This window comes from Streptococcus sp. 27098_8_82 (assembly GCF_041431615.1).
Taxonomy (GTDB): domain Bacteria; phylum Bacillota; class Bacilli; order Lactobacillales; family Streptococcaceae; genus Streptococcus; species Streptococcus sanguinis_K.
Genome location: NZ_JAPVYB010000003.1, coordinates 1 through 57,671, shown reverse-complemented (window position 1 = coordinate 57,671; position 57,671 = coordinate 1). Strand labels below are relative to the sequence as shown.

The following is a 57,671-nucleotide window of genomic DNA, read 5'->3' as shown; positions in this document are numbered from 1 at the left end:
AGCAAAGCTTAAAAGCATGGCAATAACATTTACTTTAAAAATCTGCCTCTCCATTCGTAAGGCTTTTAAGTAGGTATTGATAAGCAGAGCCATCTTGCCCTCGTAGACAGACATAGGAAAGACCAGAGCCATAAATATCAAGGACTCTCTGTAAGCCGGCAGCCAGCTGTCCAAAGCTATTTTCAGGGGATAATACAGCAAAAGCACTCCAAACATAAGAACCATAAGGATATTCCGCAACTGATTGTAAATCTTAGGCAACTTGCTTTCGTCCGTCCGTTTCAAAATCGGAAAGATGACCAAACCGATAGCGTTGATAAAGGTCATCAGCAGATTGGAAATGCTCAAGGTCAAGGATACTTTCCCAAATGTAGCAATGTTCCATACCTTTTGAATCCCCATTCTAACCGTTCCGATAATGAGCATACTGGCTACATTTGATAGCATCAGATTGATACCGACAGCAATATTGCGAACCATTTCCTGTATATCAAGCTTAAACTGATTGAGAGGTCGCAAGGCCATATCTCGGCATAGATACATGGCATAAAAAAGAGAAACAACTCTACCAATTAAATCTGCATAGACCATAATCTTGAAGTCTCGAAAACCCACGAAAATAAAGACCAGTAAAAGCAGTAAATAGAGGAGTCGGTCTCCACTGACAACATAAGAACTTTCCTTTAGTCGATTAGTCATCTGCAAAACGTAAACAAAGAGAAAGCGCAGATTGGTGACCAACATGGTATAAACCAAAAGTATAAAAACAAACCGACTGCTCCCATCTCTAATAAAGACAGAAGTCCCTAAGAAAAATAAAATTCCAATCCCTGTCAAATAGATCAAAAGCATGAGAAACTGAGAGAAAAACTTTTCTTTATCCAGATCATCATACTCCAAACCACCGTAGCGAAGGTAGATTCCGTCCACCCAGCCTAGATGAACAAAACCGGCATAAGATAAATAAAAAATATAGAGTTGCCAGTATCCATACTCCTCTACACCCATAATCTTAGGCAAAATCAAGACAACCAGAGAAGAAACTATTACTGTCAGCAAATTGGACAAGACGACATAGGAAAAATTAGCTACTATTTTTTTAAATCCACCAGACAAATTTGCCCTCCTATTTCTTCCTATCTGCTGCCATGCTCTCAATCAAACGTAAAAACATGGTTTCTAAATCAGTATGAGCTTGCCAGCCCAAACTTTCAAGCTTGTCCGTATTGAGACGAATCTTAACTGTCGGATTATATCCTAGCTTTTCCACATCCTCTGCCAAATCAAAGACCAAATTCGATTCATTGCTACCGCTTAGTTCAATAACCATCTCCGCCATCTCACGAATGGAAATAGCCGTTTCTTTATTAGCGACATTATATGCTTGACCTGCTTGGCCTTTCAGCAGAATGTAAAAAATGGCTTCAATGGCATCTTTGGTATAGCAGTAGTTCCGAACAGTCTCCCCTTTAGTTCGGAGGATAATATCTCTCTTTTCAAGAACGGCACGTGCAAACTGCGCAAAAACTCTGTTGTCTTCATAGCTCACACCTGGGCCAAAAGTTTGTGACAAACGAGCCATTCTAACCGGCACCTGATACTGATGACAATAGCCTACACACAAGGACTCTGCCATGCGCTTGCTTTCCGAATAACTGCTACGGACACTGGTTGGATCCAAATAACCGTAATCTTTCTCGCTAATGCTGGAAGCATCAGGACTTGTCGTCCCATAGACTTCCAGAGAAGAGAGATAGACCATACTGCGAACCTGCTTATTTTTAGCCAGCTCTAGCAGTTTTTTCGTTCCATTTACTGCTAGATCAATCGTCTCCACAGGATGTTTAACGAAAAAAGAGGAGTCCGTCGCACTGGCTCCATGGATAATATAATCCAAATCCTCCTCTACCTGCCAATCTGACAGCAAGTCAGCATACACTAGCTGCAGATTCTCACTATGTAAAAAATCCTGAAATAGAGCTTCCGCTTTTTTCTGATTTCGTGCCAAGGCCACTACTCTGACATTGGCATCGTACAAATCATTTAAAGCCATTAAGGCGGAAATACAGTGTCTGCCTACAAGTCCGGTTGCTCCGGTTACCAAGACTGTAACATTGCTCAATTCTCTAAGAATAGGACTGACAGCAGCTAGGTCTTCCATATCCTTTTGTAAAATCGTATTATTTTCCATATCAACCAAAAATTTGTGCATTTTCACGCGCTTCGTAAATCGCTCTAAAGATATAAAAATCAGATGGAGTCGTAATTTTAATATTTTCGCTGCCCCCCATGACTGTATGCAGAGGGAGTCCAAAATAACGAGCCAGTGTCGCAGAATCTGTCATATCAAACTGATTCTCTGCCTGAGCTTTTAAATGCAGGGAGTGAATCTTCGAAAGCGCGAAGGTTTGAGGGGCGACAGCTGTCTGACAAGTGGAACGCTCGATAACCTGATTAATAACATCCGCCTCATCGACCTGAATGACCGTTTCGATAACCGGCTTAACCGTAATAGCTGCCCCATACTTTTTGGCTGCCTCAATATTTTTAGAAATGATTCCCCCGTCAATCAAGGGGCGAACACCATCATGAATCAAAACATAGTCGTCATCGTTCTTGTACTTTTCCCGTAAGACAGATAGACCATTAAAAATAGACATTTGGCCAGTCTCTCCACCAGGAACCACTTGACTGACTTTTTTTATATTGAATCTAGCTAATAAATCTCTGCAGTAGTCCAGCCAGCCGTCTACACAGACAACCACAATGTCCGATACTGCCGGATGGTCTTCAAAGTGCTCAATCGTATGAATAATAATAGGCTTACCGTGCAACTCTAAAAACTGCTTGGGTAAGGTCTTGGTATTCATGCGGCTGCCTGTGCCGCCTGCGAATATCAGAGCTGATGTCGTCATACCGATACTTTCCTTCCTCTCGTTGTAAATCGTACTCTACTCAGTAAATCAGCTGCCATATAAATCACAAAAGCATAGATAATCCGATTAATATGGGTTGTCAGCAATGACAGCAACGTTTCCTGAAAGAATGAAATGACCAAAGGATACGCAAATAAAGCGAAAACAATAACCTTTAGCGGGGTGAAATAGCGTTTTTTGATAGAATAGTAGAAACTTCCGTAAAAGAAGCCATATAAAAGCTGAAAGATAAGGACTGAAAAATAACCAAAATCCTTGATAAAGTAGTAATAAATGGTGTAAACATTGGTTTTATCGTCGTTAAAATGAACAACAGGCAGGAAAGGTGTCAACTCATGGCTAGACAGACCGAGGGATTTCAATGTTCCATAGATAGCAATAAGAGTATTTTCTCCAAAGACTTGATTATCGCTATAAAGAGTAGGATTTTTTAGATAATAGTCTAAAGCCTGAATGGGTGAACCCATATATTTAACCAAATTATCCAAAATTCCAAACTCTGCCTGACTATCCACTCGATTGAGAACAAAGGTTCCAACCGCCATGAATAAGACAAGGAATACAAAGCCAATTATCAGCAAAGAGCGAAAAAGCTTCACACCATACCTGCTGTCTTTCCACGAATAATACTTCGAGAAAAATAACATATACACAATAGCATAGCCTGCAACCAAGCCCAGCAACTCCGTACGTCCAGTAGACAAGAGAGAAATACCTAAAGAAATCAGACTAACCAGCAGTAACTTGCCCTTGTAAAAAATGCCATCTTTTCCTGAAAAAATAGACTCGCAGAAAAAGTAGAAGAAAACAATTCCTAAGGAAAAGTTAACCCGCAACAAATTGAGGCTAAGACGACTAAGAGAGAAATCATAATTTGTAGTCATATGCCGAGCCAATTCAATGGTTTTAAACAATCCTCCAGGTACCTGCTTGCTCTGCGCTGCCAAGTAAAGCAAATCGGAATAAATAAACCTGACCGCATAAGCCAAAAACAAGAGAACTAAAATAATGAAAAAATTACTCACCTTTATTTGACTAGGTTTGGCGTCCAACTTTCTCTCAGCAAACAAATTCGATGACAAGAGGACTCCCATTAAAAAAATGGCATTCCCAACAAAGATAACAGTGACCGTTATCAGAGAAAGTCCCTCTCCCCATTTGGATGAATAAAATGCAGTAAAAATGCTTGCTATCATCCATATTGCCAAGTATATAAAAGCCGGGTTAGCATAGTCTCTCCCTACTGTTTTGATTGTCAAAAACAATAGGAAAAGGCCACCCAAAATTAGTAAAAAAACCATTATCTTCCTTCTATTAATTCAACCCAATTATCTCTCAGTCTGACATGACGTTCTGTCTGTTCTTTTTTTTCAGGCGGTGTCATGTAATCACCATAGCGATTGGTCAGATACTTGTCCGCATCATTCGGTCCGTCGAACTCATAGCCTTCGAAGGAATACTTCTTAGCTGGATAGAAACTTTCATAGTCAATAGTCTCTCCCAAATAGCCTTTTACACCATAAGCAATGGTTATTTTTGAAGTCTTCTTATTAGACTGGATGAGTTTTTCCATCAACTTATACATATTAGCCGGCCCCATGATAAAAGAAGGGAAGCCTATCAGTCTTCTGATCCAAAGATTTTGTCTGAGTTCTTTGGATTCTTTAGCCATATAGGTCAGATGCGGAGTAAACTTCGTATAGCAGCGTGAGCTATTGTGTGACAAATCCAAGGCTCTGAACAGAAGACCCTTGAGCTTGCGAAGCATGTTATTCTCTGGGACAAAGTCAATTGGCAGCATATCAAGATAGAGATGTTTCTTTTTACTGAAACCTTCTCCCAAAACATCATAGTAGGTCAATGACTTGCTCTGCAGCTTTAGAACCTTAAAGACACTGTCTGTCGCATCCGCAGGAGAGATCAGCTCGAAGTCCTCGCTGTCTGCAAAGATTTCCTGCAGACGATTGTAGTCCTCTCGGAACATCACCAAGTCGATATCATCGTCCCAAGGGATATAGCCCCCATGTCGCAAAGAACCAATCAAGGTCCCTGCAACCATGTAGGAATGAATATGATGCCGACGACACTCTGCATCAAATTTTTTATACATTTGTAAATAGGCTTTTTGTAAAACCTTTAATTTATCATCCGTAATTTTCTGATACATGGGGCTGAAGCGTTCTCCCAAAGCCAACTCCCATTCAATCTTACTGGTTCCTCTCATTTTTCTTACCTCCCAAACTTTTTCAATAATCTCCTAGCAACTCCATTCAGTGAATAGGTGTATACCAAATCACTGATGAAATCTTTTATTGTTCGATACTCCCTTATTTGAAACATCAGGCCCAAAGCCCAAAATGGATTTCTAGACTGTAATAATTTCAGTCTAAGATTGGTCAAGGCCAAAGCCCTAGCAAGCTTGCGATGATCCGCCTCAGAAATCTGTCGCTCCTCTGCGATTTTTTTCACGGACTCATAGCGACTGATGACCTTCTGTAAATAGTTAATCCTAGATAACCTTGTTTTATTAAAACTGAGCGACGACGCAGACTGGGTTACATTCGCCTGATGAATGCGATGCTGATCTAGAAGCTTGTCCAAGCAAACAACTTTTCCATACAATGGAGCCAGCATACCAAATAAAACATCATGATAGTCAAATCCAGGATAATCCGTATACTGCTGCTGCAAAATATCTGTCAGTACCGACTTTCTAAAAGCTGTCTGATAACCTGACGGCCAATTTTTCAGAAGCCAAGCTAGATTTCTTTCTCGACATTCTCCTGAAACCTTGGGCTCTTTGATGACCTGACCATTTTGATCAATCAAGTAAGACTGGCCATACACCATAGCAACGTCTGTTTCTAACAGTACTTTCTGCAAGGCAGCTGTTTTATCAGGCAGCCATTTATCATCCTGATCAGCGAAAAAAACAATATCGTGCTCAGCCAAACTCGCTAATTTTATAAAAGTTCGATAATGACCTAAATTTTCCTGATTTTCAATCAGCTGCCAATCCGTCAGTTGATGCTTGGTGATGTAGTCCCTGATTAGCGCCACTGTCTGATCTGTCGAACAGTCATCACAGATAATGACCTGATCAGGCTTCAGCTTTTGAGTGCGGATAGAGTCTAGTTGCTCCAAAATAAACTCCGCCCCATTATAGGTCGCCATCACGACAGAAATCATTTCTCCCTCCTTCCTAAACTTTTCATCCTATATCGCTTTCTCCCTATCTAAGCTAGACTGCTCTGTCTGTAAAGCCATTACTTTCTTCTAAGCAGATACTTATAAATGAACGCTTTTATCCAAATAGGCGTTCCCACAAAAGCACGAATCATCAACATATTTTGATAATATTGCCCTCGGTTCAACATACTATGTGACAGCAAAAAAGTATTGACTACTTTCCAGCTGGCAATCTGCTCTGTCTGGCTTCTTCTTGTATGCATGCCGTTTCCGACACGAGCATAAACCAAGACCTGATTAAGATTGGCGAAACGACAGCCCTGAGCAGCCATTCTCGCCCAAAGATAATAGTCTTCCACTAAAGGCAAGGGCTTGTAATTGCCTGCTTTTAAAACAGATGATTTCTTGAAAAATACCGTCATGTGACAGAAAGGATTTCTCCGCTGCAACCTTTTGATAATCTCTTCATGGGAAAGCGGCATTTGTTTCTCTGCCACTATTTGATCTGGTTCCGAATCAAATTCTATGATATTTCCCCCCAGAACATCTAACTGCGGATGCTGCTCAATATAGTCCACTTGTTGTTGAAAACGGTCCGGTGTCGCAATGTCATCTGTATCCATTCTAGCAATCCAGTCATAAGAACAAGCCTCAACTCCCTGATGCAAAGCTTCTCCCAATCCGACATTTTCCTTTAAAGGTAGAACTTTCATCTCTGGAAATGTTTCCTTGAAATCTTGAATCATCTGATAAAGCTCTTCTGTCAGCGGCCCATCCTCTACAAGGACAAGCTCATCTGGCTTGCGGCTTTGCTCTATAAGAACGCTATTTAGACTCTTTCTTAAGAAATCTGGATTCTCCTTCTGATAGACAGACATCAATACCGAAAATTTCACTAACAATCCCCCCATTCATCCTAAACTAGTTTCCCTTCTCCGTCTTCTCAATAGACCTCCTAAAATTTGCCACCTGATAAGACTGAGGATAGCCAGACATCTCTTTTTCATAAGTTAAATCTGAAAACAGCTTATTCAGAGTCGAAACATAGCGGGACAGTCCTTTTAAAATCCAGTTAAATGCAGGCAGCAAGACTACTCTCTGACCATGAGTCCTTTTTATTTCTCTGACTAGCTGAGAGGTATTGACATAGTCCTGATTTTGAGGATAGAAGACACCGCTGTCTTGATTCTGAACAATCAGTCTGATAAACTCACAAAGGTTTTCAATATAAATCATACTACGTTCGTTCTGGACCAAAGGGAAGACTGGTAGCTTCTGAGCCAACTTTGACAGTCGCTTATAATTTCCCTTAGCTTGATGACCATAAACCATAGGCGGCCGTAAAACTGCCAATTTGAAATCTTCACTCTCCAATTCCGCCAGAAGTTGCTCAGCAGCTAGTTTGCTTTTGCCATAAAAAGAATCAGGACGCTCTTGTGTCTCCTTTGTGATAACACAGTCTCCCAAAACTTCGCCATAGACGCTCATGCTGCTCATAAAGATAAACTGTTTGACACCTTCGCCTTTAGCCTTTTGAGCCAATTCATAAGGTAGCTGAGTATTGACTTGATTATATACCGATTCCATCTCTTTTGATGGGTTGGAGATATGGACAATCGCCGCCAAATGCAAAATTACATCAAAAGACGAAAAATCTTTCTCCTTCCAGGCTTCTCCGCGGACGTCCAACTCATCAACCTGAACATCCTCCCGTGAAGAAACATACCTCTTAAAGCTCCGGCCAATATAGCTACCCTCTCCCGTAATTAATATTCTTTTCATCAGCCTTTAATCTTTCTTTTCCATATTTCCCATGCCGCCTTCGAGAACGCCTTCGCTCTTGGCCACACTCTTAATGGTGCCAAAGAAACAGCGGACATCCAATAAAAAAGATAGATACTGGACGTAGTAGCCATCCAATTCCGCTTTCTTGGCAATCGGCAACTCATCTCGCCCGTGAATCTGAGCCCATCCCGTCAGACCTGGTAAAACATCATTTGCTCCATAGCGGTCTCGCTCTTCAATCAAATCATACTGATTCCAAAGAGCCGGTCTTGGACCTATGATACTCATATCACCAACAAAAATATTCCAAATCTGAGGCAACTCATCCAGAGATGTCTTCCTAAGAAACTTCCCAACTTTTGTAATCCATTGCTCAGGATTTTCAAGTAAATGAGTTGGGGTATCTTTAGGTGTGTCAATTCGCATCGTTCTAAATTTCAAAATATAGAAGTGTTTCTTATGCAGACCGACCCGCTTCTGTTTGAACAAAACTGGTCCTTTTGAATCCAATTTAATAGCGAGTACTAGAAGCAGAAAAAACGGTGATAAGGCAATCATTCCTAAGAATGACAAGACTATATCCAATGTTCGTTTAAAAAATTTATACATGATTATCCTAAAAACTTATTGCTGTGCAAACTTTACCAAGCTGTCCTTGAGGTCATTTGCACCAAGAGACAGAAGAGAGTCCACATAGGAATCCACCTCTGTCTTGGGCAACGACTGAACATTCCCTACAAAAATCTTTTCATAGACTTGATCATTGACCTTTTCCTTGGCAGACAAGAGCTCTTCATAAAGCTTTTCACCCGGTCGAATGCCTGCTTCCTGAATCTGAATCTCCTCTTCAGTATGACCACTGAGTGTGATCATCTTTTTAGCCAAGTCCAAAATTTTCACAGGCTCGCCCATATCCAAGACAAAAACCTCTCCCCCTTGCATCAAGGCCCCAGCCTGAATCACCAAGCGGCTGGCTTCTGGTATCGTCATGAAATAGCGTGTCATTCGAAAGTCCGTCACGGTGATTGGACCTCCCTTGGCAATCTGCTCCTTGAACAAAGGAACAACACTACCTCGGCTGCCCAAAACATTCCCAAAGCGGACAGCTGAGAAAAGAGTCTTTCCTTCTTCATTTAAACTGGTTACGACCATTTCTGCTACACGCTTAGTTGCCCCCATAACATTAGGCGGGTTGACCGCCTTATCTGTAGAAATCATGACAAATTTCGCGACACCAGCTGCCTTTGCTGCTTCTGCTACATTTCGTGTACCATAGATATTGTTTTTGACCGCTTCTGTCGGATTGTACTCCATCAAAGGAACATGCTTATGAGCTGCTGCATGATACACTCGATCAGGACGATAGGTTTCCATAATATGGAAAATCCTCTCTCTATCTTGAATATCTGCAATGATTGGAATCAACTCAATGTCATCTTTATATCGGCTTGACAGCTCCTTATGAATCAAATAAATGGAATTTTCTCCATGACCTAGAAGCAGGAGCCTAGCTGGGCAGAATTGAGCAATCTGACGGCAAAGTTCCGAGCCGATAGAACCACCAGCCCCTGTAACAAGCACTGTCTTACATTTAATATTGGACTTCAAACTTTGCTGATCCAGCTTAACTTCTTTACGCCCTAACAGATCTGCAATATCAATTTCCTGAAGTTTGCTGACAGATAGTTTCCCCGTAATCACCTGTTCATACTTAGGCATGGCATTGACCTTGACCTCCGTTTGTTGGCAATACTCTACGATTCGCTCGTAATCATCCGGAGCCAATGAAGGAATGGCAATGACAATTTGTTCGACTTCATAATTTCCCACAATTTCAGGTATCTGCTCGGTTGTTCCTACAACTTTTACTCCATGAAGATAGGTATTTTGCTTATTCTTATCGTCATCTACAATCGCGACTATCTTTAAATCTTTTGATTTTTGCTGGGCTGTCTTGATAAAAAGACTAGCACCATCCCCTGAACCAACAACAAGGGTTTTCGTCCCATCTACTTTCTTTCCCAGTAAGGCTGACGGGTGCTGCACGAATTCATGAATCTCCCGCCAAGTCAGCCTTGAAGCAATAACCAACAAAAAAGATAGCAGCATAGAAAGGACGATATATCTACTGTTTGTGGATTCGTAAAAAATTTTCTCTGCAATGTATACAATTGAGTAAGCTCCTAAAATTGAGCCCCCCACTCGAAACATTGTTTTGTAATCTGTATACCTTGTAATGGTAGAAAAGACATTCGACAGTGTTGCAAATGTCAAATACAATACAATAATCCCCATTAAAATAGAGACAAAAGATAAATCCGTTATCCCGACATATTTTGCTAAGAAGAATTTTGAAATCCCCTGACTTATACTGAGCAAAATAATATCAACAATAATTAAGATGACTCTTTTTCTCGCTCTTGTCATGTTCCTAATCTCCCAATTATCCTAAAACTCTTTAATCCCTATTATTTCCCATAATTGCCATAGCTGCCATATCCCCCATAAGTTCCGTAGGCACCATAGCGTTCCAAATCAATGTTATATTTATTGAGGACAACACCCAAAAAAGAAGTTCCCGTTTGTTCCAACTGCTCTTTAGCCTTCATGACTGCTTTTCGTTTGATACGGCCTGCTTGTGTCACCAAGAAGCTAGCATCGCATTTCTGAGCGATGATAGCCGCATCAATGACCAGACCAATCGGTGAAGTATCCACAATGATATAGTCATAACGAACACGTAAATCAGTCAAAAGCGCATCAAACTGCTTGCTTTGCAAAAGCCCCGTCGGATTAGGTGATACTGGACCAGATAAGATCACATCCAGGTTGTCCAGATCTGTATCGTTGATGACTTCATGCAGGGCAGCCTGTCCTGACAGATAGTCCGTCAGTCCTGATACTTTTCTCTGACTGCTAAACACACCTGACATGACTGAGTTGCGGATATCCGCATCGATCATCAAGGTCTTGTGACCAGCTCTGGCAAAGGCGGCTGCGAGGTTCACTGAGGTTGTAGACTTTCCTTCATTTGCCGTCACCGAGCTTATTTCGACCATTTTGATATTGGCGCCACTCAGCTGTACATTAGTACTTAGAGCATTGTAGTATTCCTCGGTTAGTTTGACAAGGTTCCTTTTTTTCCTAACTAATTCTAAGGTTGCCATTTTCTCTCCCTTACATTCTGTTCATATCTGGGATAACGCCCAATAACGTCAAGCCCATGACTTCTTCAATGTCCTCTGGCTTTTTCACCCGATCATCCAGGATTTCTACAGCGATGATAAAGATCGACATCAGGACACTGCCCCCTAAAAATCCTAAGATAACATTACGCCGAATATTTGGTGAAGAAGGCTCTGCTGGGACTGTTGCTTCTTCCAAAGTTGTCACATCAGAAACTTTTGTCACCTCGATGATTTTCTCAGCGGCGATATTACGAAAGGCATTGGCAATGCGAGCCGCTTCCTCTGGATTGTCATCCTTAACTGTAATCGAAACGATACGAGTATCCGCCGGAACGGAAACGGTGATGTGACGCGTCAGCTCTCTTGGTGACGTTTGCAGTTTCAACTCACTAATTGCCTGTGACAGAACCGCCTGTGACAGAATGATTTCCTTAAAGTCCTTAACGAGGTATGAACCCGCCTGCAGGTCCTGATTGGTCAAAGCTGCCTGCGTCTCGTTCTGACGGCTAACCACATAGATGCGTGTGGTGCTCTGATACATTTTCTTAGCAATAAAGACGCTGTAGCCAAAAGCCAGCAAAGAAAAGAGCACCGCTCCCAATACGATGGTAAATTTCTTCAGCCATAAGGCTCTCAGCAAGGACAGAATATCGATTTCTACGATTTGCTTTTCTTGTTTTTCCATTTTTCCCCTAAATCAATTCATTTTTCAATAATAATGCTTGGTTGCCGCCAAAGAGGGCTTCTGCCCGGCGGGAACCGTATTTCTTAGCAACGATGTCAAAGGCCTCCTTCATAAAGGGCGGTCTCTGGCTTAGATTGTGCATGTCGCTGGCAACAAAGTGGACCAAGTCCTTCTCCAAAAAGAACTGAGCCCGTTTTTTCATAAATTTATGCGAGTCTCTAAGCAACTTAGGCTTCAGAACACTGGAGCTGTTAATTTGAGTATAGCAGCCCATATTAATGAGTTCCTGCACCTTCTTTTCATCATTTTCCAAGCAGTGATAGCGCTCAATATGAGCCACGACCGGTGTTAGACCAAGCCGCAGAATCTGAGCCAAGCCTTTATGGATGTCCTTATAAGGAGTCGCCATGCTAAACTCAATCAGCACATAGCGTGTACCAGCTAGACTGGGGAAAATCCCCTTTTCCAACTTATCCGCCACATCGCTGGTGTAGTAAACCTCTGCCCCATAGAGAACCGTCAAGTCAGGCGCTACAAGCTCTGCCAGTTCTTTTACCATTTTAAAGTTAGCTCTAATGGTCTCCTCAGGCGTTTCAAACATGCCCTTTCTGCGATGAGAGGTAGAGATAATAGTCCGAACTCCCTGTCGATAACTTTCTTCCAGCAGTTTTTTGGAATCCTCAAAATTCTTAGGGCCATCGTCCACATCAAAGATAATATGAGAATGGATATCAATCATGGTGTTTTCCCTTCCATTACCTGCTGAATCGCTGCCTTAGCATTATCAAGGCTTTCCGGTTGGATTTCCATCATGTAGAGATTGGAATCTGGCATAGCATAGGATGGTAGATCCATACGACCGTTTCCGCTGATGGCTTGTGACTGAACTTGATAGCTTCCACCTGACTCCAGCTGGGTATTGACCAGATTCATAAGAACAGGCAACTCCATATTGGTCTGGATAGAATCTTGCAAGCCGGAAATAATCTCGTTGTAGTTCTTCAAAGCACTAGTTGAAGTCAGCTTTTTAATGACTGCTTCGATAACTTTTTCTTGATTTTTTCCGCGGTCATTGTCGCCCCCCTGAAGAGAGTAACGCTCGCGAACAAAGCCTAGTGCCTGATCTGAGTTCATATGAACTTTCCCTACTGGGAAATGATGATTACCATGTCGGCTGGTAAATTCTTGGTCATTTTCAACATCAATCCCTCCCAGCAGATCTACCAGCTTGAGGAAAGAAGTGAAGTTCAGACGAATATAGTAGTCAATGCGAATGCCGTAAAGATTTTCTAGCGTGTGGACAGAAGCATCTACTCCGTAAATCCCTGCATGGGTCAGCTTGTCCATCTGCCCAGCTCCTCCATCTGCAATCGCCACATAAGAATCACGAGGAGTTGTCGTCAAGAGGACTTTCTTGGTCTTGCGATTAACCGTCATGATGATATTGACATCTGAGCGAGAGACAGATGAGATAGACCCATAAGTATCAATACCGCTGACATAGATATTGAAGACATCCGCATCAGCAGCATCGTTGCGTTTGCCGGTCTCTACTTGACGAGTAATTTTATAAGTATAAATTTTTTTTATCTTTGAAGCATAGTCAGCATCGTGAGAAGCCAGCATATCTCCAAATGAGCTGTTGAGGGCAATGGCCTCAGTCTCTTGATTGATGAGGGCCTTGTAAGCTGCGATATAAGACGTGCTGTTTTCCACTGTGAGTTCTGTCTTTTTAGTCTTCTTGATGTGCTCCAGAAGAGCTGTCACATTGTCCTTATCCCCATTTTCAGTCGGAGCTGTCAGCTTCTTCAGTTGAGTTACATCTGATTTATCGCTGTCTGTCCGGACATAAACGGCCATTTCAATTTCAGAGTAATTTGAAGTGGAGTTCACACCTCTAGATAAGTCCATCAGCTCCTTGACCCCGTACATGGCTCCTGAAGATACCAGCAAAGTCACAAGCAAAAGTAAGGTTGTCAGAACTTTGAACTTATTTTTCCATACAAAGAAGGCTGCCAGTAAAATAACAGCCGCCAAAAGAGCAGACAAAATAAGGTTCAGGTGATGAAACGCCAGAACATTATTTTTAAATATAGAAAAAACAAGCAAACCTGAAACCAAGCTTACCAATGTCAGTAAAGCTGCATTAAAGAGCCTAAGCTTCTTCCCCTTTTTAGAAGCAGGCACATTTCTCCTATGTTGATTCATAATTCTCCCTTTTTCTCCCCTGAGATATAAATACATTTTATTATATCATAAATGCATTATGATACACTAAAATATTTAAAAATATTTTAGTTTTTTCCAAAATTTGTTGACAAAAAAGGACAGTCTGTATTAATTTTCGGTAAATTCTTTCTTTCTTCTCGAAAAACCGATATTTTATACTGTTTTTGACAACAGAAAAAGAGGTAAAACCTCTTTTATATCAGTATTTTACTTAGTTTTTAAAGCATCTTATCCCTGTCAACTTGCTCATAGGCTTGGAGACCATCATTTAGCTTGTCCCAGATGACTACCTGACCTGACCGAAGGGACTTCTGCACATCAATGATGCGTTGATTAGAAGAACCACGGAACTGCAGCATGAGATTCTTCTTGGTAAGGTCAAAACGGCCGTCCACTAGAATGTCAATCAAACTCAGCAGCTCCAGCTTATCCTCCGTTTCCAGCATCATCTCCTCCCAGGTGTAGCCCGTCCAGGACCAGATATCCTTGTCTGGAAGCTCTCTCCGAATCCGCTTGACCAAGGGCAGGAGAATGCCTGTATTGAGAAAAGGCTCGCCGCCTAGGAGGGTCAGCCCCTGCACATAGGGTTCCGCCAAGTCTTTCATAATCTGCTCCTCCAACTCTTGGGTATAGGGAATGCCAGCATTGAAAGACCAAGTTGCTGCATTATAGCAGCCCTCACAGTGAAACATACAACCACTGACATAAAGGGAGTTGCGGACGCCTTCGCCATCTACAAAGTTAAAGGCCTTATAGTCAATGATTCGCCCCTTGCTCAGCTCCTCACTTTTCCATTCTTGAGGTTTGGGATTGTTCATCTTCATCCTCCAAATCAATCCAGTAGCGCTGACTTCTGTCGATTGTATTTTCGTAAACACCGCCAGCAGAGAGAATGGTGCGACGGCTGGCTTCGTTATCTTCATCGCAGGTAATCAGCACTCGTTCTAATCCTTGCTTTCGAGCCTCTGCTAGTCCTAGCTCTAGCTGCAACTTAGCCAAGCCCTTCCTGCGCTGACTGGGCCGGATAGAATAGCCTATATGGCCGCCCTCCACAAATAATTTGTCATTTAAGGACAAGCGCAGGGCTAAAAAACCCAGAGGCAAGCCGGTCTCATCAAAGGATAAGAATTTGATTGCAGGAACCCAGCCTGCTGGCAAATTGGCAACATCTTCCTGCCGTCTCACCATTTGTAACCAATCCTCATAATCCTTTGCTCGTTTCCAAGTAGAACCCATGCCACCGTGCATATAGGATTTTGCAGCATCGAACTCCGCAATCATCTCTAAAATCGCACCTTTATCTCCCAAAGTTGGTCTTCTTAGCTCCATATTCCCTCCTTAATCGACATCAATCCAATAACGCTCTTTCCCGCCTCGAATATCCTCTAAAGCTCCGCCATTAGCCAGGATCACTGCTCGGCTGGCAGCATTGTCACTATCGCAAGTCACTAGGACTCGTTTTATATTTTTACTTTTGGCTACTTGCAAGCCTTGTCGCAGCTGCTCTTTGGCCAATCCTTTCCCACGCGCAGACGGACGGATACTATAGCCGATATGCCCGCCTTCTTGAAGCAAATGGTCATTGAGCCGCAAGCGCAGATTGAGAAAGCCCACAGCCTGACCATCCGCAGCAAAAGAGATTAGTTGGATGTAAGGCACAAACCCTTGCGGCAAGCCTAGACCTGCCTCAGCTAGCTGAATAGTCTCCAGCCAGTCCTCGTAGACAAAATCCGCTCCGCCAAAGAAGCCATCCTGTCGGCTACCAGCCGCTTCAAAGTCAGCCAGCATCTCTAAAATCTTTTCCTTGTCTCCTAGTTCCGGTCGTCTCAGCTCCATAGTACCTCCTGATACGAAGAGAGTGAGGCCGCCTTGCGCCCCACTCTGACTTCTATTGTTTCTTGTTCTTTTCTAAAAATTGCTGACGCAGTTTGGCTAATCGTTCTTTTTTGCTGCTGCCGCCCTGCGAATGTTTTTCATGGAAACGCTGCACCTGAGCCTTTCCTTTGTCATCCAATTGATACTTTCCCATCTTAATTTCCTTCGTACTTAATAGTCGAGCCATTCATGTGCTTGACCCGAGCTGATATTTCCTTGTGTCGGCCGTTAACCATCGGACGGGCTTGCGGATTTCCTAAGTAACCGCAGGTCCGCTTGACTACATCGACCGTCTTGGGGTCGCTGTTGCCGCAGTTTGGACAGGTGAAGCCCCGCTCGGTCGGCGTGAAGTCTCCCTCAAAGTTACACTTGTAACAGCGGTCAATCGGCGTATTGGTTCCCAGATAGCCAACCCGGTCATAGGCATAGTCCCAAACAGCTTCCAGTGCCTTGGGATTTTGCTGCAGCACAGGATATTCACAGTAATGGATAAAGCCGCCTGAGGCTCCTACTTCAGGATAAATCTTCTCAAAGTCCAGTTTCTCAAAAGGCGTTGGATTCTTGCGCACATCGTAGTGGAAAGAATTAGTATAGTATTCCTTGTCAGTAATATCCGGAACGACCCCAAACTTCTCTGTATCCAAGCGACAGAAACGGTCGGTCAGACTTTCAGATGGCGTCGAGTAAACAGAGAAATGATAGTCATACTGCTCGGACCATTCTTCCACCCGACGCTTCATATCTTTGACAATGGCAACTGTAAAGTCCTTGGCTTCAGGATTGGTCTCCCAATTACCGCCATAAAAGACTGCTGCCACTTCATACAGACCGATATAACCTAGGGAAACCGTCGCACGACGGTGAGTAAAGAGCTGGTCTACTTGATCATACTTGCCCAAGCGTTGGCCAAAAGCCCCATACTGATAAAGAATCGGTGCATTAGCAGGACTGGCTTCTTTGGTCCGCTCCACTCGGTAGACCAAAGCATCTTCAGCGATATTCATCCGCTCGTTAAAGAGTTCCCAGAATTTATCCAAATCCCCCTCGGATTCAAGCGCAATCCGTGGCAGATTGACAGTAACAACTCCTAGATTCATACGGCCGGAATTAACTTCCTGACCATTTTCATCCTTCCAGCCTTGCAGGAAAGAACGACAGCCCATCGGCACCTTGAACGATCCAGTTAAGTCGATAATCTTGTCATAGGAAAGGACATCTGGATACATACGCTTAGTGGCACACTCCAGAGCCAGTTCTTTAATGTCATAGTTAGGCGTTCCTGGCTCAAGATTAAGCCCACGCTTAAGGGTGAAAATCAGCTTAGGGAAAATTGCTGTGCGGTGCTCGCTTCCCAGTCCCTTGATACGGATATTGAGAATAGCCTTCTGAATTTCCCGCTCAAAACGATTGGTCCCCAGACCAAAGCCCAGCGAAGTAAAAGGAGTCTGACCGTTAGAAGTAAAGAGAGTATTAATCTCATACTCCAGCGACTGCATGGCATCGTAGATATCCTTCTTGGTCTTCGCCCAGGCGTACTCTTCCCGCTTATCCGGCAAAACCCACTGCTCTGCATCCTTGAGATGCTTTTGATAATTAAGCTCAGCATAGGGCGCCAAGACTTCATCAATCCGGTCGGCCGAACAACCGCCATACTGGCTGGAAGCTACATTGGCAATGATTTGCGAGATCTGCGCTGTCGCAGTCTGAATAGACTTGGGACTCTCTACTTCTGCATTGCCAATCTTGAAGCCGTTTTTCAGCATGCCGTCAAAGTCAATCAAACAGCAGTTCGTCATTGGCGTATAAGGGCTGTAGTCCAAGTCATGGTAGTGGATATCGCCCTTTTGGTGGGCATTGGCCACATGAGGCGGCAGCATCTTAAGCCCAATGGACTTGCCGACAATCCCTGCGGTCAAATCCCGTTGGGTATTGAAAACATCGCTGTCCTTATTGGCATTCTCGTTGACTACCGTGCGGTCTTTGTTGAGGAGCTTGTCAATGGTAAAGTTGATATCTGTCGCTTTTGAGCGCTCAAAATCCCTTTGGGTGCGGTAAGTGATGTAGTTCTCCGCAATGGCATATTCCTTGGCATTCAAAAGCTCATGCTCAACGATGTTCTGAATCTCATAGATTTTGACATACTTAGCGAAGCGACTGCTGATTTCTGCCACAATACGGTCTGTGATAGCTTCTAGCTTGGCTTCCAGCATCGGATTCAGCGGACCAACTTCTTGAGCCGCCCGCACCATAGCCTTATAGATCTTGGACACATCAAAAGTCACCCTACGGCCGTCCCGCTTCTCCACATAAATCGCTGGAGCAGTTTCAAACTTCTCTTCCCTTAAAATCATCACGAACACATCCTTTTCTCTGCCCTTAGGACAAATCAAGTCTCTTTAAACCTATCGCTTGCTAAGAAATTTCCAAGAAATCTCCGACAGCAGTTCATCCAAAGAACAGTATTTTATCAATAAGTTGATACAAGACTCATTATAGCACGTTAAAAATAAAAATCAATATGTTGTGGCAAAAAAGTTATTTTTTCTTTTTATACACAACATATTGATTTTACTACTTAAGTTGATAAAGCTTGAAATGGTCGAGTTTGAGGTCAGCTTCCTTGTAATTTTGGGAAATTAGCTGCTTCACATCTGACAGCAATTTGACATCATTGTTAACCAAGATATACTTGGGCTGGCTGTTTTCAAGTCTATTCTGAAGACCCAAACGATTTTCAGCCGTTCCCACATACAAAGTTGGAGACAAGAGAGAGACAGCTGATAGGCGGCTGCTCTTCTGATACAGACTAGCCGAGGTGTCCCAGGCATAGATAGTATCCCCATCCTTGGTCTTTTCCTTAATGTACTGAGCTGCCTCACTTCTTTCAGCAGAGACACCGCTGGAAAGGATATACTCATTCACCAAAGGATAGCCAATCAGATAGAAAATGGCTACGAGCGGCAGAAAGAACTGGCCTGAGAGATAGGAAGTCCACATCGTAGGACGACGGCGATCCCGGCGATGACGCCCTGGTGCCTGCTGCTTGCCTTTATTGAACCACAAAGCAAAAAGAATCATGGCAAAAGGTAGGGCAGGAAGCAGTTGATAACTGCCCTGATCTGGCAGGATAAAAGCCGCAAAGACAGTAATGAAGAGCCCTAGCAGACCGATAAAGCGCAAGACGCGCAGGCTGGTTGCTTGCCCCTTTTCTCTTGAAAAGAGATTGACACCCAAAGCAGAAATGAAGCCTAGACCGACTGTCAGCAAGCCATAATAAACCAAATTAGAAAGGCTATGACTGCCAATCAAGCTGATGGAATCCCAAGCATAGGTCACCTGACTGATAGCCTGGCCAAAGGTTTGATTGGCAACAGTAAAGTAGCCGATAGGATAAAAAATCACTGAGAAGCCAAAGAGACCAGCTAAAAGCTGATAGAAGCCTCGAGCCGCACGCTTGGCTGCGATATTGTAGACCAAAAGCACCAGAGCAGTCAAAGAATAGAAGACTAGGCTGGAAACCGGATCAATCATAAAAGCAAAAGCTCCAAAAGCTCCATATAGAATGAACTTTTCATCCTTGATTGAATCCTGCAAATAGCGCACCAAAAAAGATAGATTCCAAAAAATAAAGGGCAGAACAAAAATACTAGAGTAAAGACCGCCAAATCCAAGGGCAAAGACTAGCAGGTAAAAGAGCAGTAAGAGGCTTCGCGATAAATCCTGTTTAGGCTGTAAGAGCACCAAGGTCTTGTGCAGGAAAAGTCCGGCCAGCCACAGAGCCAGCGTCTGAAAGACCATCCACAAAAGCTGGCCAAAAGCCAGACTGCTGGTCCAAGCCATCAGATAGTAAAGCAGGCCACTAGTTCCATATATTTGCGAATAAGGCACCTGCCCCTGAGTCATGGCCCAGCCGGCATAGAGATTCTGACTTTGTAAATTCGTTGCTAGATTGGTCAAAAAAGGATTGACCACACTCAGCAAGCTGATAGCCAAACTGCATAAGAGGGTCAAAAAATAGGGCGTAGACTCTGGCTTACTGAATTTTTGCTCAGACCTTTCAGCCCTGGTCAGCTGCTCTTCTGAAACTTCTAAAACTTTTTCTTCCGTTGTATCATGCATATAAAATATTCTCCTTGATAACAGTCCCATCTAGTATATCAAATTCCTGTCCTCCTGTCAGCTTTCTCTTGACCCTTCTTCTGAGCATTATAGCTTCTAGCCAGCTCCTCCAATTCCCGAAAACAGCGATATTCTCTCGTTTCATAAGCAAGCGACTGACTGGAAATTTTCTCCATTATCATCTTAAAAAATTCCTTTATTTTTTACATTCGTAAAAACAGAGCAAAAATCCATCCTCATATATAAGCAAAAATGACAAAAACACCTCTCAGCACGAACCGCAAAAAATCTGAGACTTCTGCCTCAGACTTTCTGTATATTTCTTCAGAACTTATTCACCTCTGGCATTAGAGCATAGGAGCAAAGAGCTGCATGATTTCTTTGATAAAACGACGATACCAACTGCTATCAAGATTTTCAGGAAGAATTTCCTCAGAAGCCTCAAAAATGGCTTCAAAATCTTCCTTGATAGCTGGGATACTATCCGTATGGTACATCAGGACTGCATTTTCATAGTGGTGCACCAGACTACGGTAGTCAAAATTAATCGTCCCTACCACGGCAAATTCATCATCAGCCACCACGTTCTTACTGTGGATAAACCCTGGCGTGTACTCAAAGATCTTAACCCCCGCTTCCATCAGATCCGGATAGGCTCCGCGGGTAACAATCTGAATCAGCTTCTTATCCGGAATGAAAGGAGTCACGATGCGGACATCCACTCCCCGCATAGCAGCATTCTTAATATCCTCCGTCAGGTCGTAGTCAATGATCAGATAAGGCGTGGTAATGTAGACATAGTCCGTAGCCTGACTGATGATATTTTGATAGACTGTTTTGCCAACCTGACCCTTATAAATAGGCTTAGGCCCGCTGCCATAGGGAACGTAAAGCCCTTTGCCTTCAACAGCTTTATTCTCCAGATGGTACTTGTCAAAGTCTGTGATTTCCCCGCGGTTGATGTACCAGTTCATGAGAAAGAGCCGCGTCAGAGCCTTGACTGCCCGACCTTCCAAGCGCACACCGCCATCTTTCCAGTGGCCAAAACGGACGATATGATTGATATACTCGTCAGCCAGATTGATGCCGCCAGTGTAGCCGACCTGACCGTCAATGACCAAAATCTTGCGGTGGTCACGGTTGTTATAGGATACCGTCATACGCGGAATCACCTTGTTAAACTTATAAGCCTCAATGCCCATCTTGCGCAGCTTACGCGTATAATCACCAGGCAAAGTGGCCATGCAGCCAATATCATCATAGAGCAGCTTGACTTCAACGCCCTGCGAAGCTTTTTCGACCAAGATTTCCAGAACACTGTCCCACATCAGCCCTTCATCGATGATATAAAATTCCAGAAAAATGAATTTCTCAGCAGCCCGCAGATCAGCCAGCATGGACTCAAACATCTCCTCACCGATGGGAAAATAGCGAGAAGCTGTACCGTCATAGACATCCGCATTATTGTCCATACTCAGCAGTGATTTGATAATACCGTAGGCCGACTTGTTTTCCTTTTTCAGCTGAACACGGAGTTCATAGCTGTTGTCCTCGCGAAATTTCATGGAGTCCATATTTTCCAGCTGAATCATTTCCTTTTTAGACAACCGTCGCTCACCAAACATCAGATAGAGCAGGAAGCCAAATACGGGTACCACAGCAATCAGGAGCCAAGTCACCTTGCTCTCAGGCGGCATATTGCGGTTGACAATCGCTAAAATAGTCCCAATATACAGGAAAACAATCATCGCCACTGACAGCCAGTTGGGTGCAATCTCATTAAAATAGAAGAACGCAACAAAGACAAAGGCTAGCTCCAGCAGCATAATAATGATACTAAAACCGTATTTTGACATTAATAAGCGGAATTTCCTGAAAGTCATACACTCTCCTATCTCATTGCATATATTCTAGTATATCAGTAAAGCTGTCTTAAAACAACGTTTATATCAATGCAAATCGTATCAAGACAGGGCTCTTTCATCATTGTTTCGTAAAGACCAGTGTGTCATCATCATAAGGCTCTTGGGAAAGATCCTCAATTGTCAGCTGATTGCCCTCAATGCGATAGCGCTTGACATCATCTCCAATGACCATAGTCTGGTTGGTAGCATCAATCTGAACCTGTTCAATTTCCTGCTCACCATCTGGCTCGACTTTTGTCAGCTGGCCAGTAGTTCCTGAAATCTGCAAGGTCAGCTGATCGCCTTCATGACTTGTCTGGTAGCTGCCATCCAGCTCGCCATTGGCTACTTGCTCGGAAGAGGATGCAGAAGCAGATGAGCTGCTATTGGCCGCACTAGACGTGCTAGCCACTGACGAAGACTCTGCTGGCTTGCTGGAAGCGACTGACTGAGACTGAGAGGAAGGTGCCGTCTGGTTCTGATTAGAACCGCAAGCTGCCAAGGCTAAAACAGCCGCAGCAGTTAGACCCGAAAAAATTAACTTTTTAGAAATTGCCATAGTGTTCTCCTTTTTCTTCTGTCTTTATTGTACCAAAGCGAGACTCTGGCGGTCAATTTATAAACTTGTCAAATAAGCTCTGACTTCCGCAATAAAATAGAGAGAGCCCGTAATGAAAAGCAGCTGATTATCGTTTTGCCTCTCCTGAAAATTCTGAATAAGCTGCCGAGAATCCTCTATGTATAAGAAGCCTTCCGCTTCAGATTGACCAAGGGAATCTCCATCAGAAAAGGAAGTAACTGTCAACTGAACATCTGGCAGAGCCTCTCGCAGATAAGCCAGCATAGTGCTGTAGTCCTTACGCTTGAGAGCACCGAAAAGAAGCAGGCACTCTTTGCCATTCTGGCTCTGGATAAACTCCACTAACCTTTCCAGTGCAGGAAGATTATGGGCCCCATCAAGATAAATACCTGGACTAGCTTCTTCCAATCGCCCTGCCCAGCGAGTCTCCTGCAAGGCCGTCCGAATCTTAGCAGAATCTACTTCCCAGCCTTGCTGCTGCATGAAGAGCAAGAATGCCTGCAAAGCCAGCGCCGCATTTTCCTCCTGATAACCTCCCTTGAGGCCCAGCTCAAGATTGGATAGGGTCATGGTCGAATTGGAAAAAGTCTGATGTGCCAGAGAAAAATCGCGACCATACTGATAGAGTTCTATTCCCAGCTCCTGAGCTCGCTGCGCACAAACCAATCGTGCCTCCTCTGGCAGCGGTCCGATGACCGCTGGCCGCCCCGGCTTGAAAATCCCAGCCTTTTGCTCCGCAATCATCGTCAAGCTCCTTCCCAGAGTCTCCTGATGATCCAAGCCCACAGAGCTGATGACTGCAATATCTCCCGTAATGACATTAGTCGTGTCCAAGAATCCGCCAATCCCTACCTCAATCAAGGCTATGTCCACTTCCTGCTCCTTGAAATAGAGAAAGGCAATCAAGGTCAGAATTTCAAAATAGGACAACTGGTCATGACTTTTGATCAGTTCTTGCTCCATCTTTTGCACCTGCTGACCCAGACGGATAAAATCAGCCGAGGCAATCGGTTGACCGTTGATACAAATCCGATCATGAATACTAATCATGTGGGGCGAGGTAAAACTTCCTGTCTTGCGACCATGCTCCGCAAACAGCCGACGCATGAAAGCAATAGTAGAACCTTTGCCATTTGTACCCGTTACATGGATCGTTGGATAGCTCCGCTCAGGATTCCCCAAAAGAGCTACAGCCTGCTGCATCCGCCCCAGACCCGAACGAAAGTTTAGACCAATTCGGCTGTTCAGCCATTCTTCAATTTCATTCATTTTCTTACCTAAAAAAGAGCAGCGAAGCAGAACTCAAATCTGAATTGCAACTCGCTCCTCTTTCTAATGTTTATGATATGAGATGGAAAATAGCCCAGCTTTGGCTACTTCCTTTATCTGTCAAGTTCAGCTAGCATCTTGCCTGCGCTTGCCCATTTCCAGAAGCGAGGCTAGGCCAGTCTTACTCCTCCATAAAGCTGTTGAAGACTTCTTCAATCATATCCCATTCAGCATCTGAGTCTTCTGGGATTGGCTGCAGGTCGCCTTCTGTACCGTCTTCATTTTCGGTAAAGGAATAAGCTTGAATCTCTACTTCACCGTTCTCATCTTCTTCCGCATTGGCCGGAATCAAAAGAACATAATTCTTGCCAAACTCTTCCTTACCATCAATGGTCAAAAGAATTTCAAATAAAGTCTCGTTTCCTTGCTCGTCAACCAAGGTGATTAATTCACGCTCTTCATGCTCGTGGTCATGGTTATGATCATGTGTCATACTAGTGTCTCCTTCATTTCTTTTCTAAAAATTTCGATCCAGATAATTCTGCAAAATCAGCTGCGCCGCCAGCTTATCAATAACTTTCTTGCGCTTACTGCGGCTAATGTCCGCCTGCTCCACCAGCATGCGCTCAGCAGCCACAGTCGTCAAGCGCTCATCCTGATAGTCAACCGGCAGGCCAAATAGCTCAGCAATCCGCTGACCATAAGCTTGGCTGGCCTCCACTCGAGGCCCGCTGGTATTGTTCATATTCTTAGGCAGGCCAATAACGAACTTATCAACCTTATACTCTTTCACCAGCTCACCCAAGCGCTCTAGGCCGAATTCGCCCTTTTCTTCATGAATCGGAATAATCTCCAGTCCTTGAGCCGTAAAACCAAGAGGATCACTAATGGCAACCCCAACCGTTTTCGAGCCCACATCTAATCCCATAATTCTCATTAGAGATCGACGCCTTGTCCTTTCAAATAATAACGAACCAACTCCTCAACAATCTCATCGCGCTCGTATTTGCGGATTTGATTGCGGGCATTGTTATAGCGAGGTACGTACGCAGGATCGCCACTGAGTACGTATCCCACGATTTGATTGATTGGATTGTATCCTTTTTCATTGAGCGACTTGTAGACATCGGTCAAAGTCTCGCTAATTTCCTTTTTATTTGAATCATCGAGATTAAAACGTACTGTTTCATCTGTAAATCCCACAATTACACCCTCTTTCTTTAGAATATCCCTATTATAGCATAATTATAGGCTTTTCACAAATTTAATTCACCTGAATTTCCCTAATTTTTCAATAAGCTTTAGCTAATATTTATCCGAAGTCTAGCTCTGAAATCCAGCAAAAATCCAGCTCTCTTCAGAGAACTGGATGGAATCTTCCTAATTTGAAGCGGGCACTTCCACTCCGTCGCTTCCCTTAAACTTGTTCAGCAATTCTTCCGGACTCAGGGTCTCGATCTGCTCAAACAGCTGCGCGTAGTTTGGAAGCTTTTTGGCTGCTTCGTAGTCTAGGTTCTCAGGATCGATAGTCATCTCCAGAGAAATCTCTTCCGCTGTCATATCTGTTTTCAAGTCAAGACCGGTGATATTCACCGCCTCTTTCAGACCCAGTGCTTCCTCGATCAAAGACAGCATTTCCTTCTTCACAGTGGAAACATCCTGTTTTGACAGAGCTTCTTTAATGTTGTCAGGAATAGCCTTGCTGACATGCAGGATAACCTTATCATACTTCTGTCCGGTGTAGCTTACTGTTAAGATTCTGGTTTCTTTTCCATGTTCTAATTGCTTCTCAGTTTTATAGGACTTAGTGACAATATCTCCTTTTCCAGCTCCTCCCTGTAAGGATGAACTGTTATTTGACTGCTGACTGCAGGCTGTTAAGATTGCCAAAGCTGCCAGCAAAAAGACAATTAATTTTCTCATGTCTTATCTCCTTCAATATTGAGCTGATTTTATCATATCATTATAAAAACGGCGCTGTCAAACTGATTGTCACTCTGTCATTAAAATGTAATAAAAAAGAGCAGCTTATTTCTGCTCTTCTGCTCCATTCATCAGGAGATTGTTGATATATTCTTCTGGCGTCAGCTTAATCATTTCTTTGAGCTTGAGATTTTGAAAATAAGGCATAGCCGCTGCTTTTTCGATATCCAGACTCTCAAAATCATAGCTAGAAGTCATTTTCAGCTCGTTCTCATTCAAAATTGTCACTGAACCGCTAAAGCCTTGAAGTCCTCGAGCCTGCACATAGTCTGCATCCTGCTCCAGTGACTCATTGAGAGACTTCTGCGCTTCCTCCAGCCCCATCTGCTTGATGGCTTCTTTCATCTCATCATCAGTCGCAGTCAGCCTTTCAATAACCAAGCGTTTAAAATGCTCTCCCTGATAAGTCACTGTCTGGCTCTGCTGGTTTCCTCGTTCATCCTTTGGAAAAACAAGTGTCCGAGTAATCACTTCCTGCTGCTTGGCATTATCAATGATAGGCAGATTATTGCTGATTTCTTTCTTGTCAGCCGCATTCGAATTCGTCTCTGTCTTTTTATGTCCACAGCCTGCTAACAACGCCACACTCAATCCCAGTCCTAATAAAATTTTCTTCATCTTCCATCCTCCTCAGAGATATTGTATCACAGTTCTGCTCCTTGTCAATCCATCCAGTCACCAAAGCCCTCTGTCAACCCGAACAAAAAGAAGAGCCGAGATTCTCTTCCCGACTCTTTCAGTTATATTCAAAGATTAGAGAGCTGCCCGCAGACGAGCTTCTGCATTTTCAACATTGCGAACAGAACGTGGCAGAAAAGCACGGATATCATCTTCTTTGTAACCAACTTGGAGACGTTTATCATCCACTAAAATGGGACTTTTCAAAATACGCGGGGTCTCCATGATGATGTCAAGAACTTCGTTGACACTTAATTCCTCAATGTCAACACCCAAACCTTTAGCATAGCGGTTTTTTGATGAAACAATGCTCGCGATACCATTTTCTGTTTTGGTTAAAATATCCAGAAGTTCCTCTTTGGTGATGCCTTCTTTACCTAAATTTTGTTCTTTATAAGTTAATTGATGAGCGTTTAGCCAGGTTTTTGCTTTTTTACAACTAGTACAACTTGAGACAGTATAGATTGTGATCATGTAAGTACTCCTTTCGCTACACGATACTAATATCGTAGTCTATTATATCACAAAAACCATCGGTCTTGCGACCTATTTTGCAAAATTACTCTTCAATTTCGATGGCATCGTCCAAATCCAAGGTCACTTCTTCCATCGTTTCCACAGGGCTTTCAGCCTTGTTGCCAACCACTTCTGCCAAGTCATAGCCTTCAATCAAACCATAGCGTACACGAACTTGGCGGTCAATTTCATCAAAGACTTCTGGATGATCAGCCAAGTACTTCTTAGCATTTTCAGATCCTTGACCAATCTTTTCATCATTGTAGGAGTACCAAGCACCAGCTTTTTTGATGATATCCAAATCAGTCGCAATCTTAATCAGCTCACCTGTCTTAGAAATACCTTCTCCGTACATGATTTCTACAAAGGCTTCCTTGAATGGCGGAGCTACTTTATTTTTAACGACCTTGATCTTGGTTTCTTTACCAACATTGGTATCCTTCTCATCACCAGTTCCCTTGATTTGAGTATTACCACGGACATCCAAACGGACAGAAGCATAGAACTTCAGTGCACGGCCACCTGGTGTTGTTTCAGGATTACCAAACATAACGCCAACTTTTTCGCGCAGCTGGTTAATGAAAATCGCAATCGTCTTCGTTTTATTGATAGAAGCAGACAGCTTGCGCATAGCCTGGCTCATCATCCGAGCCTGCAAGCCGACATGGCTGTCACCGATATCGCCATCGATTTCTGCACGCGGTACAAGGGCTGCAACGGAGTCCACAACCACCAAGTCCACCGCACCTGAGTCAATCAGCTTACCGGCAATTTCCAGTCCCTGTTCCCCAGAATCCGGTTGAGACAGCAGCAATTCATCAATATTAACACCCAGAGCAGCCGCGTATGACGGATCCAAAGCATGCTCAGCATCGATAAAAGCTGCGATACCACCTTCTTTTTGCGCTTGAGCAACTGCGTGAAGGGCAACGGTTGTCTTACCAGAAGACTCCGGACCATAGATTTCAATAATCCGTCCCTTAGGATAACCCCCAGCGCCAAGAGCAATATCTAAAGCCAGAGAGCCTGAACTCATGACTTGAACCTTTTGCTCTGCCCGCTCGCCAAGACGCATAATGGCTCCCTTACCGAAGTCCTTTTCAATGTTTTTCAGGGCATTATCCAAGGCTTTTTGGCGCTCATCGCCGAATTTCTTTGAGATTTCGTCTAATTTTTTTTGTTTCTTTGCCATTTATTTCTCCTGTTTTTTCTAAAATGTCTTTTGGCCATCTGTTAATTATACCAAAATTCAGCTATTTAATAAAGTTTTTCGTACTAGGTTGAAGGCGTGCAGAACAGCAATTTTACGCACATCGCGCCGACTGCGTCCAGCAATATTGACCTTAATAGTTTCCGTTCCTGAAGCACTAGCTAAACCGATAAAAACGGTCCCTGCAGGATGATCTTCCAGTGAATCTGGGCCTGCCACACCTGTCAAACTGACAGCTAGGTCACTTTCGGTCAGCTTTCTAGCCTGCTCTGCCATTTTCCCTGCCGTAAAAGCTGAAACAACTCCATGCTCCTCCAAGTCTCCCAACGGAATATCCAGCATCTGGCTCTTTTCCTCCATGCTGTAGGTGACAAAGCCACCTGAAAAAATGGAAGATGCTCCAGCAAAATCAGCCAAAGTCGCCTGAAAGAGACCAGCTGTCAGACTCTCCGCCGCCGAAATCGTCTTCCCTTGACTCTTCAGCAACTCAAAAGCCACCTGTGCCAAGGAATTTTCATCGCCGTAACCATAGAAAATCTCTGACAGTGACTGTCCCTCAAAAGTCTTATATGCCAAAATTTCCTTTTCCACAGCCTCAAACTTGGTGTCAGCTTCTGCCTGACTCAGGGCCTTGGTGGACAGTCGCAGGGTAACCTCTCCCGTCTTTGCATAAGGAGCAATAGTGGGGTCACTCTGCTGCTCAATCATCTCTGACAAAATAGTCACTAGCTGACTCTCGCCGATACCAAAGAAACGCAGCACCCGTGAGTACAACTTCTGACCTGTGGATAAGAGGGGAACCAGCTCGTTATTGACCATAGGCTTGAGCTCGCTAGGCGGGCCAGGCAGGACTACATAGGTTACTCCGTCTGCTTCTAACAATCCTCCGACAGCTAAGCCGGTCGCATTTGGTAACGGAGTTGAGCCTTCAACCAGCTGGGCCTGACGCTCATTATTGGGTGTTCGAGCGTAATCTGGTCGGCTAGTAAAAAAGCGATCCAGCTTTTCCACAGCCTGTGAGTCAAAATTAAGCTCACGTCCTAAGAACTTAGCCAAGGTCTGCTTGGTCAAATCATCCTCTGTTGGACCCAAGCCACCTGTCAGGATAATCAAATTACTGCGCCTTTGGGCAATTTCCAAAACAGAGAGGAGACGATTTTCATTGTCCCCCACTGCTGTCTGAAAATAGACATCAATCCCCAGACTCGCAAGTTTTTCAGATAAAAATTGGGCATTGGTATTGACAATCTGACCCGTCAAAATCTCGGTGCCCACAGCAATAATTTCTGCTTTCATAGAACCTCCTACATTACTATTCGGAATTGGCTTTATTTTATCACAAAAAATCTTTAAAAAGTTGATTTTCATTTCAGAAAATAAAAAGAACTGTCAAGTTCCTTGACAAACTTGTCAACATGCTGTGGAAAACTTTTGAAAATTTATCTGTTATGCAGAATAACTAGATTGTTAGGGAAACGGTATTGGCAAATGATTTCATTATTTTTATAATAAAGATGAAAAAGGAAATCATCTAAATATTTATATTTGAAGAAAGGAGATCATCATGAAAATTTCACAAGTTCTCAAAGATATTCGTCAACAAAATCAACTCACTCAGGAGGCCTTGGCAGAAAGGCTCAAGGTTTCCCGCTCTGCCATTGCCCGCTGGGAAAGCGAAAAAGGTATCCCTGATATTGGAAATCTCATCTCTATCAGTCGGGAGTTTGATATCAGTCTGGACACACTCATCAAGGAGGATGAGCGCTTGGAGAAAAAGGTCATCGAAGACAGTAAGGCCAAGAAATGGCATTATTTAGTCATCCTCTACCTTTTTTCCATCTTGGTTTATATTGGTGTCTTTGCTTACTTGCACCATATCTTTATGGCTGGCTTCCTCATCTCCACCCTCTTTATGCTCTTCTATGAACTGCGCATCTTTATCAAGGAAAAGATTTGGATGCAGAAAGGGGAGTAAGGAGATAAAGAGAATAACAAAAAACCTAGAGGTCTGGAACTTCTAGGTTTTCATTTGTTCATAGATAATAAGGAGATGAACTGGATAATTCAGCCATTGTTGTCCAATAAACTGCAAACCTCTACCTAGGAATAAATGGTATATAGAGAAATAAAAATAAGCTGAGATTTTATTGTTTTCATCGTTCTAGTTCCAGTCACAATCATTTTCATGGTCATTGATAAGGCCAGCTGCTTCTAGGAATGAATAGACACAAACAGGACCGACAAATTTGAATCCTTGCTTTTTCATCGCTTTAGACATGGTTTCTGACAGCTCTGTCTTAGCTGGCGCTTCCTTGTAGTCCAAAATTTCATTGTCAATCGTTTTGAAGTCTACAAAAGACCAGATATAGTCACTAAAAGAGCCAAACTGCTTTTGAACGGCCAAAAAAGCTTGGGCATTAGCCCTAGTTGCATAAATCTTCATCTTGTTACGGATGATGTCGGGATTGTCCAATAAATCATCCAGATCTGCATCTGTCATCTGAGCAATTTTCTGGGCATCATAGAAATGAAAAGCTTCCCGAAAAGCATGACGTTTATTGAGCACCGTTTCCCAAGACAGGCCTGACTGATAAGTTTCCAAGCAAAGCAACTCAAAAAGCGCGCGATCATCATGGAGAGGTTTCCCCCACTCCTCATCATGGTAAGCTACATACAAAGGATTGTTCATTTTTACCCAGCCACAGCGTTTAGTCATATTTGATCTCCTATTTCACCAACATCTTAAGAGCAGACTTGATATAGTTTTCAGCTGTATCCGACGTGCCTTCAAAGAATTTCTTGATTTTCTTGAGCTCAGCAGCTTTGTAGCCCAGAGCCAGCATGGCTTCCATGGCTTCTTCCAGCTCCTGATTATCCACAGTCTGGACGGGTACCTTACTTTCTGACGGACCACCTGCCGCCACTACCTTGCCTTCTAAATCCAGCACCATCTGCTGAGCTGTTTTCTTGCCAATCTTAGGAAACTTGGTCAGGTAGGTGATGTTTTTCTGCTCAATGGCTTGCACTAAGCCAGCATTATCATCCGCCGCAATAATAGCCAGAGCGGACACTGGGCCGATACCTGAGACTGAAATCAAGCTGAGAAAGAGTTGCTTCTCCTCCTCAGTCGCAAAACCGTACAGGAGCTCCGCATCTTCTCTCACCACCTGGTGCACATAAACCTTGGCTTCCTGATGAAGATGTCCTGAGTAAGCATAGGGGTTGGCTACATGAAGAATATAGCCGATAGAGTTGACTTCCAACACAATGTATTTGGCTGTAATCTTGCTGATGATTCCTTTAAAATATTCGTACATAATCTTCCTTCTTGTTGTATCATTTTGCCTATCTAGTATATCATATTTTCTGTCTAGAAACTGCAAACAGAAGTGCAACCAGCGGTTGACAAAATGTACAGGAAGCTGTATTCTCAAGATAACTAAAAGCTGTTAGGATAGAGTTAGCAAAGAAAAGGAGGCTGTGATGATGAAACTCGCTGATAAATTATTTGAACTAAGAAAAGAAAAAGGCTGGTCACAAGAAAAACTGGCTGAACAGATCAATGTCTCTCGCCAGAGCATTTCCAAGTGGGAATCTGACCAAGCGCTGCCAGAACTCGAAAAAGTTGTAGAGCTGAGCAAGATTTTCCAGGTGACGACAGATTATCTGCTTTTAGAAGACAGCGACAAGCCGGAAATAAAACCCATCCTCTCAGAAGACGAAAAAGATCGCTACTACAAGGAAGTAAAATCTTATGGCTTCTGGCAGGTTCTGTATATTTTTGTATCAGCCTTGGCTATTTTTCTCTTCTTCGCAGGTTCTAGCTTTCCAGCAAAATTCACTGCCCTGGTCTGGTTGAGCTTTTTCCTCTTAATTGCATCAGCAATGGCTATTAACAAGGCGCTAAAAATCAAGAAAAAGTATCTGAACAAGGTTATCGGCCTTGATGATTCTAAGAAAGAAGGTGCTCAAGATGAAACTAAAAACTGACAATCCCATACCTGTCAAAACGCGTCTGAAAGAGCTGTTTGAAGACTGGCTCTTTATCTCGGGCTACCTCATTACTCTTTTTTTACTAGCTATGGGCTTTTACAATCTGGTTCTAGGAGACATTCCTGCATTCACTGAAGCTCAGAGCCAACTTCTGGCTTTTTCTAGCTCAGTCCTGCCTCTATCTATCATCTTTGCTTGGTTAGACTATAGAAAAGGAAGTTTTGGCAAGCGCTGGGTAGGTTTACAGTTGGTTTACAAGCATAGGAGCCTTGCCCATAGCCTTTTGCGCTCTGCTATCAAATTTTTTCCTTGGCAGCTGGGACATATGGGAGCTATCCGTAGTGCTTATCAAGCAGATACCCTGTCAATTTTCTTGTCAACTTCAGCAGGGATTCTCTTCTTGATCTTTCTGCTGATGGGACTGTTTCGCAAGGACAAACGCCATCCAGCTGATTTGCTTGCTGGAACGCAAGTTCAGCTCAAAAATTCAAAACAGCTCTAGTTCTATGACTAGGGCTGTTTTATCTTCTATAAAGTTTAGTATTTCCCCAACTCCCGCAGGCTAGTGTGATTTTCCTGAATGCGGCGGAACATTTTTTCCATATCCGACTTGGTAAAGTTGACCAAGACCGGCCGGCCGTGTGGGCAGTTGTAAGGATTGTCACACTGGGACAGCTGAAAGAGCAAGTCACGCGCAGAGTAGTCATCCAGACTGTGGTTGGCCTTGATGGAGCGTTTGCAGCTCATCATAACGGCCAGCTCTGCTCGATATTTCTTGATAGAAACTTCCTTGGTCAGGAGAAGCATGTCACACATCTCATAGATGCCTGCTTCAATCTCCTCTTCCTTAAACCAGATGGGATGCTCACGGAGGATAAACTGGTTGGCTCCGTACTCTTCTAAAAAGATGCCAGCATCTTCTAACAGCTCCATCCGCTGCTTGATTCGCAACATATCGTCCGCTGGAAATTCAAAGATATAGGGCACTAAGAGCTGTTGCTGGCTATTGTCCACATCCCCAATCTTCTCCCGATAATACTCATACTTGACCCGCTCTTGGGCAGCATGCTGGTCAATAATGTAAAGACCACCCTTGCCCTGAGCAAAGAGATAAGTGCCATGCATCTGGCCAAAATATTCTAACTCTGGGAAGCTTGATTTCTCTTCCTGTCCCAACTTATCCACAGCCCGCTCCAGACTGGCCTGGTCTAGCTCTGGATGGTCTAGTTGTTCATAGCTGGCTGGCTTTCTCTCTGCGAATTTGACCGAAGTCGGTTGCGGTTCTGATTTTTCATCTGTCACTTCATGAACAGGCCCTGCTGATTCTTCAAAAGATAGCTGCTGCTCTGCCACCTGTGGCTTGAGGAAAAAGTCATTCTGCTCCTTATCGTAGTAGAGGCGATTTTCTTTCAGCGGAAGACTGGTCTGTTCGGGCTTAGTCGCACGCTTAACAGTTGATTTGGCTAGATTTTCCAAAGCATCCGGGATAAGATCCTGCTCCTTGAGACTGGTTGCAATAGCTTGCGAAATCAAGGCCATGAGTTCCCGCTCTTTAGAAATCCGCACCTCTTGCTTGGTCGGATGGACATTGACATCGGCCAGATAGGGGTCAATCTGAATATTGATGACCGCTAGTGGGAAGCGTCCTACCATCAGCTTGCTGCCGTAGCCGTCCAAAATAGCGCGATTGAGTAGGAAATTCTTAATGTAGCGGCCGTTGATGAGAATCGTAATATAATTACGATTTGCACGAGTCAGCTCAGGCAGGCTGACATAGCCGCTCACCTCAAAGTCCAAATCCGAAGCAGAGATTTCCACCATTTTCTTGGCTGTTGCCAGACCATAGATGCCTGCAATAGCCTGACGCAGATTGCCACTGCCGGCAGTCCGTGTCATTTCGCGGCCGTCACTGATAAGGGTGAAAGCCACTTCTGGATGAGCCAGACTGAGCCGATTAATCACATCAACGATATGGGAAAGCTCAGCCTGCTGGCTCTTCATATACTTGAGCCGGGCCGGAGTATTGAAGAAGAGATCTTCTATCTTGATTTTCGTTCCCACCGGACTGCTGGTAGGCTCATGCTCTTCAATCTCACCGCCTTGGGCAACCAGCAGAGTCCCGTGCTGGCCGGCTTCAGTCGCTGTCTCAATAGTAAAACGCGAGACAGAAGCAATGGAAGGAATGGCCTCACCACGGAAACCCAATGTCCGAATCCGAAAGAGATCCGCCTGCTTCTTAATTTTACTGGTAGCATGGCGTCGAAGGCCCAGAGGAACATCTTCGTGGTCTATGCCCTCACCATTATCTGTCACCTGAATGCTCTTGAGTCCCGCCTCCTCGATTTCGATGGTAATCTGGCTTGCACCCGCATCAATTGAATTTTCCACTAGCTCCTTGACCACGCTGCTAGGCCGCTCAATGACTTCACCGGCCGCAATCTGATTGGCTAGAATTTCTGGAAGTTCGATAATTTTTGACATCTTTTACTCCGTATTTGTTCTGCTATCTATTATAACACATTGGGCTCTTTCTATCAGAAGGCAGCCTTTTCTTGACCATTCTGTCCGCCAGCCAAACCATATAGACACAAATAGCTGCCACATAGACAAAAGGGCTTGTTTTCGCTGCCAAGTTGCGGTTTAATAAAGGTGAAAGGAGGAAGTTATGAAAGTTAAGCTAAGAATCGATTCTCAAGTCACCGAGGACTCCGTCAGCATTGAGGCTCGCCTCATGACAGAAAGTATTCAGGAATTGGTCCACTTTGCTCAACATCTAGGCAAAAAAGACAAGATTCATGTCAAGAAAGAGGACGAAATCTATCTGCTGGATGCTAAGGAAATCCACCGAATCTATACAGAAAACCGCCAGATTCAGGTTCGAACAGCAAAAGACAGCTATCGAGCTCAACAAGCTCTTTATCAATTGCTGCAGGTCCTACCGGAATATTTCCTGCAGATTTCTCAGTCGGAGATTATCAATAGCAGGCAAATCAGCCACCTCAAGCTGACTCCAAATGGTCTGATTCAAATATTTCTGAAAAACGGTGATCAGACTTACTCGTCCCGCCGTTATCTAAAATCCATTAAAGAAAGGTTGCAATTATGAAAACTCGTCTTAAAGAACTCTTTTTCGGAGGAATTGGAGGGATTTTCATCGGTCTCTTCTTCTCCATGATTGTTTCTTATTTTTACAATCCAGCTTATCTACCGCTTCATCCTCGCTCGCCTATTGGCCACTTCTTTTTGAGCCAGCATGTCCATGTTTCCCTCATCATGCTCTACTGCATGCTTATCTGGTTTATCATGGGAGCTATTTTCAGATGGAGTGGAAGCTTCTTCCAAAGAGACTGGAGCATCCTGCGCTCCATTGTCAGCCACTATGGTGTGATGATTCTGACCTTTGCACTTTTAGCTAACCTAGCTGGATTTTTCCCAAGAGAAAAAATACTCAGCCTGACACTGACTGCCGTTGGGGAATTCACTCTCATCTATCTGGTTATTTCAGGTGCCATCTACTACCGCACTTACCGCAACATTCAAAAAATCAATAGCGGTTTGTCTAGAAAATCGTGAGAAATAAAAAGAGCAGACTTGTGAAATTAGCAAGTCTGCTCTTTGTTTTTACAACTTCTTCTTGAGCTCGGCCACTGCTGCCATGACTTCCAGGGGAGTCATATTGTAGATGTCCAAGTCTCGGAGTTCAGTCAGGATTGGATTTTCCGTTCCTTCTGCGAAAAGAGACATCTGCTCCGCCACTTGTGACCGTTTTTGTCTGGATTCGGTAGGAAGCTCTGAGCCTAGTCCTGTATCCTGACTCTCCAAATGACTCAAAATGTTATCCGCCCGCTCCAGTAATTTCTCAGGAAGACCGGCAATTTTCGCCACGTGAATCCCGTAGGACTTGTCAGCCGGACCCGGCTCAATCTTATGCAGGAAAGTCACCTGCCCGTCCTTTTCCAAGGTTGCCACATGGACATTTTCCAAATGCTCCAAGCTATCCTCTAAGGCTGTCAGCTCATGATAGTGGGTGGCAAAGAGGGTCTTGGCTCCAGTATAATGATGAATATGCTCAATAATAGCCTGAGCCAGCGCCATCCCATCGTAAGTAGCCGTCCCACGGCCCAGCTCATCAAAGAGAATGAGCGAACGCTCGCTGGCCTGCCGAATGGCCCGATTGGCCTCCATCATCTCCACCATAAAAGTGGACTGGCCAGACACCAGATCATCTGCTGCACCGATGCGAGTGAAAATCGCATCAAATAGCGGCAAACTGGCAGACTGAGCAGGCACATAAGATCCCATCTGTGCCATAATGACGATTATAGCCAGCTGGCGCATATAAGTCGATTTCCCGCTCATATTCGGCCCGGTAATCAGCTGGATATCCGTTTCCTGGTCCAGCAGAATACTATTTGGAATGTAGCTCTGGGCACCCATGACCTTTTCCACAACAGCATGACGGCCTTTTTCAATCTGCAGACGGCGCTCCGCAGTAAAGACAGGACGCACCAAATGCAGTTGTTCTGCCACCGCAGCAAAGCTCTGCAGGACATCTACAGCTGCTAGCGTTTGTGCCAAGGCCTGCAAGCGCTGGATATATTTGCCAGCTTCCTCGCGAATCCGCATGAAAATTTCGTATTCCAAATTAGCAGATTTTTCACGCGCCTCCAACATCTCTCCCTCAATCCGGGCCAACTCCTCCGTTCCGAAACGCTCAGAATTTTTCAGGGTCGCCTTGCGGAAGAAATGACTAGGCACATGAGCCAACTGAGAATTGGTCACATGGAAATAGTAACCATCTTTTTTATTATAATCAATCTTCAGGTTGCTGATGCCGCTGTTAGCACGTTCTTTGACTTCCAGCTCCGCAATCCATCCGGTCCCATCCCTCAGCACAAGCCGATACTGATCCAAGGTTTCATCAAAACCGGTCCGAATAATATTGCCCTCGGTGATGATATGAGGTGCATCCGGCGAAATAGCTGAGCTAATCAAGCCCGCCAACTCTGGAATAGGATCCAAGCCCTCAATCAAACGAGCTAGATGCGGGCTGCCGATTCCTTGCAAGATAGCCTTAATCTGAGGCACATTGCCCAATGTTGCTGCCAGCTGCAGCAGATCCTTGGGATTGGTCTTGCCAAAAGACACCCGACTAGCCAACCGCTCGATATCATAGACTCCCTTGAGGCTCTCCGTCAAATCACTCCGCTCAAAGAAATGATCCAGAAAAACCTCGACGACATTCTGCCGCTGGCTAATTCGCGCTTCATCAATCAGCGGCCGCTGGATCCAAGAGCGCAGCATGCGGCCCCCCATGGCCGTCTTAGTCTCGTCCATCAGCCAATAAAGACTGCCGTGCTTCTTGCCTGAACGAGCATTTTCTGTCAAATCCAGACTTGCCTTGGTGGCATAGTCCATTTGCAGAAAGTCCTTGATTTCATAATGCTGAGCCTTCTTCAAATGGCTGAGCTCCCTCATCTGAGTCCGGTGCACATACTCAAGCAATTTCCCCGCTGCCTGACGTTCCATCGGAGACAACTCCTCGCCTAGCAGCTGGACATCGTCCAAAGCTGTCTGTACATAGGACAATAAGAGGTTCATCTGCCCAGCCAAGACCTGCTCCTCAGCTTCTGGCAAGGTATAGCCCAGCACCACTTCCCTAGCTTTCAAATTGCGGATTTCCCCACAGACCAAGACAAAGTCCTCTAAACTAGTCACCTGAAATTCACCGGTCACCAAGTCCATATAAGCCAGACCATAGAGACTATCCGAGTAATCCAGAGCCACCAGAAAATTATTAGCAGAGTCCGGCTTACTGGAGTCCACCACCGTCCCCGGCGTGATAACCTGAACGACCTCCCGCTTAACAACGCCCTTGGCTTCCTTTGGATCTTCCATCTGCTCCGCAATCGCTACCTTATAGCCTGATTCGACCAAAACATCAATATACTGCTGAGCCGAATGATAGGGAACTCCAGCCATGGGAATCGGATTTTCTGCATTTTTATTTCGGCTAGTGAGAGAAATCTCTAAAATCTGGGCGGCATTGACCGCATCATCACAAAACAACTCATAGAAATCCCCCATCCGAAAGAGCAAGAAAGCATCTGGATAGTCCTTTTTGATATCCAAATACTGCTGCATGCCTGGCGATAACTTTTCTACTGCCATCTCTATCCTTTCTAAAAACAAACGAGGTCAGGACTTCTGTCTCAAACCTCTCCATTTTTCCTGAAAAAACTGTGACTCTTACATCACTTCCTGTATTTGCTCTTCAATCTCCTGAGCAGCTGCCTGATCCCGGCAAACCACTAAAAGAGTATTGGCACCCGCAACGGTTCCCAGAATACGGCTATCGAACGAGCTATCCACGACATTGGCCAGCACTGTTGCCTCTCCCAAGCCCGTACGAAGAACCAGACTAAACTCTGCCCTGGCTACACTCTCCACATGCTTGGCTAAAAACTCTATAAAATCAATCTCTTCAGTCTCATGCGCCAAAACATAATAAGTCAGCCCCTTCTTCTTAACCTTAGTCAGGCCGATTTCACGGAGGTCACGCGACAGGGTAGTCTGCGTCACATAAATCCCTTGCGCTTCCAGACGATCCTGAATCTCCTTTTGCGTTCCTAGCTTTTCCTCCTTAATCATCGTTTTGACTAACTGATGACGGTCATTCTTTCTCATTTTTACCTCATTATTGAATATTTAGAAGCTGCATTCATGAAGGGCACTTCATCCGATCAAAGACTGCTTCTCCATCAATCTAAGCAAAGATTTGCAGGAATACTGAGAATAAATAAAAAACTTTAACCAAGAGTGACAGGGAAGGAAGCATTTAGATGGAAAACTCATCTATAAATACAGGTTCTTATCCCTCTTATTATATCAGAAAAATTCCTATTAGCCCAAAAATTATTCCCAAAAAAATTGAAGATTCCTTGAAAAATGTGATAAAATAATAACAAAAGACACAAAGGAGCAAATATGGATAACAAACAGTTGATTGCCGGCGAATTGGCCAAGGTTATTGACAGCCTTGATCAAGACGCTATTTTAAATTTATTGGAGCAGCCAAAGAGCTCTGAACTTGGTGATATCGCCTTCCCAGCCTTTTCTCTGGCAAAGACTGAGCGCAAAGCTCCTCAAATCATCGCTGCTGATATCGCTGAAAAGATTGATACAGCGCATTTTGATAAAGTCGTTGCGACTGGTCCTTATGTCAACTTTTTCCTCAGCAAGGCTGAAATTTCTGGCCAAGTCATCAAAGAAGTCATCAAAGATGGAGCTGACTATGGCCAGCAAAACGAAGGAAATAATCAGAATATCACCATTGATCTATCAAGCCCAAACATTGCCAAGCCTTTCTCAGTCGGCCACTTGCGCTCTACTGTTATCGGTGATGCTCTTTCCAACATCTTCCGCAAGATTGGCTACAACACCATCAAAATCAACCACTTGGGAGACTGGGGCAAACAGTTTGGCCTCTTGATGGTAGCTTATAAGAAGTGGGGAAGCCAGGAAGCTGTTGAAGCTAACCCTATTGACGAGCTTCTCAAACTCTACGTGCGTATCAATGCCGAGATTGAAAACGACCCATCTCTGGATGAAGAAGGCCGCCTTTGGTTCAAGAAGCTGGAAGATGGCGACCCAGAAGCAACTGAGCTCTGGCAATGGTTCCGCGATGAAAGTCTGACAGAATTCAACCGTATCTACGAACTCCTAGGTGTCGAATTTGACAGTCTAAACGGTGAAGCCTTCTACAATGACAAGATGGACGAAGGGATTCAAATCCTCGAAGACAAGGGTCTCCTGCAGGAATCCAAAGGAGCTAGCATTGTAGACTTGGAAGACTTTAACCTTCCGCCTGCTATGATTAAAAAATCAGACGGTGCTACCCTCTACATCACACGTGATATCGCAACAGCCATCTACCGGGCTCGCACTTACAACTTTGTCAAAAATGTCTATGTTGTAGGTCAAGAGCAGGCTAACCACTTCAGACAGCTTAAGGCTGTTCTGAAAAAGATGGGCTTTGACTGGAGCGATGACATGATTCACGTTGACTTTGGTCTGGTGACTAAGAACCGTCAAAAATTGTCTACACGTAAAGGAAATATTATCCTCCTCGAACCAACTCTGCTGGAAGCTATCAGCCGGGCAAAAAGTCAGATTGAAGCTAAAAACCCAGATTTGGAAAACAAGGAAGCTGTTGCTCGTGCAGTTGGAGTTGGAGCAGTTAAGTTCTACGACCTCAAAACTGACCGCCGCAATGGTTACGACTTTGATTTGGAAGCTATGGTATCCTTCGAGGGAGAAACAGGCCCTTACATCCAGTATGCCTATGCTCGTATCCAGTCTATCCTGCGCAAGGCGAACTTCCAGCCTGATGCAGAGGCTACATACAGCCTAAACGATCCAGAAAGCTGGGAAATTATCAAGCTGCTCCAAGACTTCGGTCGCGTTGTCAAGCGTGCTGCTGATAACTATGAACCATCTCTGATTGCCAAATACGCTATCAGTCTGGCTCAAGCCTTTAACAAATACTATGCGCACACACGGATTCTGGATGAAAGCCCTGAGCGCGACAGCCGTCTGGCTCTCAGCTACTCAACAGCTGTTGTCCTCAAAGAAGCTTTGCGTCTGCTAGGAGTAGAAGCGCCAGAAAAGATGTAAGCTTGCTTTAGAAACATCAAAAAACGAAAACCTCACTGGTTTTCGTTTTTTTCAATGTGATAGAGCTCCTCAATAATGCCCGTAACCTTCTTAATGTCTCCCAACATGCCGCGCATTTCAAAATCGGCCAAAACTGGAAAACCGAAGCGCTCTGAATATTGTTTAGCGGTCAGACAATATTGATTATTAAAGTTACGATTGCCGCTGCCAATGACACCCAGACACTTGCTAGCATTTTGACCATAGGCGATAAAGTCCCCTACATCGGTTGTCAGAATTTCTACATCGCCATTATCCACACCATTGCCACCCTCCAGATAAGTTGGCAGAAAAGCGATGAAAGGATTGTCCATTTCAAAAAAGGGGATCCCTTCCTTTACTAGGTCTTTGATATGAATCTTCTCTATCTCTAGGCTTGGATGCTGCTCCAGCAAATAGTCTGTCAGCCGTCGGACGAAACTCTCTGTATTGCCGCTCAGGCTGATATAAACCAAGGAAACCTTTGTCATTTTATTCTCCATTCTAAAAAATAACAGATATTGCTTCTTAAAATTGTAAGCACTTATCTGTTATTTGTCAAATTTTATTCGTTTGCAGCTAGTTCCGCTTTTTCAGCCTCTTTTTGCTGCTGGATTAGCTTAAAGACGACGATGGAAAGATAAATTAAACTGATAATAAAGCCCAGCACTGTTCCTAAAAGAAGGCTGTTTGAATGCGTTGCAATGTTTTCAGGGCTTGTAAATACCTTGCCAACAATTCCTTTCGATGAAATATAGACGTAAACTTGAGATAACAAACTGACTAGTATATAAACGATATAGCTAATATTAGCCATCTGCAGATTTTTTCTAACCAAAAAGACGATAGATGCTATTAACAGAGCCGTCATAACGAAAAAAATAATCATATTCATTCCATCACGAAGAAATTCAAAATAAAGTTTATTAAACTGATTTGTCTGATCACTCAACTCTTTTGAGAAACCGATTTGTGTATAATCTACCTCAGAAAACTTGGAGAAAAAACGGCTCCATACTCCCAGTAAAGTTCCGATTGCTGACAAGCCCAGCAAAACATAAAGATAAATTGGTTTCTTTTTCATGAACGCCTCCTGTAAAGAAATATTTTCACTTATTATACACCGAAAAGAAAAAGCTGACAAGGCCGAAAGGTTTTCATCTTTTCATAAGCCCACACAATAGCTAAATCCTTATTCATTTCTTCGACTAAAAAATCAAAGCCGAAACACTGCTGTCTCGGCTTTTTTGATTTAAAGAATATTAGCTGTTCAAGTGCCATACTTCTTCTTCGTATTGAGCGATAGTACGGTCAGATGAGAAGAAACCAGCTTTGGCGATATTGACGATGACTTTGTCCATCCATGCATCGCGATCTTCGTAGTCCGCCAGCATGCGCTCTTTCACTTGGATATAGTCTTCCAGATCCAGCAGGGTCATGAACCAGTCCTTGCTGATCAGTTCATTGTAAAGACGTTCCAAGCGTTCAGCTTTACCAACTGCCAATACTTCATCGCTAACGATAAAGTCAACCAATGGCTTGATAGCTTCACGTGCATAGTACTCACTAGACTTGTAAGCGGATTTTGCGTAGAGGTCAATAACAGTCTCAGAATCTTCACCGAAGATGTAGATGTTGTCTTCACCGACCAACTCTGCAATCTCAACATTCGCTCCGTCCATGGTACCAAGAGTCAAAGCACCGTTAAGCATGAACTTCATGTTACCAGTACCAGATGCTTCCTTAGAAGCTAGGGAAATCTGCTCAGAGATGTCACCAGCCGCAATCAAGAAGCTAGACGCTGTAACATTGTAGTTTTCTACCATAACTACTTGCAAGTGCGGAGCCACTTGAGGGTCATTAGCAATCACTTCTGACAAGCAAAGGATAAGGTGGATGATGTCCTGTGCAATTGTGTAAGCAGGAGCAGCCTTACCACCGAAGAAGACAGTGATTGGACGAGCAGGGATGTTGCCAGCCTTGATGTCCAGATACTTGTGGATAACGTACAGAGCGTTCATTTGTTGGCGCTTGTACTCATGCAGACGCTTGATTTGGATATCAAAGATAGATTCTGGATTGATTTCCACGCCTTGGGCTTCCTTCAAGTGACGAGCCAATTTACGTTTGTTGTGAGCCTTGATACCTTCCAATTTTTCTTTAACATTTGCAGCGCCAGTGAATTCCAACAAGCCTTCGAGCTTAGTTGCGTCATGGTGCCAGTCGCGGCCCAGCAACTCATCCAGATAATGAGACAGACGTGGGTTGGCATGCATGAGCCAGCGGCGGAAAGTAATACCGTTGGTCTTGTTATTGAATTTTTCAGGGTAGATATCGTAGAAGGCTTTGAGCTCAGAGTTTTTCAGGATTTCTGTATGCAGAGCAGCAACCCCATTGACACTGTATCCGTAGTGGATATCCATGTGAGCCATGTGTACACGATCGTCCTCATCAATGATTTGAACTGCTGGATCTGCGTATTTAGCTTTCACGCGCTTGTCAAGCTCTTTGATGATTGGTACCAGATGCGGCACTACTTCTTTCAAGAATTCCAGAGGCCATTTTTCAAGAGCTTCTGCCAGAATCGTGTGGTTCGTATAAGCAGTCATCTTCTGTACGATGGCAATTGCTTCATCCAGATCCAAACCACGTTCAGTCAAGAGACGAATCATTTCTGGGATAACCAGAGATGGGTGGGTATCATTGATTTGGATGACAGCATAGTCTGCCAAGTCGTGCAGGTTGCTACCTTTTTCAATGGCTTCGTCAATAATCAGCTGAGCACCATTTGAAACCATGAAGTACTGCTGGAAGATACGGAGCAATTCCCCTTGCTTGTCACTATCGTCTGGATAGAGGAAGAGGGTCAAGTTGCGAGCGATATCTGTCTTATCAAAGTCAATACCGTCAGTAATGATATCTGCATCCACTGAGTCCAAATCAAAGAGACGAAGACGGTTCTTAGTTTCTGTCTTGTAACCAGGCACATCAATATCATAAAGAGTAGATGTCAGGGTGAAGTGAGCAAATGGCACTTGGTAGCTGCGGCTAGAGCGAACCAACCAGTTTTGCTCAGTCAGCCAGAAGTTAGGAATAGTTGTCTGTTCGTTGTTTTTCAAAACCTGTTGGAAGAGACCGAAGTGGTAGTTCAGTCCTACACCATCACCATTGAGACCCAAGGTCGCAATAGAGTCCAGGAAGCAGGCAGCCAGACGGCCCAAGCCTCCGTTACCCAGAGACGGCTCCAACTCAACTTCTTCTACCTCGATCAAGTCTTTACCGGCATCTGCCAGTTCTTGCTTCACATCATCGTAAAGTCCAAGGTTGATCAAGTTGTTAGACAAAAGTTTACCAATCAGAAATTCAGCTGAGATGTAGTAGAGTTTTTTCTTACCAGTGTTGACTGGCTTTTGAGCGCTGGCTAATTTAGTGTAGTTCAAAAGAGCCAGGTAGAGTTCTTCGTTGCTGCAATCAGCAAGATTTTTTGAATAAGTATTTTTGATATAAGTTTGTAAGTTTGACATGATTACTCCCTTCAAGCCTAGTTAGCTGTTCTTTATTTGTTAATTAAATCGGTATTCATACGACGGTAAGTCTTGGTCAAGCTGTAAAGCTCACCTTCGACGATTGGATTCAGCTCTTCAGCTGTCATCCGCCAAGTCCAGTTGCCACCAATTGTGGATGGATAGTTCATCCGTGCTGCACTGTCTAATTCCAGCAAGTCTTGCATGGTCGCAATGGCCATAAAGCTGACTGAAGCAAAGATTGTGCGCAGCATTGCATGAGGTACTGTTTCGTACTCCTTACGGTTGGTGTACTGAGCCATGTACTGGCGAGTAGCGTCGTCAATCTCATCCTTGTACCAGCCCAAAACAGTATTGTTATCATGGGTTCCTGTATACATGACTGAGTTGTTTGGCGCCAGATGCGGGCTATCGATGCTTTCATCATCAGGATTGAAGGCGAATTGCAAGATCTTCATTCCTGGGAAACCAGTGCGCTCGCGCAGCTCGATCACTTCATCCGTCATAAAGCCTAGGTCTTCTGCGATGATATTCAAATCACCCAAGGCTTCCTTAACCGCTGCAAAGAGCTTGTAGTCTGGACCTTTGACCCACTTACCAGAAGCAGATGTTTCTGAGCCAGCAGGTACTTCCCAGTAAGACTCAAAGCCGCGGAAGTGATCGATACGGACAATGTCGTAAATCTTGAAGCTTTCACGCAGACGCTCAATCCACCAAGCATAGCCATCTTTGTCCATAGCTTCCCAGTCATAGATAGGATTGCCCCAAAGCTGGCCAGTTTCTGAAAATTCATCTGGCGGACAGCCTGCCACACAAGTTGGCTTGCCGACAGCATCTGTCTTAAAGAAGTGAGGCTGTGCCCACACATCAGCACTGTCAGCTGCCACATAGATTGGCATATCACCGACAATTTCGATGTGGTGTTCATTAGCATAAGCTTTTAATCTTAACCACTGCTTAAAGAAGAGATACTGGGTTACACGATGATAAGTCAGCTTGTCAGCCAGCTTCTCACGATAAGAAGCGAGACTAGCAGCCTCACGGCGACGGATGGCTTCATCTGGCCACTCTGTCCAAGCTAGATTATCAAAATGCTCTTTGATAGCCATGTACTCAGCGAAAACTTCCAACCAAGCTGCATTTTGCTCCACAAAGCTCTCATAGTCAGACAGATCGTCTGCTTTCAAGAAGCGAGCAACTGCTTTTTCCATGATTGGACGACGAGCATCGAAAATCTTTGCATAATCCACTTTTCTAGGATCATCTCCAAAATCAGCTCCCTTGACATCTGACTCGTTCAGCAACCCCTCTTCTATCAGAATATCAAAATCGATAAAGTAGGTATTCCCCGCAAAAGCAGAGAAAGACTGATAAGGAGAATCACCATAACTGGTCGTTCCCAGTGGCAAAATCTGCCAATAGCGCTGCTTGGTGCGAACCAAGAAGTCTACAAAATCATAAGCACTTTGGCCAAAAGATCCGATACCGTACTTACCCGGAAGGGATGAAATGTGCATGAGCACGCCGCTTTGACGTTTTTTCATTTTGTCACCTCGTTATTTTTCCTCTACGCCTTTTCATTTTTACTTAATGCAAACGTTTGCGTCGACTTGATTATAACCTATTTTTTTTTTTAGTGCAAGGGGTTTTTGAGATTTTTTTCAATTTATTGGTTAATGGATATAATGCTCTTTTAGGACTCTCTTACAGCCCCAATTGTTTACCGTTTTTCTCTTCTTGCAAGCGTTCTCTTTTTGTGTTAAAATGTTCTTACAAACAGAAAACGTTTGCGTTTACTGAGAAACTGCTTTATACTTGTTTTTTCAACCATAATAGTTAGGCAAAATCACTGGTTATAATAGCCATTTTGGGCAGAGGTTTGCATGACCCTTAGAAAGCAAGTGCTTCTACTACTAGGTTTAAAATAGTTCATGTTATAGAAAGGATTTCCAGCAAATGCAGGCCTTTAGGAGGTTTTTATGCGAGTTACTATCAAAGAAGTCGCAAAACTAGCAGGCGTATCACCCTCTACCGTGACCCGCGTCGTGCAAAATAAATCAACCATCAGTGAAGAAACTAAAAAACGGGTCCGTGCTGCTATGAAGGAGCTGGACTATCATCCCAACCTCAATGCCAGAAGTCTGGTCAGCCAGTCCAGCCAGGTCATCGGCTTGGTCCTGCCGGACGACTCAGATGTCTTCTATCAAAACCCTTTTTTCCCAACTGTGTTGCGGGGGATTTCTCAGATTGCTTCTGACTATGACTATGCCATCCAGATCAGCACTGGGCAAGATGAAGAGCACCGCTTGGAAAATATGAAGCAGATGATTTTAGGAAAGCGGGTAGACGGACTGATTTTTCTTTATTCTAAGCAGGACGATCCTTTGGTCGACTTTGCAGTCAGGAACAATTTCCCCTTCCTTATCCTTGGGAAAGCTGTCTCACCTTTTATCTCTCTGGTGGACAATGACAATATCAAGGCTGGCTATGACGCGACCAGATATTTCTTAGACAAGGGCTATCGAAAAATCGCCTTTCTGGCCGGGAATAAGGAGCTGGTCGTTTCTCAAGATCGTTACACAGGCTACAAGCAAGCTCTGAATGAAGCAGACCGGCCTTTGGATGATCGCATTATCAAATTTGCTTTCGGTTTCCTTCTGGAAGACAACAGTTACAAGATTATGGAGGAGTTACCGCTGGATGAGATTGAAGCTATTGTAACCTCTGATACCTTGGTAGCAGAAGGAGCCCTGCACTATCTCAAAGATCAGGACTACCAGATTCCCATTATCACCTTTGACTCTATCAAACCGCGCATCGATGTGGATGCCTATATTGATATCAATGCCCTCGAGCTTGGGAAAGAGTCCTTCCGGACTCTCTTCCAAATCATCAAGGACAATAAAGAAGACAAGCAAATCTGCTATCGCCAGTTGATCCCGCATAGCATCAGCACTCGCTAATCCGAGTGCTTTTGCTCATTCATCAACGATTCACATATCGGCCTTGTCCCAACCCAGGGCAGAGCCTGAACTCAAAACAATTACCCAAAGAGAAACTAACAAAGAAAGAGGAAAAACATGGCCTTTCGTATTTTTCAAGCCTATTTAGATGACGAAAATATCATCACCATCGAACTGGAAAAGAGCTTTGAAGCCTACTCCATCCACTTTACACTGGAAGACAAGCACAGCTCCAGCCCTTTAACTATCAAAAATATCAACAATCAGGAAGAGCGGATTATCTATACCGTGTCGGCTAATGAGCCCATTGACCTGACGCAATCCTACAAGGTCTATGACCAAGACCGCAACCATACTGACCTGCAGTACCGCCATATCGTGAAAAAGCCTATTTTCGATGAGATTTTTGACTATGCAGGCGACGATTTGGGAGCTCAGTACAGCCCCCAAGCCACCGACTTCAGACTCTGGGCACCCATTTCCGAAAAAGTCCTCCTACATCTGAAAGACCAGGTTCACCATCTCAAACGTCTGGATAGGGGAGTCTGGCATACACAGATTGAAGGAGATTTAGAGGGAGCCTCCTATTCTTATCTCCATAAGATTAATGGCACGTGGGTTGAAGTTCATGATCCCTACGCCCTATCCTCAGATGTCAATTCGGGCAACAGCTATGTCATTGATTTAGAAAAGATTAAAAAGCCTATCAAACGAGCAAAAAAACAGCTAGATCCGACAGAAGCCGTCATTTATGAAATGAGCGTCCGCGATTTCTCTATGCAGAAAGAAGCTGGTTTCTCCTATCCTGGGAAGTTTGCCTCGCTGAGCGAATCTCCAGTCGTTCACGGTCAGAAGTTTGGTCTGGACTATCTGAAAGAGCTAGGTATCAGCCACGTGCAGCTTCTGCCTGTCTACGATTTTGGCAGCGTTGATGAAAAGCATCCAGAGCTCGTCTACAACTGGGGCTACGATCCTGTCCAGTACAATGTCCCAGACGGCAGTTTTGCCAGCAATCCGCGAGACCCTTATGCCCGCATCTTAGAGCTGCAGGCAGCCATTACTGCCTACCACAATGCTGATATCAGCGTCATCATGGATGTGGTCTACAATCATGTCTATGATGCCAATAGCTATGCTTTTGAAAAAATAGTGCCCGGCTATTTTTTCCGACTCAATGACATGGGCTACCGGACCAACGGAACCTTCTGTGGTAATGATGTAGCCAGTGAGAAAATCATGGTCCGCCGTTATATCAAGCAATCGGTCAAGCAATGGGTCAGTCTCTATGGCTTTGACGGTTTCCGCTTTGATCTAATGGGGATTTTAGATATCCAAACCATGCAGCAGATAGCCGACGAACTCAAGACGCTCTATCCTAACATCTATCTCTATGGTGAAGGCTGGCAGATGGACACTGGACTGGCAAGTGAGCGATTGGCTCACCAGTACAATGCTGCCAAGCTGCCAGATTATGGATTTTTCAGCGACCATTTTCGCGACAGTCTCAAGCAGACCATCGCCCAAGGCCGGCAAATCGAGAGCAAGACTCCTGCCAGTCAACTTGAAAATGTCCTGACAGCCAATGTCGGTCTAAAAGGTGAGGCTCACTTCATAGCGCCTCAGCAAGCTATTAATTATGTCGAGTGCCATGATAATGCAACGGTTTTTGATTACTTTGATATCGTCAACCCTGCTATCACCCTGCGGGATCGGCTGGCCAATTCGCGGCTGGCTCTCCATCTCGTCCTCCTAGCTCAAGGTGTTCCCTTTATCCACAGCGGTCAGGAATTTTTCCGGACTAAAAATCTGATTGACAACACCTACAATATGCCCGACGAGATCAATAAACTAGACTGGCTGCGCTCCCTGCATTACACAGAGGACATTGCTTTTGTTAAACAGCTGATTGCTTTTCGCAGGGCACATCCGCTGCTGCATCTAAAGACCAGCGCCGCTATCAAGCAAGCCTGTCAGGTCAACTGGCTGACAGACAGTTTATTGGAGTACAAGATTCAAGACAGCAAAGAGAGCATGACCATCGTCATCAACTTTGGCAACCAAGAGGCTGTCTACGAAAACAAAAACAAGCAGAAGCTACACCTCCAATACCCAGCCATTGATGCCAAAAAACCAATTGCGCCCCTAGCTGACAGTTACAGCCTAGCTGGCAAGCAGTTGATTGTGTTGAAATCATAAAAAAAGAGACTAGGTCTCTTTTTTTTGTGTACTATTCACTCCTCCACAAAAAGTCCCAAGATATGGACATTGTCTGCAACGGAAACGAAGGCAGCTGGGTCGGTCTGCTTCATGATTTGCTTGAATTCATTAAACTCAGCTCGGGTAATAACTGTCACCAAAACAGCTTTTTTCTCATGATTATAAGTTCCCTCAGCGCCATGGATTACTGTAGCCCCACGATGCAGCTTGTTGTGAATCTTATCAATCACTCTGTCTGGATGACTGGTGATAATCATAGCCTGCATGCGCTTCTGCTTGGTAAAGACAGCATCCGTCACTCGGCTAGACACAAAAATAGTAATCATGGAGTACAGCGCATATTCCCAGCCAAAGGTCAAACCCGCAATCAGCATAATAATCCCATTGACAATCAAGGAAATATTCCCGACGTTCCGGCCTGTTTTTTTCCGAACAGTCAGACTGACAATATCAGTCCCACCGCTGGAAATGCTGGACTTAAGGGCAAAGCCAATCCCTGCTCCCATGACCACACCGCCGAAAAGGGCGTTGATAATAGGATTATCAGTCAAGGTCACTTCCGGCACAAACTGGATAAAGAGCGAGCTCATCGTAACCGTGATAAAGGTAAAAATGGTAAACTTATGCCCAATCTGGTACCAGGCCAGGATCATCAGCGGAATATTGATGGCGTAAAAAGTCACAGAAACCGGAATGGTAAAACCTAAGAAACGAGTACTGAGGGCAGTAATGACCTGCGCCAGACCAGTCGCCCCGCTGGAATAAACATGCCCCGGCTGAAAGAAGAAATTAACTGCGACAGCTGACAAAAAGCCATAGACAAGCGAGGCAGAAATCTTCTCATCGTACTTCTCACGCGAGATACTCTTTAAAGACCGCAAAATCTTAAAATTATAAGCAAATCTGCGGACATAATAGCGAAAGAGTTTGTAAAAATTAGTCTTCTTCATGTGCTTCCACTTGTAAACTTAATTCCTCTAGTTGAGCGACCGACACTGGACTAGGTGCCTGTGTCATTGGATCAGAAGCCTTATTATTTTTCGGAAAGGCGATGACTTCGCGGATATTTTCTTCACCAGCCAAGAGCATCACAAAGCGGTCCAAGCCCAGAGCCAAGCCACCATGCGGTGGAAAACCATAGTCCATAGCCTCCAAAAGGAAGCCAAACTGCTCAGCAGCTTCTTGAGCTGAGAAGCCAAGTGCCTTGAACATCCGCTCCTGCAAGTCTTTCTGGTTGATCCGAAGACTGCCGCCGCCCAGTTCATAGCCATTGAGGACGATATCATAGGCCACAGCCCGCACCTTGCTCAGGTCGCCTTCCAGCTCTTGCTCAGAATCTTTCTGAGGCAGGGTGAACGGATGGTGGGCACTCATACAGCGACCCTCTTCTTCTGACCATTCAAACATAGGCCAATCCACCACCCAAAGGTAGTTAAATGTATCAGGGTCAATCAAGTCCAGCTCTTTGGCCAAGCGTACACGAAGAGCTCCCAAAGCAGCGTTTGCCACTTCCAAAGTATCAGCCACAAAGAGAACCAAGTCATTATTTTCAAGCTGTAAAGCTTCTGTCAACTGACTTGTCAAGTCTGTCAAGAACTTAGCAACTGGACCAGCCAGTTCACCATCAGCTACTTTCACCCAAGCAAGACCCTTAGCACCATGCTGTTTCGCTTGCTCTGTCAGCTTGTCAATATCCTTGCGAGAGTATTTATCTGCAGCATTTTTTACCACAATAGCCTTGACAGCTGGAGCTTCTGAAAAGACCTTGAAGTCAACTCCCTTGACAAGCTCTGTCAAGTCCTGCAACAACATCTCAAAACGAGTATCAGGCTTATCAACCCCATAAAGAGCCATGGCATCATCATACTTCATACGAGGGAATGGCAGAGAAACCTCAATACCCTTGGTCTCCTTCATAACACGAGCAATCAAGCCCTCTGTAATGTCCTGAATCTCCTGATCAGACAAGAAAGAAGTCTCCAAGTCCACCTGAGTAAACTCTGGCTGACGGTCACCGCGCAAGTCCTCGTCACGGAAGCATTTAACAATCTGGTAATAACGGTCAAAACCAGCGTTCATCAAGAGCTGCTTGGTAATCTGCGGACTCTGTGGCAGAGCGTAAAAATGCCCCTGATGAACCCGACTAGGCACCAAGTAATCACGTGCTCCTTCTGGCGTTGACTTAGATAGGAAAGGCGTTTCCACATCAAGGAACTCTAGCTCATCTAGATAGTTGCGGATAGAGTGAGTCACCTTGGCACGGAGCTTGAAGTTCTCCAGCATCTCTGGCCGGCGTAAGTCCAGATAACGGTAGCGCAAACGCGTATCGTCATTCACCTCGATGCCGTCTTTGATTTCAAAAGGCGTCGTCTTGGCTGTATTTAAGACAGTCAGACTTTCCACATGCAGCTCAACGCTCCCTGTTGCCAGCTTGTCATTGGCCTGCTCACGCGCAGCCACCTTACCGGTCACTTCCAGCACGTACTCACCACGCAGGCTTTCCGCTGTTGCCATGACTTCAGCAGCCACAGTCTCAGGATTGATGACCAGCTGCATAATGCCTTCGCGGTCGCGCAAATCAATGAAAATCAGACCGCCCAAATCCCGACGGCGGGCTACCCAACCCTTCAAAGTGACTTCCTGACCAACATGCTCCTTGCGAACACGCCCAGCATACATAGAACGTTTCATCTTTACTCTCCAAATTTTTAATTCTGTTACTATTTTACCACAAAGCGCCTAAGAAAGCCCTTCTGTCCGTTCTTTTTCTAAAAAATATTAAAACACCGCATGACTAATGCTGACAGTTATGACAAAAGGCCTGAGGCAAAGTCCCCAGACCTACTGTCTACTCTATAGATTATTCCTTTTTCTTGCTATCCTCATAGAGACTGGGCGCAAATGCTTTTGTCACCATGGCCGTCACGAAGCGAAAACCTCCTGCTGCCAGACCAAAAATCGGCGCCAAAGCACGGAAGAAAAAATCCCCCCGCATAAATAAACAAAGCAGACCAGTAATCGCAAAGATAGCCAAGCCCTGCACCACAACCACCAATAATATTTTCTTCATCATTCCCTCGACTTTCTATAGACTATTATAGCATAAGAAAGGAAGGTTAGGGCATAAACTGGAAAGTTTTGGAAAATAGCAAGGCAGAGAGAGGAGGTGCAAAAGAAAACCACCTGAATTAGGATTCAGGTGGTAAATATAAAAATCCATCTAGTCTAATACAAACTATTATAAGACTGTGAGCGACGAATATTTTCGTTTTTCGAACGAATATATCTATCTTCGGAATCAGTCTTCATATTGAAGACTTTTGTTCCTTCGGTGATATTTGTTGCTAAATCTTGGTCCGTCTTTGAAAAAGCTAGGGCTACCGCATTCAAATACCCATCTAGTGAGTCAACTGTATCAACCAGACTAGCTGTCATAGTCTTTATACCTGTCGTTCCTTCATCAATGGTGCCAGTAATATCTGACACGATAAAGGAGCCTGCAGAGTTTATAAGTGCCGCCTCCATCGCTTTAAAACTTGTACGAGCCGAGGTTAGACGTGTCGGACTAATATCTTTTTGTCCCATAAGTTACTCCTTTTTCTCTTGTTGCTCTTTCCAGTTAAGATAATCCTGATAGCTTTGTATAGGATAGTCTGTTAAGGGTTGGCTATTCTTGTTATATCTATTCTCAACAAGATAAACTGTCAATACCTCTTCTCCTTCTGGCGCCAGCCAATGAAGCATATGGTTAAACCAATCCTCTGAGCTTACCATAGTAAATCGTGGATAGATGGTTCCTTTAGCATCTAATATCTTCATCACTTCAGGGTACTCTTTGGATAAATTTATTTTAGCTTCATTCTTGGAAGATGTACTATGCAATGTGTTGCTCAATAAGAAACCATTCTCATCTGCTACCTTTGCCAAGGTCGTACGATTAGTATCTGCATATAAATCATGATCTAGTGAAGAAGGTCTATCATCGAAAGCATTATTATTGCTATAGTCTTCTGGGATGTCACTGATTTCATGCGTCTCTAAATTCAGAAACACTTTCTTATCCTTGTCCGAATCCTTTTCCCCTTTAGGACGAATCGTCACAGTAAGATAGTCCACTTCTTGATAATGGATAAGATGGTTTGACATGATTGGAAAATAAGATGGATTATATGACCGAACAGCCTGATAGAGGTCTACCTTTTGGGACGGATATCCTTCCTGATCCAAGTCAAAGATAACCACATTCCAGTGCTCTTCTTTTCGTTGAGGATGATAGGGTATATATTCTCCATCTACTTTATCAAGAATGCGTCCCTCCTGGCTAATGGTATAACGTTTCCCTGCAGACCATCCTCTTGTTATAGCCACAAATTGCTTATTTTCTCCAAATACAATAATATCACGAGAGGTTATTGCTTCAAAAGTACGATAAGTTTTTTTCTCTTTATGGGCGCTTCTATTTAAGTAGAAAAAACTAAACAAGCCCAAAGCTAACACAAGGAGGAGTCCAGCGCCCCACACCAACGTTTTCTTATTCTTCATCGTCACCCTCATCATTCTACCATTTTATAGTCCTGTCGGCCATCGGTATATTTATTGAAGCTAACAGCGTTCGTCTTGGTAAAGTCATTGGCACTAGTGCTAAGAATGCCATCCTTTTTTGCTCCTCTTGCTAAATTCGACAGGGCATCTTTCACATTGTTCACGCCTACATCTGTGAGCGTGACATGGCCACCTGATCCCGCAAGCAGCTCTTTTGTTTGGCCACTTACGATCTTTGTCTCTGACATCTCAGTATCAAACTGATTCACTTTCGTTATAACATTCTCCATACCTGCTGCCGTTCCATCATATGCCTCTCGAGCAATCGCGCCCCGCATACCATTCCTTTCAAAATCAACCTGCTGAAGATGGCTGCTCAAATCATAAGTAGAATCAAAAGCAGCGTTTATAACCTTTGGTTTGCCCCCGCCAACAAGCTTTTCATAGGTTGCTCGTCCGCCTGTATCATGGAAAAGATAGGACTGCTCTTCTTTCAATTGCGCAATCTTTGTGTCATACTCATCTGCCCTGTAGTAGGCATCCACAATCGATTGGGCTAACTTAACAGTCCGATTGCTCTTCTTATAGATTTCATCTGCTTCAATTCTAGATATTCCTTCCGCAACCTTCAAAGAGCTCTTCAGTCCACCCTCAACATCAGAGGTCTTAAACTTGATACCCTCTTCAATAATTGACAGAAGGACTCCCGTCTGTGGACTGTAAAGAGACAAGGCAGACTTAGCTATATTATAGCCCTCATCTATAACAATATTTCTCTTCTTCTTTTCAAAGTCGTCAATTTCTGCCTGTAAAAGTTTAGTCTTTTCACCATCGTAAGTATATAGCTCTTGTAAATTATAGTCACCCGTCTTTAGTCCATTCCAATAGGTAGACAATTCAATTTCTCCTAAAGCATTGAACCTTAGATTGGTCAAATAGCCTTTCGAAGTAGCACTAAATGTTTCTTTCTCATATCCTGAACCAACATAGGTTGTGCTATGCTCTTTTGTACCTAGTTGACTATAGTAAACAAACTTAAAGAGGTTATTTATTTTGGCCAATCGTTGCAACCTATTATCAATCTGCATGATTTCACCTTGGCCAGATGCGAGCGTATTCAGATAGTCCTGTGCTGTTAAGCCACTGCCTTCAGAAAAATTAAGCACATAAGCATCCGCTTTCCCTCTCAATCCTTTAGCAATATCTCCAGATGCAATAGACAAACGCGCAGTGTAGTCTTGAACACCTTCGCGGTCTTGTTCTGCCATTCCACGGAAAAATGCTTCAATATGCGGAAGACGACCATCATACATACCATACTCTGCATTAATAGCTTCCTTTTCAAACCTTCTAACGATGACTGCCATCGTTGCTAAGCTCATTTTTTTACCCTTAAGCTTACCAAGAGATTCAAATATTTTCTGTTTTTCTTCATACTCCAGTCCTTCTGGATTACGACCAGAACCATCATTGAGTAAGTCCTTATACCCCCCCTCTGACATCAGATATTTAATCGCTTTTACGTCTTCATCTGTATGAACGGCATCTAAATAGTACATCGTCTCTGCTGTAAGAGCACCATGCTTGATAGAATCAATAATTTCCTGTGGGCTAATGGAAACAATAACTTTGGCATTGTCTACAATATCTTTCAGAGATTTAAAATTTTCAGTTGCCGGTTTAACCTCTTTACTCATTAAGTCGTGAGCTGTCACAATATTATTATGAGTTGTCTCACGGTCTTTCGCAGCCGTCTCCATATAATGGGTGGCTGACTCAGAAAATCCATTGATATGAGAATCCCCTTCCCCTAACTCTGCAACAATGTCTTCTAGAATTGCTTCTATTCCCGCCTTCACCGAATTCGCTTCCTCGAGCTGATTGCCTTTCAGTTCACTGGCCATTTCATGAATGGCGTCGGAAGTATAAGCAATGCTAGTGAATCCTTCTCCCTGAATCGCATCTGTAAAACTTGAAATACTCGTTCCATATGTTTTTAAAACGGATGGAGCCACTTCAAATACCTGCGTTTGAAGCATGTTTAATTTTGTGAAGAAAGCATTAATAGCATCTGCATAGTTTCCTTCCACACGAGTTGTAAAGGATCTAGATGTGTCTGCGGCTGCCGACTCTACACTAGATGCAAAATTTGAAACAGAATTCCCATAATCCTTCATCAAGGAAGCATCCATTACTTTAATTGTTGTTCCCATTTGACTCCTCCACTATACTTCATTTTTACTCGCATTTATCTCTGCGATAATTTGGATTCCCAAAGAGGCAATCTCACTATCTAATAAAGCTACCATAACTGCTTTTTTACTATCTAAAAGCTTTGTTAAGTTAGATAGACTATCAAGTTCGTTTTGATGTTCTAAATCATACTTACTGCCAGCAATTTCACTCTCGCGTAACCCAACTACATAATGAATATCTGTATTTTGAGCTATTAGCCTTTTTTTCAACGCTTCAAGTCTATTCCTTTTTTGCGTTAATCGTCCTGCTCGTTCTGAGCCTCCAACAAGTAGCCCCATATCATTTTTCCCTTTCTAAGTTAAAACATTAATACTTTAATCTGTTTCGCTATTCCACTATCTACATAATAGTGAACTTGCTCTTGTAATGCTCCTTCACGGAGTGGTCTATTAGTGACCGTAATAATTGGTTGATCCGTTATCCTAATTCCAAGAATAGCTTGTTTCGTTGTCTTGGCTGCTTTTGAAGCTACATCTATTCTACGATTAAGATCGACACTTGACATCATTATAATGCCGTATCCCACTTTTGATCCTCTTTCAATAATGAACGAAAGTTGATTTAATAACTCTGGGGTCAATTCATCTACTAGATAAGACATGTCATAAATGATAACGTTGACAATATGATTACTTTGTCTGCTATCTAGATGTTCTTTTATTCTCAACTCTAACGCATCTATCATCTCAACTATTGCATCGCCTACAGATACTGTCACACCCTCTATCTCAGGGAGATTATGATACTTAGGAGCTAGCACAATCACCTTCTGCTTTCCTCGTGCAATATGTCGAGTAAAAGCACTCATCTGTTCTTCCTTGTCCGTTAAGTAGAGAAGATTACCCTTAGATAGATCCCAAATTATTGGCTCAACTGTCTCCATGTCCAGTCCTAGTGGAACTAATCCCCGATTGTAAGCGGCTTGGACACTAGCCCGGCTGTAGAAGTCTGCCTCTGTCAACTCCTCTGGTACCATCGGAATGGCACTTGGGCGTTGACCTGTCCATGCTTCTTGGAGAGAAGCGACTTCCTGACGTAGGTTGTTGAGGACTTGTGCATCATTGGCACCCGCTACTGGTAAAGCCAGCTGGATGACATCAACCTCGTCACGCTTCATGAGTGCCCGGCCCTTGATGTCTTCCATCGTTTTCGCTAGCGGGGTAGAGCCCACGATAGAGCGGACTTCTCCCACATCATTCTGCGGCAGACTCAGCTGGTGCTTGAAGTTAGCATAGAACTGCGCTCGAAGGTTGGACTGACGGCCCGCTGTCACCAAGAGGTGAACACCGATGCTGAGACCTTCACGGGAGATCCGCACCAAGAGTTTGAAGAGCTC

The 57,671-nt window shown here is 44.0% G+C and carries 57 protein-coding genes and 1 pseudogene (1 of these 58 running past the window's edge); 8 read left to right on the top strand and 50 right to left on the bottom strand.

Features of this window, described 5'->3' with window-relative positions:
• The 32 genes from O3627_RS06425 to O3627_RS06270 form a co-directional block, all read right to left on the bottom strand.
• Window positions 1-1,116: the 5' portion of a hypothetical protein gene (locus O3627_RS06425; protein WP_125382652.1), read on the bottom strand. The gene continues 294 nt to the left of window position 1, outside the view; 1,116 of the gene's 1,410 nt are visible here — the first part of the coding sequence; the start codon lies at window positions 1,114-1,116; its stop codon lies beyond the left edge, outside the window.
• Between the two features lie 10 nt (window positions 1,117-1,126).
• Entirely contained in the window at window positions 1,127-2,212 is a 1,086-nt protein-coding gene (locus O3627_RS06420) for an NAD(P)-dependent oxidoreductase (RefSeq protein ID WP_185756131.1), read from the bottom strand.
• The gene (gene ispD, locus O3627_RS06415; RefSeq protein WP_002894037.1) at window positions 2,193-2,915 is read right to left on the bottom strand and encodes a 2-C-methyl-D-erythritol 4-phosphate cytidylyltransferase; all 723 of its coding nucleotides are present in this window, start codon (window positions 2,913-2,915) and stop codon (window positions 2,193-2,195) included. Before ispD ends, O3627_RS06420 begins: the two co-directional genes overlap by 20 nt.
• The gene (locus O3627_RS06410; RefSeq protein WP_125396550.1) at window positions 2,912-4,237 is read right to left on the bottom strand and encodes an O-antigen polymerase; all 1,326 of its coding nucleotides are present in this window, start codon (window positions 4,235-4,237) and stop codon (window positions 2,912-2,914) included. Before O3627_RS06410 ends, ispD begins: the two co-directional genes overlap by 4 nt.
• On the bottom strand, window positions 4,237-5,160 hold the full coding sequence (locus O3627_RS06405; protein ID WP_002920400.1) for a phosphorylcholine transferase LicD: 924 nt from the start codon (window positions 5,158-5,160) through the stop codon (window positions 4,237-4,239). Before O3627_RS06405 ends, O3627_RS06410 begins: the two co-directional genes overlap by 1 nt.
• A gap of 5 nt (window positions 5,161-5,165) precedes the next feature.
• Window positions 5,166-6,125 (bottom strand): glycosyltransferase family 2 protein, encoded by a 960-nt coding sequence (locus O3627_RS06400; RefSeq protein ID WP_002894043.1) that lies wholly within the window; start codon window positions 6,123-6,125, stop codon window positions 5,166-5,168.
• A 77-nt stretch (window positions 6,126-6,202) separates the two neighbouring features.
• Complete coding sequence (locus tag O3627_RS06395; protein ID WP_185756132.1) at window positions 6,203-7,036, bottom strand: glycosyltransferase; 834 nt, start codon at window positions 7,034-7,036, stop codon at window positions 6,203-6,205.
• 10 nt (window positions 7,037-7,046) lie between these two features.
• On the bottom strand, window positions 7,047-7,907 hold the full coding sequence (locus O3627_RS06390) for an NAD-dependent epimerase/dehydratase family protein (protein ID WP_125382656.1): 861 nt from the start codon (window positions 7,905-7,907) through the stop codon (window positions 7,047-7,049).
• Window positions 7,908-7,913: 6 nt separating this feature from the next.
• Window positions 7,914-8,519, bottom strand: a complete 606-nt coding sequence (locus tag O3627_RS06385) for a sugar transferase (RefSeq protein ID WP_371621319.1) — start codon at window positions 8,517-8,519, stop codon at window positions 7,914-7,916.
• Between the two features lie 15 nt (window positions 8,520-8,534).
• Window positions 8,535-10,337: a nucleoside-diphosphate sugar epimerase/dehydratase gene (locus O3627_RS06380; RefSeq protein ID WP_002894049.1), complete on the bottom strand. Its 1,803-nt coding sequence runs from the start codon at window positions 10,335-10,337 to the stop codon at window positions 8,535-8,537.
• 41 nt (window positions 10,338-10,378) lie between these two features.
• On the bottom strand, window positions 10,379-11,077 hold the full coding sequence (locus tag O3627_RS06375) for a polysaccharide biosynthesis tyrosine autokinase (protein ID WP_371621318.1): 699 nt from the start codon (window positions 11,075-11,077) through the stop codon (window positions 10,379-10,381).
• A 10-nt stretch (window positions 11,078-11,087) separates the two neighbouring features.
• Entirely contained in the window at window positions 11,088-11,783 is a 696-nt protein-coding gene (locus O3627_RS06370; RefSeq protein WP_002894051.1) for a Wzz/FepE/Etk N-terminal domain-containing protein, read from the bottom strand.
• Window positions 11,784-11,790: 7 nt separating this feature from the next.
• Window positions 11,791-12,522 (bottom strand): capsular polysaccharide biosynthesis protein Cps4B, encoded by a 732-nt coding sequence (gene cps4B / locus O3627_RS06365; RefSeq protein WP_125382662.1) that lies wholly within the window; start codon window positions 12,520-12,522, stop codon window positions 11,791-11,793.
• Entirely contained in the window at window positions 12,519-14,027 is a 1,509-nt protein-coding gene (locus O3627_RS06360) for an LCP family protein (protein ID WP_125382664.1), read from the bottom strand. Before O3627_RS06360 ends, cps4B begins: the two co-directional genes overlap by 4 nt.
• Window positions 14,028-14,230: 203 nt before the next feature.
• Complete coding sequence (gene nrdG, locus O3627_RS06355) at window positions 14,231-14,830, bottom strand: anaerobic ribonucleoside-triphosphate reductase activating protein (RefSeq protein ID WP_185756133.1); 600 nt, start codon at window positions 14,828-14,830, stop codon at window positions 14,231-14,233.
• Window positions 14,796-15,341, bottom strand: coding sequence for a GNAT family N-acetyltransferase (locus O3627_RS06350; RefSeq protein WP_125382667.1), 546 nt, complete (start codon window positions 15,339-15,341; stop codon window positions 14,796-14,798). Before O3627_RS06350 ends, nrdG begins: the two co-directional genes overlap by 35 nt.
• A 9-nt stretch (window positions 15,342-15,350) precedes the next feature.
• The gene (locus O3627_RS06345; RefSeq protein ID WP_125382668.1) at window positions 15,351-15,848 is read right to left on the bottom strand and encodes a GNAT family N-acetyltransferase; all 498 of its coding nucleotides are present in this window, start codon (window positions 15,846-15,848) and stop codon (window positions 15,351-15,353) included.
• A 52-nt stretch (window positions 15,849-15,900) separates the two neighbouring features.
• Entirely contained in the window at window positions 15,901-16,041 is a 141-nt protein-coding gene (locus O3627_RS06340; protein ID WP_002902050.1) for a hypothetical protein, read from the bottom strand.
• Between the two features lies 1 nt (window position 16,042).
• The gene (nrdD, locus tag O3627_RS06335; protein WP_011837630.1) at window positions 16,043-18,238 is read right to left on the bottom strand and encodes an anaerobic ribonucleoside-triphosphate reductase; all 2,196 of its coding nucleotides are present in this window, start codon (window positions 18,236-18,238) and stop codon (window positions 16,043-16,045) included.
• Window positions 18,239-18,458: 220 nt separating this feature from the next.
• The gene (locus O3627_RS06330; RefSeq protein ID WP_125382670.1) at window positions 18,459-20,006 is read right to left on the bottom strand and encodes a heme transporter CcmD; all 1,548 of its coding nucleotides are present in this window, start codon (window positions 20,004-20,006) and stop codon (window positions 18,459-18,461) included.
• Window positions 20,007-20,044: 38 nt separating this feature from the next.
• A complete protein-coding gene (locus tag O3627_RS06325) occupies window positions 20,045-20,188 on the bottom strand; it encodes a hypothetical protein (RefSeq protein ID WP_011837632.1) in 144 nt (47 codons plus the stop codon).
• A 165-nt stretch (window positions 20,189-20,353) separates the two neighbouring features.
• Window positions 20,354-21,889 carry a cardiolipin synthase gene (gene cls, locus O3627_RS06320; RefSeq protein ID WP_125382672.1) on the bottom strand — a complete coding sequence of 512 codons (1,536 nt, stop codon included), beginning with the start codon at window positions 21,887-21,889 and terminating at the stop codon, window positions 20,354-20,356.
• Window positions 21,890-21,989: 100 nt separating this feature from the next.
• A complete protein-coding gene (locus tag O3627_RS06315) occupies window positions 21,990-22,469 on the bottom strand; it encodes an SP_0198 family lipoprotein (protein WP_002917849.1) in 480 nt (159 codons plus the stop codon).
• A gap of 57 nt (window positions 22,470-22,526) precedes the next feature.
• A complete protein-coding gene (locus O3627_RS06310) occupies window positions 22,527-23,759 on the bottom strand; it encodes a folylpolyglutamate synthase/dihydrofolate synthase family protein (protein WP_125382673.1) in 1,233 nt (410 codons plus the stop codon).
• 181 nt (window positions 23,760-23,940) lie between these two features.
• Window positions 23,941-24,252: a DUF1292 domain-containing protein gene (locus O3627_RS06305; protein ID WP_002894073.1), complete on the bottom strand. Its 312-nt coding sequence runs from the start codon at window positions 24,250-24,252 to the stop codon at window positions 23,941-23,943.
• A 24-nt stretch (window positions 24,253-24,276) separates the two neighbouring features.
• Window positions 24,277-24,696: a Holliday junction resolvase RuvX gene (ruvX, locus tag O3627_RS06300; protein ID WP_011837635.1), complete on the bottom strand. Its 420-nt coding sequence runs from the start codon at window positions 24,694-24,696 to the stop codon at window positions 24,277-24,279.
• Window positions 24,696-24,962, bottom strand: a complete 267-nt coding sequence (locus O3627_RS06295) for an IreB family regulatory phosphoprotein (RefSeq protein ID WP_002894075.1) — start codon at window positions 24,960-24,962, stop codon at window positions 24,696-24,698. The genes ruvX and O3627_RS06295 overlap by 1 nt, the downstream gene beginning before the upstream one ends.
• Window positions 24,963-25,139: 177 nt before the next feature.
• Window positions 25,140-25,682 carry a hypothetical protein gene (locus O3627_RS06290; RefSeq protein WP_125382674.1) on the bottom strand — a complete coding sequence of 181 codons (543 nt, stop codon included), beginning with the start codon at window positions 25,680-25,682 and terminating at the stop codon, window positions 25,140-25,142.
• A gap of 105 nt (window positions 25,683-25,787) precedes the next feature.
• The gene (locus tag O3627_RS06285; RefSeq protein ID WP_125340241.1) at window positions 25,788-26,360 is read right to left on the bottom strand and encodes an SP0191 family lipoprotein; all 573 of its coding nucleotides are present in this window, start codon (window positions 26,358-26,360) and stop codon (window positions 25,788-25,790) included.
• Between the two features lie 135 nt (window positions 26,361-26,495).
• On the bottom strand, window positions 26,496-26,894 hold the full coding sequence (gene spx / locus O3627_RS06280) for a transcriptional regulator Spx (protein ID WP_002894078.1): 399 nt from the start codon (window positions 26,892-26,894) through the stop codon (window positions 26,496-26,498).
• 85 nt (window positions 26,895-26,979) lie between these two features.
• On the bottom strand, window positions 26,980-28,128 hold the full coding sequence (gene recA / locus O3627_RS06275) for a recombinase RecA (protein WP_002914192.1): 1,149 nt from the start codon (window positions 28,126-28,128) through the stop codon (window positions 26,980-26,982).
• Window positions 28,129-28,185: 57 nt separating this feature from the next.
• The gene (locus O3627_RS06270; protein ID WP_185756134.1) at window positions 28,186-29,442 is read right to left on the bottom strand and encodes a competence/damage-inducible protein A; all 1,257 of its coding nucleotides are present in this window, start codon (window positions 29,440-29,442) and stop codon (window positions 28,186-28,188) included.
• A 268-nt stretch (window positions 29,443-29,710) separates the two neighbouring features.
• Between O3627_RS06270 and O3627_RS06265 the strand changes: the two genes are divergently transcribed.
• Window positions 29,711-30,121, top strand: a complete 411-nt coding sequence (locus tag O3627_RS06265; protein WP_002907728.1) for a helix-turn-helix domain-containing protein — start codon at window positions 29,711-29,713, stop codon at window positions 30,119-30,121.
• A 186-nt stretch (window positions 30,122-30,307) separates the two neighbouring features.
• On the opposite strand, the gene O3627_RS06260 is transcribed toward O3627_RS06265, so the two are convergent.
• Both O3627_RS06260 and ruvA read right to left on the bottom strand, forming a co-directional pair.
• Window positions 30,308-30,862, bottom strand: a complete 555-nt coding sequence (locus O3627_RS06260; RefSeq protein ID WP_125382677.1) for a DNA-3-methyladenine glycosylase I — start codon at window positions 30,860-30,862, stop codon at window positions 30,308-30,310.
• A 10-nt stretch (window positions 30,863-30,872) separates the two neighbouring features.
• The gene (ruvA, locus tag O3627_RS06255; RefSeq protein ID WP_125382679.1) at window positions 30,873-31,463 is read right to left on the bottom strand and encodes a Holliday junction branch migration protein RuvA; all 591 of its coding nucleotides are present in this window, start codon (window positions 31,461-31,463) and stop codon (window positions 30,873-30,875) included.
• 169 nt (window positions 31,464-31,632) lie between these two features.
• Here ruvA and O3627_RS06250 point away from each other — a divergent pair, with 169 nt between their 5' ends.
• The gene (locus O3627_RS06250; RefSeq protein ID WP_125337692.1) at window positions 31,633-32,136 is read left to right on the top strand and encodes a helix-turn-helix domain-containing protein; all 504 of its coding nucleotides are present in this window, start codon (window positions 31,633-31,635) and stop codon (window positions 32,134-32,136) included.
• Window positions 32,120-32,641 (top strand): RDD family protein, encoded by a 522-nt coding sequence (locus O3627_RS06245; protein WP_185756135.1) that lies wholly within the window; start codon window positions 32,120-32,122, stop codon window positions 32,639-32,641. Before O3627_RS06250 ends, O3627_RS06245 begins: the two co-directional genes overlap by 17 nt.
• Before the next feature lie 35 nt (window positions 32,642-32,676).
• Here O3627_RS06245 and mutL read toward each other — a convergent pair whose 3' ends face one another.
• Window positions 32,677-34,620, bottom strand: a complete 1,944-nt coding sequence (gene mutL, locus O3627_RS06240; protein ID WP_343092175.1) for a DNA mismatch repair endonuclease MutL — start codon at window positions 34,618-34,620, stop codon at window positions 32,677-32,679.
• A 184-nt stretch (window positions 34,621-34,804) separates the two neighbouring features.
• On the opposite strand from mutL, the gene O3627_RS06235 reads away from it, so the two are divergent.
• On the top strand, window positions 34,805-35,245 hold the full coding sequence (locus O3627_RS06235) for a LytTR family DNA-binding domain-containing protein (protein WP_002908487.1): 441 nt from the start codon (window positions 34,805-34,807) through the stop codon (window positions 35,243-35,245).
• Window positions 35,242-35,712, top strand: coding sequence for a DUF3021 family protein (locus O3627_RS06230; protein WP_268688597.1), 471 nt, complete (start codon window positions 35,242-35,244; stop codon window positions 35,710-35,712). The genes O3627_RS06235 and O3627_RS06230 overlap by 4 nt, the downstream gene beginning before the upstream one ends.
• 48 nt (window positions 35,713-35,760) lie before the next feature.
• On the opposite strand, the gene mutS is transcribed toward O3627_RS06230, so the two are convergent.
• Window positions 35,761-38,310: a DNA mismatch repair protein MutS gene (gene mutS, locus O3627_RS06225; RefSeq protein ID WP_343092176.1), complete on the bottom strand. Its 2,550-nt coding sequence runs from the start codon at window positions 38,308-38,310 to the stop codon at window positions 35,761-35,763.
• A gap of 78 nt (window positions 38,311-38,388) precedes the next feature.
• Window positions 38,389-38,826 (bottom strand): arginine repressor, encoded by a 438-nt coding sequence (gene argR / locus O3627_RS06220; RefSeq protein ID WP_002902018.1) that lies wholly within the window; start codon window positions 38,824-38,826, stop codon window positions 38,389-38,391.
• A gap of 300 nt (window positions 38,827-39,126) precedes the next feature.
• On the opposite strand from argR, the gene argS reads away from it, so the two are divergent.
• Window positions 39,127-40,815 (top strand): arginine--tRNA ligase, encoded by a 1,689-nt coding sequence (gene argS, locus O3627_RS06215; RefSeq protein WP_061592411.1) that lies wholly within the window; start codon window positions 39,127-39,129, stop codon window positions 40,813-40,815.
• Between the two features lie 32 nt (window positions 40,816-40,847).
• Here the strand turns inward: argS and nrdI are convergent, their stop codons facing one another.
• From nrdI to malQ, 5 genes are all read right to left on the bottom strand, one after another.
• Entirely contained in the window at window positions 40,848-41,336 is a 489-nt protein-coding gene (nrdI, locus tag O3627_RS06210) for a class Ib ribonucleoside-diphosphate reductase assembly flavoprotein NrdI (protein WP_343092177.1), read from the bottom strand.
• Between the two features lie 62 nt (window positions 41,337-41,398).
• The gene (locus O3627_RS06205) at window positions 41,399-41,917 is read right to left on the bottom strand and encodes a hypothetical protein (protein ID WP_343092178.1); all 519 of its coding nucleotides are present in this window, start codon (window positions 41,915-41,917) and stop codon (window positions 41,399-41,401) included.
• Window positions 41,918-41,949: 32 nt separating this feature from the next.
• Window positions 41,950-42,114, bottom strand: coding sequence for a hypothetical protein (locus tag O3627_RS06200; protein WP_268690482.1), 165 nt, complete (start codon window positions 42,112-42,114; stop codon window positions 41,950-41,952).
• Entirely contained in the window at window positions 42,096-44,357 is a 2,262-nt protein-coding gene (glgP, locus tag O3627_RS06195; protein WP_002899305.1) for a glycogen/starch/alpha-glucan family phosphorylase, read from the bottom strand. Before glgP ends, O3627_RS06200 begins: the two co-directional genes overlap by 19 nt.
• Window positions 44,358-44,389: 32 nt before the next feature.
• Window positions 44,390-45,901 (bottom strand): 4-alpha-glucanotransferase, encoded by a 1,512-nt coding sequence (gene malQ / locus O3627_RS06190; protein WP_125382694.1) that lies wholly within the window; start codon window positions 45,899-45,901, stop codon window positions 44,390-44,392.
• Window positions 45,902-46,336: 435 nt separating this feature from the next.
• Here malQ and O3627_RS06185 point away from each other — a divergent pair, with 435 nt between their 5' ends.
• Window positions 46,337-47,320, top strand: coding sequence for a LacI family DNA-binding transcriptional regulator (locus tag O3627_RS06185; protein WP_002905582.1), 984 nt, complete (start codon window positions 46,337-46,339; stop codon window positions 47,318-47,320).
• A 117-nt stretch (window positions 47,321-47,437) separates the two neighbouring features.
• The gene (pulA, locus tag O3627_RS06180) at window positions 47,438-49,516 is read left to right on the top strand and encodes a type I pullulanase (protein ID WP_343092179.1); all 2,079 of its coding nucleotides are present in this window, start codon (window positions 47,438-47,440) and stop codon (window positions 49,514-49,516) included.
• Window positions 49,517-49,551: 35 nt separating this feature from the next.
• On the opposite strand, the gene O3627_RS06175 is transcribed toward pulA, so the two are convergent.
• The 8 genes and pseudogenes from O3627_RS06175 to O3627_RS06140 form a co-directional block, all read right to left on the bottom strand.
• Window positions 49,552-50,487 carry a YitT family protein gene (locus O3627_RS06175; RefSeq protein WP_343092180.1) on the bottom strand — a complete coding sequence of 312 codons (936 nt, stop codon included), beginning with the start codon at window positions 50,485-50,487 and terminating at the stop codon, window positions 49,552-49,554.
• Window positions 50,474-52,228, bottom strand: coding sequence for an aspartate--tRNA ligase (gene aspS, locus O3627_RS06170; protein WP_343092181.1), 1,755 nt, complete (start codon window positions 52,226-52,228; stop codon window positions 50,474-50,476). The genes O3627_RS06175 and aspS overlap by 14 nt, the downstream gene beginning before the upstream one ends.
• A gap of 169 nt (window positions 52,229-52,397) precedes the next feature.
• Window positions 52,398-52,610 carry a hypothetical protein gene (locus O3627_RS06165; protein ID WP_125382701.1) on the bottom strand — a complete coding sequence of 71 codons (213 nt, stop codon included), beginning with the start codon at window positions 52,608-52,610 and terminating at the stop codon, window positions 52,398-52,400.
• Window positions 52,611-52,762: 152 nt separating this feature from the next.
• A complete protein-coding gene (locus tag O3627_RS06160) occupies window positions 52,763-53,122 on the bottom strand; it encodes a hypothetical protein (RefSeq protein ID WP_125382702.1) in 360 nt (119 codons plus the stop codon).
• 3 nt (window positions 53,123-53,125) lie between these two features.
• Complete coding sequence (locus tag O3627_RS06155) at window positions 53,126-54,079, bottom strand: hypothetical protein (protein WP_260468532.1); 954 nt, start codon at window positions 54,077-54,079, stop codon at window positions 53,126-53,128.
• Between the two features lie 11 nt (window positions 54,080-54,090).
• On the bottom strand, window positions 54,091-56,292 hold the full coding sequence (locus O3627_RS06150) for a hypothetical protein (RefSeq protein WP_125382704.1): 2,202 nt from the start codon (window positions 56,290-56,292) through the stop codon (window positions 54,091-54,093).
• 12 nt (window positions 56,293-56,304) lie between these two features.
• Entirely contained in the window at window positions 56,305-56,613 is a 309-nt protein-coding gene (locus tag O3627_RS06145) for a hypothetical protein (protein WP_002922974.1), read from the bottom strand.
• A gap of 20 nt (window positions 56,614-56,633) precedes the next feature.
• A pseudogene (locus O3627_RS06140) lies at window positions 56,634-57,671 on the bottom strand (type VII secretion protein EssC); the annotation flags it as partial.

Bases quoted from the DNA above. Each gene is read 5' to 3' on its own strand.
- O3627_RS06155 (WP_260468532.1), bottom strand. From the start codon at position 54,079: ATGAAGAATAAGAAAACGTTGGTGTGGGGCGCTGGACTCCTCCTTGTG.
- pulA (WP_343092179.1), top strand. From the start codon at position 47,438: ATGGCCTTTCGTATTTTTCAAGCCTATTTAGATGACGAAAATATCATC.
- O3627_RS06160 (WP_125382702.1), bottom strand. From the start codon at position 53,122: ATGGGACAAAAAGATATTAGTCCGACACGTCTAACCTCGGCTCGTACA.
- nrdG (WP_185756133.1), bottom strand. From the start codon at position 14,830: ATGAACAATCCCAAACCTCAAGAATGGAAAAGTGAGGAGCTGAGCAAG.
- spx (WP_002894078.1), bottom strand. From the start codon at position 26,894: ATGATCACAATCTATACTGTCTCAAGTTGTACTAGTTGTAAAAAAGCA.
- O3627_RS06250 (WP_125337692.1), top strand. From the start codon at position 31,633: ATGAAACTCGCTGATAAATTATTTGAACTAAGAAAAGAAAAAGGCTGG.
- O3627_RS06340 (WP_002902050.1), bottom strand. From the start codon at position 16,041: ATGGGAAAGTATCAATTGGATGACAAAGGAAAGGCTCAGGTGCAGCGT.
- O3627_RS06310 (WP_125382673.1), bottom strand. From the start codon at position 23,759: ATGAATGAAATTGAAGAATGGCTGAACAGCCGAATTGGTCTAAACTTT.
- ispD (WP_002894037.1), bottom strand. From the start codon at position 2,915: ATGACGACATCAGCTCTGATATTCGCAGGCGGCACAGGCAGCCGCATG.
- O3627_RS06205 (WP_343092178.1), bottom strand. From the start codon at position 41,917: ATGAAAAAGAAACCAATTTATCTTTATGTTTTGCTGGGCTTGTCAGCA.
- O3627_RS06330 (WP_125382670.1), bottom strand. From the start codon at position 20,006: ATGCATGATACAACGGAAGAAAAAGTTTTAGAAGTTTCAGAAGAGCAG.
- nrdI (WP_343092177.1), bottom strand. From the start codon at position 41,336: ATGGAGAATAAAATGACAAAGGTTTCCTTGGTTTATATCAGCCTGAGC.
- O3627_RS06370 (WP_002894051.1), bottom strand. From the start codon at position 11,783: ATGGAAAAACAAGAAAAGCAAATCGTAGAAATCGATATTCTGTCCTTG.
- O3627_RS06245 (WP_185756135.1), top strand. From the start codon at position 32,120: ATGAAACTAAAAACTGACAATCCCATACCTGTCAAAACGCGTCTGAAA.
- O3627_RS06185 (WP_002905582.1), top strand. From the start codon at position 46,337: ATGCGAGTTACTATCAAAGAAGTCGCAAAACTAGCAGGCGTATCACCC.
- O3627_RS06385 (WP_371621319.1), bottom strand. From the start codon at position 8,519: ATGTATAAATTTTTTAAACGAACATTGGATATAGTCTTGTCATTCTTA.
- O3627_RS06285 (WP_125340241.1), bottom strand. From the start codon at position 26,360: ATGAAGAAAATTTTATTAGGACTGGGATTGAGTGTGGCGTTGTTAGCA.
- O3627_RS06165 (WP_125382701.1), bottom strand. From the start codon at position 52,610: ATGATGAAGAAAATATTATTGGTGGTTGTGGTGCAGGGCTTGGCTATC.
- ruvX (WP_011837635.1), bottom strand. From the start codon at position 24,696: ATGAGAATTATGGGATTAGATGTGGGCTCGAAAACGGTTGGGGTTGCC.
- O3627_RS06150 (WP_125382704.1), bottom strand. From the start codon at position 56,292: ATGGGAACAACAATTAAAGTAATGGATGCTTCCTTGATGAAGGATTAT.
- O3627_RS06200 (WP_268690482.1), bottom strand. From the start codon at position 42,114: ATGGCACTTGAACAGCTAATATTCTTTAAATCAAAAAAGCCGAGACAG.
- O3627_RS06375 (WP_371621318.1), bottom strand. From the start codon at position 11,077: ATGGCAACCTTAGAATTAGTTAGGAAAAAAAGGAACCTTGTCAAACTA.
- O3627_RS06395 (WP_185756132.1), bottom strand. From the start codon at position 7,036: ATGGGGGGATTGTTAGTGAAATTTTCGGTATTGATGTCTGTCTATCAG.
- mutL (WP_343092175.1), bottom strand. From the start codon at position 34,620: ATGTCAAAAATTATCGAACTTCCAGAAATTCTAGCCAATCAGATTGCG.
- O3627_RS06380 (WP_002894049.1), bottom strand. From the start codon at position 10,337: ATGACAAGAGCGAGAAAAAGAGTCATCTTAATTATTGTTGATATTATT.
- O3627_RS06420 (WP_185756131.1), bottom strand. From the start codon at position 2,212: ATGCACAAATTTTTGGTTGATATGGAAAATAATACGATTTTACAAAAG.
- cps4B (WP_125382662.1), bottom strand. From the start codon at position 12,522: ATGATTGATATCCATTCTCATATTATCTTTGATGTGGACGATGGCCCT.
- O3627_RS06260 (WP_125382677.1), bottom strand. From the start codon at position 30,862: ATGACTAAACGCTGTGGCTGGGTAAAAATGAACAATCCTTTGTATGTA.
- argR (WP_002902018.1), bottom strand. From the start codon at position 38,826: ATGAGAAAGAATGACCGTCATCAGTTAGTCAAAACGATGATTAAGGAG.
- O3627_RS06145 (WP_002922974.1), bottom strand. From the start codon at position 56,613: ATGGGGCTACTTGTTGGAGGCTCAGAACGAGCAGGACGATTAACGCAA.
- O3627_RS06305 (WP_002894073.1), bottom strand. From the start codon at position 24,252: ATGACACATGATCATAACCATGACCACGAGCATGAAGAGCGTGAATTA.
- cls (WP_125382672.1), bottom strand. From the start codon at position 21,889: ATGACTTTCAGGAAATTCCGCTTATTAATGTCAAAATACGGTTTTAGT.
- O3627_RS06265 (WP_002907728.1), top strand. From the start codon at position 29,711: ATGAAAATTTCACAAGTTCTCAAAGATATTCGTCAACAAAATCAACTC.
- O3627_RS06175 (WP_343092180.1), bottom strand. From the start codon at position 50,487: ATGAAGAAGACTAATTTTTACAAACTCTTTCGCTATTATGTCCGCAGA.
- aspS (WP_343092181.1), bottom strand. From the start codon at position 52,228: ATGAAACGTTCTATGTATGCTGGGCGTGTTCGCAAGGAGCATGTTGGT.
- O3627_RS06325 (WP_011837632.1), bottom strand. From the start codon at position 20,188: ATGATAATGGAGAAAATTTCCAGTCAGTCGCTTGCTTATGAAACGAGA.
- O3627_RS06315 (WP_002917849.1), bottom strand. From the start codon at position 22,469: ATGGCAATTTCTAAAAAGTTAATTTTTTCGGGTCTAACTGCTGCGGCT.
- argS (WP_061592411.1), top strand. From the start codon at position 39,127: ATGGATAACAAACAGTTGATTGCCGGCGAATTGGCCAAGGTTATTGAC.
- O3627_RS06405 (WP_002920400.1), bottom strand. From the start codon at position 5,160: ATGAGAGGAACCAGTAAGATTGAATGGGAGTTGGCTTTGGGAGAACGC.
- mutS (WP_343092176.1), bottom strand. From the start codon at position 38,310: ATGGCAGTAGAAAAGTTATCGCCAGGCATGCAGCAGTATTTGGATATC.
- O3627_RS06270 (WP_185756134.1), bottom strand. From the start codon at position 29,442: ATGAAAGCAGAAATTATTGCTGTGGGCACCGAGATTTTGACGGGTCAG.
- malQ (WP_125382694.1), bottom strand. From the start codon at position 45,901: ATGAAAAAACGTCAAAGCGGCGTGCTCATGCACATTTCATCCCTTCCG.
- O3627_RS06230 (WP_268688597.1), top strand. From the start codon at position 35,242: ATGAAAACTCGTCTTAAAGAACTCTTTTTCGGAGGAATTGGAGGGATT.
- O3627_RS06390 (WP_125382656.1), bottom strand. From the start codon at position 7,907: ATGAAAAGAATATTAATTACGGGAGAGGGTAGCTATATTGGCCGGAGC.
- O3627_RS06235 (WP_002908487.1), top strand. From the start codon at position 34,805: ATGAAAGTTAAGCTAAGAATCGATTCTCAAGTCACCGAGGACTCCGTC.
- nrdD (WP_011837630.1), bottom strand. From the start codon at position 18,238: ATGATTTTAAGGGAAGAGAAGTTTGAAACTGCTCCAGCGATTTATGTG.
- ruvA (WP_125382679.1), bottom strand. From the start codon at position 31,463: ATGTACGAATATTTTAAAGGAATCATCAGCAAGATTACAGCCAAATAC.
- O3627_RS06350 (WP_125382667.1), bottom strand. From the start codon at position 15,341: ATGGAGCTAAGAAGACCAACTTTGGGAGATAAAGGTGCGATTTTAGAG.
- glgP (WP_002899305.1), bottom strand. From the start codon at position 44,357: ATGTCAAACTTACAAACTTATATCAAAAATACTTATTCAAAAAATCTT.
- O3627_RS06345 (WP_125382668.1), bottom strand. From the start codon at position 15,848: ATGGAGCTGAGACGACCGGAACTAGGAGACAAGGAAAAGATTTTAGAG.
- O3627_RS06290 (WP_125382674.1), bottom strand. From the start codon at position 25,682: ATGAGAAAATTAATTGTCTTTTTGCTGGCAGCTTTGGCAATCTTAACA.
- recA (WP_002914192.1), bottom strand. From the start codon at position 28,128: ATGGCAAAGAAACAAAAAAAATTAGACGAAATCTCAAAGAAATTCGGC.
- O3627_RS06360 (WP_125382664.1), bottom strand. From the start codon at position 14,027: ATGTATTTATATCTCAGGGGAGAAAAAGGGAGAATTATGAATCAACAT.
- O3627_RS06400 (WP_002894043.1), bottom strand. From the start codon at position 6,125: ATGATTTCTGTCGTGATGGCGACCTATAATGGGGCGGAGTTTATTTTG.
- O3627_RS06410 (WP_125396550.1), bottom strand. From the start codon at position 4,237: ATGGTTTTTTTACTAATTTTGGGTGGCCTTTTCCTATTGTTTTTGACA.